We start from the raw sequence: 56922 nt of genomic DNA, 5'->3' as shown, positions 1-56922 counted from the left end.
TACTGGAAGGCATCGCCGCGGTAGTAAAGGTGTTCGAAGTCCAGCGGCGTGCCGTCGGCAGCATGGGTCAGGCGCTCGATGCGCATGATCGGCGAGCCTTCTTCAACATCCAGCGCCTGGGTCAGGTCGCTGTCGGCCAGTACCGCATCGATGGCCAGGTCGGCGTGGCCAAGGGCGATGCCGCAGTCGTTTTCCAGCAGCAGGAAGATGTCGCGGGTGACCAGGTCGGCCTTCTCCAGTTTTTCGCCGACAGCCTTGGGCAGCCAGGTCAGCTCAAGCGACACCGGCTCGCGGTTGATCAGGCGCACCCGGCGGATCTCGGTGACCAGGCTACCCTCCTGGACCTGCAGCCGAGCGGCAACCAATGCGTTGGCCGGCACATGGCGGAAGCTGCGCAGGCGGTTGATCACTTCGTAGCCCATCTGCGTCATCGACTCGCCCAGGCCCTGCAAGGTACTGACGTTCTGGAACGCCTTGGGCTTGGCGACGAACGTGCCTTTGCCGTGGATCTTGAAGATCAGCCCTTCCTTCTGCAGGTCGCCCAGCGCCTGGCGCACGGTGATGCGGCTGACATCGAAGGCCTTGCCCAGTTCGCTTTCCGAGGGCATGCGGCTATGCGGTGGATAAGTGCCGTCGAGGATGCGCTCGCGCAGCAGTTCCTTGAGCTGGGTATAGAGCGGTACCGGGGACAGGGGGAGCAGTTCGGCCATGGGATCTCTTCGCTGATCGATGACTTGTTATAACAAGTTGTGACCAGAGGATAGAGGGCATAAGAAGGGTGTGGGAAATATTGATATCGCATATGGATAGATAAATTTGCGCAGGCCGGTGGCCCGCAAAAGCCGCCTGCGCAAAAAGAGGAAAAAGGCCACAGATCAAGGCGATGGACGTCAACGACACAGATGGGTATCATGCGTGCGCGTTGCACTCGTAGCTCAGCTGGATAGAGTACTGCCCTCCGAAGGCAGGGGTCGTGGGTTCGAATCCCGCCGAGTGCGCCATATCAAAAAAGCCCTGGGAGATCTCCCGGGGCTTTTTCGTTTATTCCGCGTGCCCTTCTATCAACTGGCCGGCACGCCTGTCACCGTGCAGCGCCATGTACCTGGCCAGTTCGCCCAGACGCTTGTCCAGCGCCTGCAGCAGCCTGTCGCGCGTGCTGTTCACTTCGTTGGCGTTGAAAATACCGGGCTCTTTCAAGTACAGCTGAAACTGCTGGTTGATCTCTCTCGGCGAGAGGGTCACGAAGTTTTGCCCGGCGTTATGGTTGTACAGCGCCACCATCTGCCCCATGTCCTGATTGGCGTTGCGCACAAACGCCATGCTCACATACTGCCCAGGGCGCAGGCGCACGCCGTTGTTGTTCAGCTGGAAACACGCCTCGGTGCCATTCTCCAGGCGCACCCAGAACTCGTGCTCCTGAACATTGTGCGCAGTGACCTGCATTGTCGATGAGCTGCTACCGGTATGACCCGTGCCCTGCCACATGTGGCCACCGGTGGTGCGGTGCGAGTGGTAGGCGTCCAAGTGCGTCTGGTTGCGCTTTTCGCTTTCCAGCACCTCGCCGTTACGCACAAAAAACATCAACTGCCGCTCAAAATGGTTGAACGGTTCCTCGACGAAATTGACGTCTTCCGGGGTTAGGGTGATGTCATACATGGTGCGGATCATTTCCGCGCGCGCCGCCTTGTCGCGCTTGGCCTGCTCTTGCAGCTGGGCACGACGCTGCTTGGCATCGTCAATCGCCTTCAGGGCCTGGGCCTTGAGCAACGGCGTTTTCTCTTGCGCGTAGCCTGCGGCCTTGTCACTGGCTTCCTTGATCAAGGGCGCGGCTTTCTGCCCGGCCTCCACCGCCAGGTCCTTGGCCTTTTCCAACGCCTGGGCGGCCTTGGCGGCCAGCTCCGGGTTGGCATCGTAGGCCTTTTTCTTCAGGTCATCCCAAAGGCTCATGCTCTTCGTGCTCCATTCGTCGATGATGAGTTGCCGATGCCGTTGATCGGACCAGGCGGAGTGTAACCGGATAAAACGTCCTTTGACGTCAAAAAGCCATCCATATGAATTGACGAAAAAAGCACTTTGCCATTAGTGTGGCTCGGTTTTTCGGTATTGTTTAATGGATACCGAATGGATTCGGCTAATAGACTAGGTAGGTCTACAAGGATGCGCGGAGTATTACTACGCAGCGGTAGAAGTGAGCACTTCACCGCATTGGGCGAGACTGGCCAACCCGTCTATCGCGCTGCTTTGCAGATTCGCGAAGCGATTCGGCGCAAGTACCCGGAGCACACGGAGCTGATCGAACACCTGGCCATCCCGCAGAGCGATGAGCAGGGCCGCACCATCGATTGGTACAGCGACCGCCCAGGCGATGTAATCCCCTGGAGCAGCGCCACCGAGGAAGAACGCGCGCCAGCACGTGCGCAGCTCGAGGTGTTGCAAACCAAGATCAACGCCCTGAGCAACACCTTGCTTGGCCTGGACGCCAACGGCCAACCCTCGGCAACGGCCAGAAAGGCCGCCGAAGGTGATAACGCGGTGTTCGGCAAGCTGCTGACCTGTGTCGTGCCCTTCCCTGACGAAAACTTCGTCTACCTGGTCGATGGCCGCCCTGTACTGACCTTCTGGGGCTTCATCCATGCCGGTGCCGAGCGCAGCCGACAGCCCCTGCACTGCCTGTATCCGCGCACCGCACCCATCGCCGAACCCGTGGCCACGCCGACGGTTCCCCCAGCCGCGCCCATTGCGCCGGCAGCAGCAGCGGTAGCGCCAGCCGCTGCCGTCGCGCGCCTGCCGTGGTGGCGCAACTGGCGCTGGCTGCTGCCCTTGCTGTTGCTGCTGGCGCTGCTGCTCCTGCTGTTGTTCGGGCTGCGCGGCTGCATCCCTGGGGTAAACCTTTCCGGTCCAGGCATCCCGGACTTTGGCCGCGATACCTCTGCATCAAACCACTACCAAGCCCAAGTGCCTACACAATCGTCGGGCATTGCTGGCGCTGCGAACGGTGCAACGGGTGTAGCTGGCCCGGACGTGGCGGTGAGCACCGGCAACCCGGCGAGCCTGCCGGGCGGCGCAGCCGATGCAGGCGGTGCCGCGCCACAAGGCGATAGCCAAGCGCCGTCGGACAATGCCGACACCCCTGCGCAGGGCAAGCCAGAAACACCGCCAGCGCCGGAGCAACCGCCAGCGCCAGAGCCAGAGCAAGCATCCGACACACCACCGCCAGGCGGGCCCGAGGCATCAACGCCAGGGAACACGCCCCCTGCGCCACCACAGCTGGCCGATGAGCAAGCGCAAACCAGCGCTCAGCCGCCGCAACCTGATGACTTGAGCATTCCGCCAGATGCGGCCGACGGCAACGCGGACTTCCTCAACGGCAACTGGGCGGGTGCAGGCATTCAAGAAGCCGGCACTGGCAAACCCCTGCGCCTGAAGTACGACTTCCAGAACGGCAAGGGCCAGGCCACGGTCACCCGCCCGGACAACGTGCAGTGCCATGCGCCAGTTGCCGCAGCCATGCAAGGCGGCCTGTTGTCGATCAACAGTTCCGGCCAGGCCGCCTGCGCCGATGGCAGCAGCTATGACCTGCCGCAAGTGGGTTGCAAAGCCAACGCCAACGGCGCTGCCGATTGCAACGCCAACTACGGTGCCAAAGGCTTCGACATTCAAATGAAAAAAGCCGGCTAATCACACGAGAAACGCAGAAGATGTTGCCCGAAATCACCCAGTTCGAAGAAACGGTCACGCTGGTCAGCGATACCGGAATTCAATTCATGGATTTCGCCCTGCGTCTCGGCCCGGATGGCGAGCAGACCGGCAAATTCGTCCAGCTCAACAACGGCATGGTGCCGACACGCCTGCTGTGGTCCAAGGAGTACAAGGACTTCTACGAGCCCGAGCCAGACAAAGTGGTGCAGGTAGAGTTCGACACCAGCGAAGAGAGCCACTTCCGCCTGCCCATGGAAGACAGCCTGAAGCTGCTGGACGGGGTCTGGTTGCCGATCCCGGTCCTGCGTTTCACGCCGCCTTATCGCTTTGACGAAGGCCCGAACAACTGGGCGCGCATGCGCCTGGTCAAGCTCGCGGAGCCCGATGTCGACGGCAACACCCACCGCCTCACCCTCGGCTTCGACAGCCGCACCATGCCAGTGGTTACCGGCGCACCGTACCTGGCGCCCAACGAAGACGACGTACGCTCCGGCGTGGCGTTCAAGCTGGCGTGCAGTGCCCGCGAATATGGCTGGTTCCTGACGCACACATGGATCCGCGACTGGCTGGTGGAGGTGTACACCGAGGCGCGTGCCGAGTGGACGCGCGAACGCCTGGATCGTGACCTGCAGGGCAACCGCCACCTTGGCCACTATCTGAACCTGCTGAGCCTGTTGCGCCGCCCGGTCCCGGCCGAACAGAGCAACGAAAAGCCAAAGGTCGAGATCCCGGAAATCAAGGTGATCGCCAACGAGGCCAATGGCATCGTCAAGCCGATCCCGGTGGACCTGGTGCTGGACGTCGGCAACTCGCGCACCTGCGGCATCCTCATCGAGGACCATGGCCAGGCGGGTTCGGGCATGCGCCACAACTACGTACTGGCACTGCGCGACCTGAGCGAGCCGGAAAAAGTCTACAACCAGGCTTTCGAGAGCCGGGTCGAGTTCACCCACGCCGCCTTCGGCAAAGACCACCTGTCGATCAAGAGCGGCCGCCACAATGCCTTCCAGTGGCCGACCATCGCCCGTGTCGGCGGTGAAGCCAGCCGCCTGGCCAGCCGCAACCGCGGCACCGAAGGCTCGACCGGCCTCTCCAGCCCCAAACGCTACCTGTGGGATGAAAAGGCCTACGGCCATGGCTGGCGCTTCAACACCGCCTACGTCAAGACCGACAAGGAGCCAATGGCCGTCGCCGCGCCGTTCGCCAACCTGATCAACGACCGTGGCCAGCCGCTGTACCTCAAGCCCTTCGACATGCCGGTCTTCAACCCGCGCTATTCGCGCAGCAACCTGATGACCTTCATGCTGGCCGAAGTGGTGACCCAGGCGCTGACCCAGATCAACAGCCCGGCCCAGCGCTCGCGCCAGGGCCACGCGCGGGTGCCGCGCCTGCTCAACAGCATTACCCTGACCGTTCCACCAGGCATGCCCCAGGCCGAGCGCAGCCTGCTCAGCAACCGCCTGTACGAGGCGATTGGCCTGGTCTGGAAGAGCCTGGGCTGGCACCAGGACGAGAGCAACCCGTTCAAAGGCAAGGACGTCGCGACCCGCACCCCGTTCCCCAGCGTGCGTGTGGAGTGGGACGAAGCCAGCTGCGGCCAGCTGGTCTACCTGTACAACGAGGTCAACGAGAACTTTGCCGGTCACCCGGAGGAGTTCTTTGCCACGCTGGCCCGCCCGGACAAGCTAGAGCATGAACAGATCACCCTGGCGACCATCGACATCGGCGGCGGCACCACGGACCTGGTGATTACCGATTACCGCCTGGATCGGGGCACCGGCGGTGGCGCCGGCGCCAACGCGCACATCGTGCCGAACCAGCGCTTCCGTGACGGCTTCAAGATTGCGGGCGATGACATCCTGCTGGATGTGATCCAGGAGTTCATCCTGCCCTCCTTCGCCAGCGCGCTGCGCAATGCCGGCGTGCCGGCACCGGATGCGCTGATGTCGAGCCTGTGCGGGAACGGCGGAGCCACCGTCCAGGAACGCCTGCTGCGCCAGCAGTTGAACCTGCAAGTGTTCGTGCCGCTGGGCCTCGCACTGCTGAAGGCCTACGAGCAGTTCGACCCGGCCCTGCCACCCGCCGCGGTCGAGCAAACCTGGCAGCAGGCGCTGGGTGAAGCCGTTGTCAGCGACAAGGTGCTGGCGTACGTCAACGCCGCCGTGCGCCGCGAAGTGGGCCGCGATGGCACGCTTGACCTGCTGCAGACGCCGATCACCTTCGACCTCGAACAGGTGCACGCCGCGTTCATCGGCGGCCAGATCAACGTCACCAGAGCACTTGCCGAACTGTGCGAAGTGGTCGCCAAGTACCCTTGCGACATGCTGCTGCTGACGGGGCGGCCATCGCGCCTGCCAGGCATTCAGGCGTTCATCCGCCAGCGCCTGCCGCTGCCGCCCGGGCGCATTCTGCCGATGCAGAACTACCGCACCGGCGGCTGGTACCCGTTCCATCGCAACGGCCTGATCGACGACCCGAAGAGCACCGCATCGGTGGGCGCGATGATCTGCCTGCTGTGCTCCAACCACAGTGTGCCGAACTTCTATTTCCGCACCGCCGCGCTGAAGCCTTACTCGATCATCAAACACTTTGGCCAGATCGACGCTGCCGGCACCATCAAGTATCACGACGTGCTCTACCACGACCTGAAGTCTGATAAAGGCCTGATCGAACTGCCCATCGTCGGCGAAGGCGATGAGCGTGGTACGCCTTGGCTGGAGATGCGCGGCGACCTGCACCTGGGTTACCGCCAACTGGCCACCGAGCGCTGGTCGGCCTCACCGCTTTACACCCTGCGTTTCACCCCCTCGGGCAAGGCAGCGTTCTCCAGGGCGATTGGCAAGAATGGCGAAGCGCCGGTATTGCGCATACGCCTTGAAGTCGAGCAGTTCGAACAGGAAGAACGCGACCAGGGACTGATCAGCGACAAGCTGGTCATCCAGAAGCTGGAATCGAACATCCAGGATGCCGACTTCGACTTCGACCGGGATCTTGAACTCTCACTCAACACCATGCCAACCATGAGCTTGAGTGACAGCGACTATTGGCTCGACAGCGGGAACGTCAAAGGAAAATGAGCGACCTTACGCCAAAGCAACAGCAGTTGATGGGTGCCTGGGGCGCCATTCACAAAGGCGCCGGCGAGGCGCTGGAATGGATCGAGCAGGTGCGTGGCAATGCCGCCAGTGTAGAGGCCGAGGCCGATGGGCTTGGCCTGCGCCTGAGGCGCGCACGCAACCGGGCGAAAAACCTCCAGCGCAGTGCCGCCAGCCCGATGGCCGTAGGGTTTTTCGGCCTCTCGCAAGCGGGCAAGTCGTACCTGATTTCCGCGCTGGCATCGGATGGCAATGGCAAGCTGGAAAGTAACTTTGGTGGCCAGGTTCTGGACTTCATCCAGCACGTGAACCCGCCAGGCGGTGGCGGCGAGGCCACCGGCCTGGTCACGCGCTTCAGCCACACATCCAGGCCGTGCCAGAACGCCAGCTATCCCGTCGAGCTGAAGCTGTTCAGCGAAATCGAAATCGCCAAGATCCTCTGCAATACGTGGTTCGATGACTTCGACCACGAGCGCATGGACTACAGTTTTACCGAGCAACGTATCCGGGCCGCGCTCAGTGACTTCGAAGGCCAGGAAACAGGCCAGGTGCAAGCCGGGGTAAGCAGCGATGACGTGGTCGCGCTGTGGGACTACCTGAAGAGCAACTACGAGAAGTCCACCCGCCTTCTAGACGAGCACTACTGGCCACGCGCAGTAAAACTGGCGCCACGCCTTACCCCCCGCGAGCGGGCAAAACTGTTCTCTGTGCTGTGGGGTGGGCAGTCGCCCATCACCGACTTGTACAACATGTTGGCGGGTGTGCTGCAGCGGTTGGGCCATGCCGAAACGGTTTATGCACCGGTAAGCGTGTTCAAACAGGAAACCGACGGCGTCACTGCAGCGCCCTACAACATCATGAGTGTCGACGTGCTCAGCCGTCTGGACACTCGCCGCGATCAGCAACTCCAGGTACTGCCCTGTACGGATGGCAAGCTACAGGCCAGTGTCGGGGTCACCATCGCGCAGCTGGCCACGCTGGCCGTCGAGGTGAACTTCAGCCTGTTGAAAAGGCCGACGGCTTCGGTCGCGCAGGACGTCGAGATCCTCGACTTCCCTGGCTACCGCACCCGTAACAAATACCTGTCGATTGACGAAGCGGCATTGAAGGACTCTGCTGATGAGGTTTATCCGTACTGGAACCTGATCTTGCGCGGCAAGGTTGCCTATCTCTTCGAGCGCTACAGCGAAGCACAAGAGATGAATGCCTTGGTGGTGTGCACGAGCACCATGAAGCAGAGCGACGTCATCAGCGTTGCCCCGGTATTGACCCGCTGGATCCACAATACCCAGGGCGCCACGCCGAAAGAGCGGGGCCAACGCGCGCCAGGCCTGATCTGGGCCCTGACCATGTGCGATGGGTGGATCAACGGCACCCTCGGCAAGGAAGACACGCACCTGATCCAGGCTGCCGAGCGGCTGATGAAAATCACCATCATCGAGCGTTTTGGCAGCCAGGAGTGGATGAAGGAGTGGTCGGTCGGCAAGCCGTTCGACAATACCTACATGGTCCGTAAGCCACGCCTGAAAGAAACCGCGTTCATCGAGCGTGACGAGCAGGGCCAGGAACACCGGTTGATCGAGAGCTACGTCAGCGATATTCAGCGACTCAGGCAGTACGTTGTTGACTTCCCTGCCGCCAATCGCCATGTGGCGGATACCGGTGCAGCCTTTGACGCCATGATTACGCTGAACGATGGCGGTATCAGCCGTTTCAGCACCAGCTTCTCGTCGATCAATGACCTGGACTTCAAGCTGGCGCGTATCGAAGAGCAGCTGGAACAGTGCCGCACCGACCTGCTGGACCACGGCCTGAACACCTGGCGCGAGGAAGACTTCGAGCAACTGCTGAACAAGAAGCGTGAAAAAACCCAGTACCTGCTCGACAACCTGGGCGCCGACCCGGACGCGATCAGCGAACTGATCCATGCCTTGCAGGTGCCAGTCGAACAGCTGCGTGAACTGTACCTGGGCGGTGTGTACGACATCGACGGCATTGACGGCGAGGCCGGCGAAGAGCCGGAACCCGCGGTCAGGGCCCCGGCCAACAAGGCCCCGGCACTCAACTTCGGCAACGTGTTCGGCAACACTGCCTCGGCAACGCCAGCAGTTGCCCCCAAGCCTGTGGCCAAGCGCCTCAACTCCGAGCAACGCTTTGTACGCGCGGCGCTGAAGGCGTGGATCAAGCATATGCGCGAGCTGGGTACGCAACCGCTGCGCCTGAGCAGCCTGCGCATGAGCCGCGAAGTGGTCGAGGCCTTGGTCGAGGAACTGGTCAGTGCAGTGCGCCGACCGGCCTTCATCGAACAACTGGATGCCGCCGTCATGCGCCGGATTTTCAACGGCGTGCGCCGTGACCAGATAGTCCAGCGCCAGGTCCTGACCGTGCAACTGGCCATGCGGGACTTCCTGTCCTGGTTCGACCTGCTGGGCAAACCTGTCAGCGAGCGCCCGACCGCCCTGCTGGGTGAGAGCCAACCCGTATTCGGCGCCTACCAGACCTTTGCCCAGGGCGAATTGCCAGTGCTCCCGAAAGAGCCGTCCAACCAGGAGCAGAGCTTCCAGATCGACTGGCTGTCGAGCCTGGCCTGGCTGACCCAGGAAAACGCCAAAAGTGGCGCGGACCCGGAAATCACCACCGAGCAGCGACGCCAGTTGGCGGTGCTGCTGAACACCTTTCAAGCGAGTTGATTGCAATGGGTATCAGAGTTGATGTGCTGCCACTGGACGTGAACACACCAGGCCAAGGCCTGTTGCGGATCACCGGCTGGGAAGGCACCAGCGAAGGGCTGCAATGCTCTCTGCAAAGTAGCCAGTCCCACGAGTTTCTTCATGATGGCGGGCACTGGGCCAAAGTGGCTCACTGGTTCCGCCTGGATGGCATGAATGCTGTCGCAGGCGCCCCGGCCATCGAAACGCGGATCGGCCCCAACCTGATCAACCCATTGCTGCAAGCCAGCGGTACCGCCACCTTCCGCATCGAGGTCAGCAACCCGCAGACCGGGCGCAGCGACCTTGGCATGGTGCGTATCAACAGCGCCATCATCGCGTCTGTCGAGTCTGGGCCAGCGCTGGAGAAATCGCCGCCCCCGGCACCCTTGCCCAGCGCGACGGTGATTGTCGAGCCACCTGCGGTGCCCACCCCTGAGCCTGTTCCGGTAGTGACGGCAGAACCCGTGCCCGAGGCCGCGCCAGCCCCCCAGCCAGCACCTGTGGCACCGCCGCCGAAGGCGCCTGCCAAGCAAGGCCGGAAGTGGCTGCTACCCCTGTTGGCCCTGATCCTGCTGGCGCTTGCCGCCGGGGGCGGTTGGTGGTGGTTCAACCGCAGCGCAGGCGAAGCAACTGCAGCCGTGCCGCCTGAAGACAAGCCCGTCGCACAGGCCGACGCGGCCAAACCTTGTTCGCTGGAAAGCATGCAAGGCCAGACGTCACTGGCGTTCCTGCAGTCGTGCATCCAGAGCAAACCGGACAGCGCCGCACTGCTTGAAGTGATCAGTTTGGCCAAGGCCAACGACCAGTGCGATGTGGCCCAGCGCCTGTATGCCAACCGCGCCAATGCCGGTGACATCCAGATCGCCACGGCCTACGCTCACGAATACGACCCCAAGTACCACCAGCCAAGCAACTGCTTCAAGGCGCCGGAAGCCGCCACTGCAGCCTCCTGGTACGAGACCATCCTCAGCTTCGATGAAAACAACGCCGAAGCCAAGCAGCGCTACGAGGAGCTCAAGCCATGAAGATGCGTAGCATTGGCGCCGCGCTGCTGGCCTTGTCGCTCAGCCCTGCCCTGCAGGCAGCCGAAAAGCCCCTGCTGCAGGATGGCAAGAAAACCCTGTTCCAGCGCGTGTTGACCACGCCAGGCTGCAAGCTGAGCGATAACGCCGGGGCTGCCCCTGGCGCCGCACAACCCACCTTCAGCCGCTTCTACGTGTACGAACGCGCCCAGGCTGACGCCCGCGAGTGGCTGCGGGTCGGCCCTGACACCCAGGGCAAGAGCATCGGCTGGCTGCCTGCCGATTGCACCGTCGAATGGAAAATGCAGCTGACCCTGGCGTTTACCAACCCCGCCAACCGTGATCGGCTGATGTTCTTCAAGGAACGCAACCAGCTCGAAGGCATTCTCAACGCCCCCGACCCGGTCAGCCATGTGGCCCCGCTCCGCGCCAAGCTCAAGCACGGCACCGAGGCGCCCGGCGTGCTGGCCGAAGAGCCCGAATACTTCGTCGACCTGCAGAAAAACTTCTACCTGCTGCCCGTGCTCAGCGGCGAAGAAGTGATGACCGAGGAAGGCTTCCGCACGCGCATCCTCAATGTGGCTTCGGTCAGCAAGGCCGACAGTGCCGCAGCCGCCACACCCGCTCCTGCCCAGGCCGCTGCCAACCAGCAGTTGAAGGCGTTCAGTGCGGCCGTGGTGTTCGTCATCGACTCGACCATTTCGATGGACCCGTACATCGATCGCACCCGCGAGGCGATCAAGCGCGTGTACGGGCAGATCGAGAAGGAAAACCTCGGCAAGCAGGTCAAGTTCGGCCTGGTCGCCTACCGCTCCAGCACCAAGGCCGTGCCGGGCCTGGAATACGTCAGCAAGATGTACGCCGACCCCAACACGGTGAAGGACGGTGCCGACTTCATGGCCAAGGTCGCGGACCTGAAGCAAGCCAAGGTGTCGAGCAGCGAGTTCAACGAAGACGCCTACGCCGGTGTCATGTCTGCCGTCGACCAGATCGACTGGAGCCAGTTTGGCGCACGCTATGTGGTGCTGATCACCGATGCCGGCGCCATTGACGGGGGTGACAAGCTGTCGAGCACCGGCCTTGGCGCCGAACAGGTCAAGATCGAAGCCAGCAACCCTGGCGTGGCCCTGTACACCCTGCACCTGAAAACCCCCAGTGGCGCCAAGAACCACAGCTCCGCCGAAGCGCAGTACCGCACCCTGTCGAACTACCCGGGCACCAACACCTCGCTGTACTACCCGGTCAATGCCGGCGATGTGGAGGCCTTTGGCCGCAAGGTCGACGGCCTGGCTGCCGCCATCACCCAGCAAGTGCGGGCGGCCTACATGGGCGAGGCGGCCATCGGCAGCGCAAACAATGCCAAGGCCGACCCTGCCGAGAAGAAAATGCTCGAGGATGCCGCACTGATCGGCCACGCCATGCAGCTGGCCTACCTGGGCAAGGCCAACGGTACCCAGGCGCCGCCGGTGTTCCAGGCCTGGATCAGCGACCGCGACCTGATCAAACAGAACGTGCCGACCACCGATGTGCGCGTCCTGCTGACCAAGGCCCAACTCAGCGACCTGAGCGATGTACTCAAGCAGATCCTGGATGCCGCCAACGAAGGCATGATTTCGCCAGACGAAATGTTCACCCGCCTGCGCTCGGTTGCCGCGACCATGGGTGCCGACCCGAACCAGCTGAAGCAAGGCTCGACCACTCGCGTGGCAGACCTGGGCGTGCTTGGCGAGTACCTGCAAGACCTGCCCTACCAGAGCGAAGTGCTGAACCTGGACGAAGAAACCTGGAAGGGCTGGGATGGCCTGGCCCAGGAGAAATTCATCCGCAGCCTGAGCACCAAGCTGCGCCATTACCAACGCTACAACGCCGATGTCGACCGCTGGGTTGCCCTGGCGCCGGGCAGTGACAGCCGCGACAACGTCTACCCGGTACCGCTGGAAATGATGCCCTGACCCCATATGCTCGATATCAAGGGACTACTAGTCGTTCGAGGCGAAGGATCGCAGGCTCACCGGGTACGGCTGGACGCCTTGTGCCTGCAACCCGGCGAAGTGCGTGCCATCACGGGCGAGAGCGGCTGCGGCAAGAGCACACTGCTGGAAGCCATTGGCCTGCTGCTCAAGCCTGAGCAACTGACGCACTACAGGCTTGGCCCGCAACGCCAGGACGTGGCCAGCCTGCTGGCCAGCGACCAGCAGCCAGCGTTGGCGGCATTGCGTTCGCGCGAGCTTGGCTTTGTGCTGCAGAACGGCGGGCTACTGCCTTTTCTCAGTGTGCGCGACAACATCCTGCTACCACGCCGCCTGCTCGGCCTGCCACCTGCCAGCACGGCGGTGGACAAGGCTGTCGAGGCTTTGCGCCTGGCACCGCTGCTGGGCAAACTGCCCCAGGCGCTGTCCATCGGCGAGCGTCAGCGGGTGGCCTGCGTGCGTGCCATCGCCCATGAACCCCGAGTGCTGTTGGCCGACGAGCCCACCGCCGCGCTCGACCCGCACAATGCAGAGCGGCTGTTCGAACTGCTGCTGCAGCTGGTGGCTGAGCTAGGGCTGAGCGCCTTGATCGTGTCCCACGACTGGGCTCTGGTCGAACGCTTCGGCCTGCCGCGCCTGGGTGCCATCAACGGTCAAGGGGAAACACGCTTTGAACCCATGGCATAAGCGCCTGCTGCTGCTGGCCCGGTTATCCCTGGCCGATCTCTGGCACGACCGTAACGTTTCCTTGTGCATGGCGGCCTCGCTGGTCGCTGTCATTGCCCCGCTGTTGTTGCTGTTCGGCCTCAAGCACGGGGTGGTCAGCCAACTGCAACAGGAACTGCTCAGCGACCCCCGAAACCTTGAGGTCAAGATGCTCAGCAGCGGCCATTTCGACCAAGCCTGGCTGCAACGGTTGCAGGCACGCCCGGAGGTGGGCTTCGCCATCGGCCAGACCCGCTCGCTGAACACCCAGGCCGACCTGCTGGGTGCACACGGCCGCTTCGCCGACAACGTCGAGGTCATCCCTACCCGGGCCGGCGATCCCTTATTGGCAACAGACCTGAGTGAGCTGGCGCCCGACCAGGTGATTCTCAGCGAACGAGCCGCCGAACGGCTCGACGCCAAGGCCGGTGACACCCTGCGCTTGCGCGTTGCCCGGCGCCTGAACGAAGTCAACGAGCGTGGCGAGCGCACGTTGCAGGTGCGTGCCATCGTCAGCTCGGTGCGCTTCGCCCGCCCTGCAGCCTTCGTCAGCCCCGAGCTGCTGATGGAGCTGGAACACTATCGCGACGGTTATCTGGTCGCCAGCCTCGGGGCAAGCAGTGGCCAGGCCCTTGATGCCCTGAACGTCGGCTACGCCCGGGCCCGGGTCTATGCGCGGGACATCGACAGCGTGGCACCGCTGGAGCGCTGGCTTAACGAACAGCGCATCGAAACCGCCAGCCGCCTGGCAGAAATCAACAGCGTCAAGGCAATCAACCACGTGCTCGGGCTGATTTTCAGCGTTATTGCCGGGGCCGCCCTGATCGGCTGCATCGCCTCGCTGGTCGGCGCCTTCCTGGCCAACATCGATCGCAAGCGCCGCCACCTGGCCGTGCTGCGCCTGCTGGGCTTCAGCAGCCCCGCGGTATCGGCCTACGTGGTGCTTCAAGCACTCGTGCTGAGCCTGGGGGGCTACCTGGGCGGCCTTGGCAGCTACTACCTCGGCAGCCTGCTGTTCGACCGGTTGCTGGTCAGCAGCCAGGCAACCGGCGCCTTCATTTGTCACATCACCGTATGGCATGGCCTGGTCGCCCTGCTGCTGGCCTTCCTGGTCGCCGGCCTGGTCGCCCTGATCGGCGCCTTGCGTGCCATACGCATACAACCTGCGGAGAACCTGCGTGAACTCTAAAGCCTACAGCCGCCTGCTTCTGGCGCCACTTGCTCTCGGCTTTGCGCTGCAAGCCACAGCGGCGACCTGGGAAGAGAAATACTACAACCCCATGGCCGACGCCGATGACGTGGTGCTGCCCATGCCGTGTGACGGCGCCATGGTGTTTCGCAAGGTGATGATCCCGGTGGCTGGCCCGCTGGACGACTACCCCATCAACATCGGCCAGGACAGCGCCGAGTGGGGCTATGTCGAGCAGACCCGCCCGGCGTTCATTGCCGGCAGTTTCACCAGTGCCAAAGGTGAGAAGTCGCGCTACTACCTGCTGGCCAAATACGAGATGAGCCAGCTGCAGTACAAGGCGTTGATGGACGAAACCTGCCCGACCGCCTCCAACAAGCAGCGCCTGCCGATTGTATCGGTGTCGTGGCTGGACGCCCTGCAGGCTGCCGACAAGTACAACCGCTGGTTGCGTGCCAATGCACCCGACAAGCTGCCCCGCGAAGATGGCGCCCAAGGCTTCTTGCGCCTGCCAACCGAGGTGGAGTGGGAGTTCGCCGCGCGTGGCGGTTTGCAAGTCAGCACGGCCGAGTTCCGCGATGGCCGCTACCCCATGCCCGAAGGCCTGAATGCCTACGAGTGGTTCGCCGGCGCGCAGTCTGCCAACGGCCAGTTGCAGCTGAGCGGGCTGCTCAAGCCCAACCCGCTGGGCCTGCATGACATGCTCGGCAATGCCAGCGAGATGATGTTCGAGCCGTTCCGCCTGAACAAGCTCGACCGCCAGCACGGCCAGGCCGGTGGCTATGTGGTGCGCGGTGGCAACTACCTGACCAGCGAAGGCGACCTGCGCACCTCGCTGCGCCAGGAAGAGCCGTACTACAACGCCGAGGGTGCAGTGGCCAAGAAAACCAACGGCCTGCGCCTGACCATGGTTTCCCCGACCCTCACCTCGCGCGACCGGGTAAAAAACATCGAGAAGAGCTGGAGCAACCTGGGCAGCGATCAACCAGCTGCCGAAAGCAAGCAGAAAGGCACCGTCAAGGCGCTGGAAGAGCTTGCTTCCAACGTGGAAGACGAAGCCCTGAAGAACCAGCTCAAGACCGTCGAGAACCAACTGCGCGCCAGCAACCAGCAGCAGCAGGAAGCCCGAGACCAGGCGATTCGCGCCAGCCTCAACCTTGGCGCCTTCCTGTGCACCAAGATGCTCGACGACGGCCAGTACCTGGACTTTTTGCAGAAAAACTACGCCAGCAACTGCAAGGCCGGTGAAGAAGACCCGACCTGTGGCGTGCGCAAGGTCAAGCTCGAAGAGCAGCAGGAGCGCCTGCACAAGCTCAGCCGCTACTACGCCAGCTCCCTGGTGGAGTCGGGTTCGCTGTACGGCAAGGACCTGCTCGAAGCCCAGGTTCCAGTGCTGGACGGCTCGTTCAAAGCCAACAAGAACCTCAAGGACCTGTCGCCCTACCTGCGTACCCACTGGGCCAACCAGATGTCGTTCCTCAAGACACAGAAGATTGATGCCAACGCATGGCTGAACAGCTGCAAGACCGTCGCACACTGACCCAAGGACATCCAGGAGCCACCATGAACTTCCCTACATCCACCCGTATCAACCCTTGGTTGGGTCTGCTGATGGCTGCTTGCCTGGCCGTTACCGGTTGTGCCAATACCGGTAGCTCGATGACCGGTAGCCAGGGCACTGTCGATCCGCGCCTGACCAGCGGCAACGATGCCAAGTTCTTTACCACATCGGGCTTCCAGGCCTGTGCCATCGCGGCCAGCGCTGGCATTCTTGCCTGCATGCTGTCCAACTCCGGCAATAAGGCAGCCTGCTCGATCATCGCCGGTGTCGGCGCGTGCGGTGTGGCCATGGGCGCCAACTACTACCTTGATCAGCGCCGGGCGAAATATGCCGATACCACCGAGCGCCTGAACGCGATGACTACCGAAGTGCAGGGTGAAACCGCCAAGGTCGCACAGCGCAGCGATACGCTGCAACGCGTCATCAACGACGACAAGCAACAAATTGCCAGCATCCAGCAGAGCATGAAAGCCAAGACCCTGGACAAGGCCAAGGCCCAGCGGGATATCGCCAACATCGACCAGAACATCGGGTTGATGCGCAAAGACCTGACCAACATGAAAAAACGCGTTACCGAATACCAGCAGGTGGCCAAGCTTGAACGTGATGGCGGCGCCAGCCAGGCCGAAGTGCAAAAGGTCGAAGCCGAGATCACCAAGATGAACACCAAGGTCGCCTCGCTACAGCAGGAGGTCGATGGCCTCTACAGCCAGCGTTCGGCAATCACCCTGGGCTGAAGGAGTGCACGCCATGTTTCTACGTAACTGCCTGTGCCTGGCACTGCTGGCCAGCCTTGCCGGTTGTGCGACCACTGCCTCCCAGTGCAATGCCTCCGACAGCAGCGCCAGCCTGATCAGCAAGCTCAACTGCGATTACGGCGGAGGTTATGCCGAGGGTGTACGCAACAGCGAACAGGAGCTGCTCAGCGCCAAGGAGCAGAACCGCCAGTTCAACGAAGTGTACGCACAACTGAGTGCACTGCAGGCCTCGACCCGCCAAGACCTGCAAAGCCAGCAACGGCAGCAGGCCAGCCTGGAAAAATCGTTGAACGACCTGCTGGGCACGCTCAAGGCGCGCCATGGCAACAAGAGCGATGTGCAAAAGCAGATCGCCGGCCTGGAGCAGCAGCTCAAGGCTAACCAGGCCGCACCCTCGCAAAATGCCAGCAACGCCCAGATCGAAGCCCGCAAGCAGAAGCTCGCGGCCCTTCAACAACAGGTCAGCCGCCTTCAGCTGAGCCTGGGTTACGAGTAAAACCTCATCGGCAGCTTCGGCTGCCGAGTCTTTTCAGGATATCCACATGCAGCGGGTCACCCGCGACACCAGCCCCGCCAAGGACGACCTGCGGGTGCTCGAACAGGCCATGGCGATCATCGTCAGGCATTTTCCGCCGAGCATCGCTCATCTGTTTGCCACCCCACGCAACGGCAAGGATGGCCTGCGCGAATGGTGGTCGGAACTGCAAGGCCAACCGCACCGATACCATGACCTCGGCGCCGAGCAACAGGCCGCGTTGCTGCGCCTCTACGACGAGCGCCAGGAAGCCGTACACCAGCTGGTAAGCAAACTGGAGAGCCTGGGCCAGGCCAATGATGCCGCGCTGCTGCGCAAGCTCATCGGGCCTGCCGACCTGAACAACCTGTACAGCATCAACGGCCAACCGCTGGTCGTGCGCTGGGCCGAACCTGCCCCGGTCAAGCCGTCGCCCGCACCGCTGCCGCCACGACCCGCGCCCGTGGTACGTCGGCGCTGGGTATGGCTGCCATGGTTCTTGTTGCCACTGCTCGGCCTGCTGTTGCTGGCCCTGGCCTTGTGGTTCGGCTGGCCCTACCTGCAGCACTGGCTTGGCAACCGCCCCGCCACGCCCTTCGCCTGCGTGAAAGACACCCGCATACAGCCGCCCGAATTTTCCGTGGTGCTCGACACCTCGGGCTCGATGCTACTCAACGTCGCCACCACCCTTGAAGACGAACAATGGTTCTTCCAGCACATCAATGACGACCCGAACATCGATCAGCAGCGTGTCGCGCAACTTACCCGCGCCCCGGTGCGTATGGACGTGGCCAAGAGCAGCCTGACCCACCTGATCAACGACCTGCACCCGGCGGTGGATATGCGCGTGGTGACCTTCGATGGCTGCCGCGCGCCGCTGGACCACGGCGTGTTCACCCTGGCCCAGCGCCCGGCATTGATCAAAGGTATTCAGGCACTGGTACCCAATGATGGCACCGCCCTGGCGGCCAGCCTTGATGTGGCGGCCAAAACAATGAACGGTCGCGACCGCGATGGGGTGATCCTGATGTTCATCGACGGTGCCGACGGCTGTGAACAGGACGTGTGTGCAGTGGCGCAGCGGATTGCCCGCGAGCAGCCGAGGTTGCGCGTCAATCTGGTCGACATCAGCAACAGCAATTTGGCCAGCTGTGTGGCCGAGAGTACGGGTGGGAGCATCTATTCCGCCAGCGATGCCGGGCAGGTTGCCGCTGCCATCAAGCTTGCCAGCCAGGAAGTCTCCAGCACAGCCGATTGCGACTAGGACAAGACATGCAAAGGGTAAACCGCGACACCCACGCCAGCCAGGATGCTGCCAGCGCGCTCGAACTCAGGGTGGCGTTGATCCGTCAGCACTTTCCGCCGGGCATCGCTCACCTGTACGCAATACCCCGGCAGGGCCGCGACGGTGTGCTGGAATGGTGGTCTGAACTGGAGGGGCAACCGCATCTGTATGCCACCTTGGGCCGAGAGCAGCAGGCTGCCTTGCTCAAGCGCTATGAAGAGCGCCAGGCAGCCGTCAGCCAATTGGCCGATGAGCTGCAACGGCGCGGCCAGGCGCCCGCAGCCGAAGCGTTGCGCACACTGATCGGCCGACCCGACCTTGCCAACCTGTACAGCATCAACGACGAACCCCTGGTGATTCGCTGGGGGCAGCCGGCACCTGTCGCTGCGCCGCCCGTGGTGTCGCCACCTCCGGCACCGCGACAGCCAGCGCCGGCCAAGCCAAAACCCACACCAACCCCCAAGCCCACCCGGACACGAACCGTGGTGATGACCGAACGCCGCCTGCGCCTGTGGCCCTGGCTGCTGTTTGGCCTGTTACTGCTCCTGCTCTACTGGCTGTACAGCAGCTGGCCTGTGCTGTACCAGCGCTGGCAGGGCTATACGCAGACTGCAATCTGTACCCCGGGGGGCGCCTTCCAGGCATCGGAGTTTGCGGTGGTGCTGGACACCTCGGGCTCCATGGACCAGCGCATCAGGGTGAAAAAGGAAGATGACCCTTGGTACATCGGCCTGCTGGCCCGCATTCCTTACGTTGACGAACTGCTGGCCAACAACCAGCCGCAACGGCTCACCCGCATGGACGTGGCGAAAAGCTCGCTGACCGCAGTGATCGGCGACCTGGACAAGGCCGTGGACATGCGCCTGGTCACCTTCGACGGCTGCCGCAGCCCGGTGGACCACGGGGTCTTTGGCCCTGGCCAGCGCGAAGACCTGGTCAAGCGGGTGGCCGACCTGAACGCACGTGGCGGGACGGGGCTGGGTATCAGCCTGCAAGCAGCCGCCAGCAAGATGAACGGCCGAGACCGGGATGGCGTGATCGTGATGTTCGTGGATGGCCGGGACAGTTGCGGTACCAGTGTGTGCAGCGTGTCGGAACAGATCGCCAAGAACCAGCCGCGCCTGCGCATCAACGTGGTCAACATCAGCGCCAGCACCGGCTCCAACTGCGCAGCCAGCAACACCGGCGGGCGGGTGTATACCGCCAACGACGCCGCTGCTGTGGCCGCGGCACTCAAGGAAGCGAGCCAGGAGGTGGCCGCGACCGGTTGCCCGTAGGCGCAATGACGGCTGATGACGTTTTTCAATCGACTCCATGCCGTTTCCTGCATTGCCGTGCAGAGCGCCGTGCCGGATGCTTTAGTTACTCCGAGACAGCGCTTTTTTCACCCGCAGAGGCCCGTATGAAGACCGTCGAACAACTCCTCAAGACCAAGTCCCAGCACCAGACCGTTTACACCATCGGCCCGGATGACTCGGTGCTCGACGCCCTGAAAGTGCTGGCGGAGAAAAACGTCGGTGCGTTGCCCGTGGTCGAGGGCGACCAGGTGGTGGGTATCGTCAGTGAACGGGACTATGCGCGCAAACTGGTCCTCAAGGGCCGCTCTTCCGCCGCCACCCCGGTGCGCGAAATCATGAGCGCACCCGTGGTCACCGTGGAACCGAAGCGGACGCTCGATTTCTGCATGAACCTGATGACCGATCGTCACCTGCGTCACCTGCCGGTGGTCGACAACGGCAAGCTGCTCGGCCTGCTGTCGATCGGCGACCTGGTCAAGGAAACCATCACCGAACAGGCCAGCCTGATTCAGCAGCTGGAGCAGTACATCCGCGGCGAATGACGGCCCTCAATGGTAGGCGCGCTCCAGCTCGTCCAGTTGATGGTCGAAGCTGCGCAGGCGCGCCGACCAGGTGTACACCAGCACCTCCAGGTCACGGTTGAGCACGGCAGTATTGCCATTGCCACTGCAGGTGGGCTCGCCCAGGTCCAGCTGGTAGCGTTCACGGGCCATGGCCTGGGCCACGCTGGACAGGTCGCGGGCATTGGCCAGCCAATGGTGATGGTGGTCATGGATTTCACGGTCGAGTGCCCGGCACTGGCGCTTCAGCGCATCCAGGCTCTGCTCCAGCGGCGTGCCCTTGAGCTCGCCCATGACCTCTTCGAACGTGCGCCCCGAATGCCAGTAGCTGCCCCAGAAATAGCGGTCGAATACCGTCTCGACGCGGCGTAGCGCCACCTTGGTGTTCCAGATGGTGAGCAACGTTCGTCCCTGAATCACTTCGCGCTTGTTCAGGTGCAACTGTTGCCAGGCGATCCAGGTCAGCGCCACCAATACCACCGCCACCGTGACAGCGGCAGCCGCATACAGGAAGTGCACAGCCTGGTTCATCTGTTGCGTTTGCCTGATGCCATAGAAGTAACTGGCCGTCAGGGTGCCCAGGATCGTCACGGAGCACCAGAAACCTGGTGCATAGGGATCTTTCATCGCGCTATCCCCTTATTGTTTTCCTGAGCATAGCAACGGCCAATCACTCGTCAGGTGCCGCTCGGCGCTTTATTTTTTGCGGGGATGCAGCGCCTCGTTCAGCTGGTCGATCATGGGTATCCAGTCAGCGTCGGCGGTGTAGCTTTCCTTGAGAAAGGCTCGTTGAGAGTCGTTCCAGAATGGCGCATCCACCAGCTTCACATCTTCATCGAGTGGTGAATGGGTTGTGATGAAACGATCGATTTCTACCGGGTCGTCAGGAAGACCCAGTTGCTTGAAAATTTCCGAAAATGGATGAATCGGCTTGTCCATGGTTCCTCCTGGGCACCAGCCTGGTCATCGACGACGCCAGACTGGTATGGGTTGAAAGCATCAGCACAGCTCGCGCACTTCGGCGTGCGGCACCAACTTCATGTACTGCTCCATGCTCATGTGGATCAGGTGATCGTGGTCACCCGCCTCCAGATAGACATCGCCTTGGCGAGTAAGACTCGGATCAAGCAGCATTTTTATCTGGTAGGCGTCGCCAAGGGCCGGTACGGCGCCGCGCTCGCAGTCGCCGAACAGGCTCGGCAGGCCGCTTTCGCGGGTCAGTTGCCAGGCCCCGGACATGCGCACCTTGGTCATGTCCAGATGCCGGTTGGCCGGTAGCACGGCCATGATGTAGTTGCCATGCCGGTCATCGAGCATCACCGACTTGGCGACCCGCTCGGCGGGCACGCCGGCCGTACGGGCCGACTCCAGGCTGGTGGCCGAGTGTGGATGAGGAATGATGTCGTAGTCGCAGTTGGCCTTGTCCAGGCGGGCCTGCAGGGTCTTTGCCATACGCATGATGCACCTCCGGTTTCGCCCCCCAATCTCCAATTTTAGGCCGGCTGGCGCCAGCCAGGGCTAAACTTGTGTAATAGGGCCAAACGAGGTGACGACAGGTGATCGCCCGCTGCTGGCGCTGGCTGTTGCTGCTGTTGCTGCTTGGCATCACGCCAGGTGGTCAGGCAGCGCCCGGTGCAGTGTGGGTGCTGGGCATCGATGATGCCATCGGCCCGGCCAGCGCCGACTACCTGGTACGCAGCCTCGACCAGGCCCAGGCCCAGGGCGCGCAACTGGTGGTGATCCGCATGGACACCCCAGGTGGCCTGGACAGCGCCATGCGCCAGATGATCAAGGCGATTCTCGCCAGCCCCGTGCCGGTTGCCACCTACGTGGCCCCAAGCGGTGCCCGCGCTGCCAGCGCCGGCACCTATATTCTCTACGCCAGCCATGTTGCCGCGATGGCCCCCGGGACCAACCTGGGGGCCGCCACGCCCGTACAGATTGGCGGCCCCCCAGGTGCGCCCAAGGACGACAAGACCAAAGGCAGCGATGATGAAACCTTGTCCCGCAAGCAGGTCAACGATGCCGCTGCGTACATCCGCGGCCTGGCGCAGCTGCGCGGGCGCAATGCCGATTGGGCGGAGAAGGCCGTGCGCGAGGCTGTCAGCCTCCCTGCCAGCGAAGCCTTGCGGCTGAATGTGATCGACCAGGTAGCTGACGACCTGCCTGCCCTGCTGCGCAAACTCGACGGTAAAACGCTGGAGGCCGCCGGCCAGCCACACCAGTTGCAGACAGCCGGCGCCAGCCTGGTGGAGCACCTGCCGGATTGGCGCACCCGGGTACTGGCGGTCATCACCAACCCCAGCGTGGCGCTGATCCTGATCATGGTCGGCGTTTACGGCCTGTTGTTTGAATTCATGAGCCCCGGCTCTACCGTGGGAGGCGTGGTCGGCGGCATCTGCCTGCTATTGGCACTGTACGCCCTGCAGCTGTTACCGGTGAGCTTCGCCGGGGTGGCGCTGATCTTGCTGGGCATCGCTTTCATGATCGCCGAAGCCTTCCTGCCCAGTTTCGGCGTGGTCGGGTTTGGCGGCATCGTTGCCTTTGTGGTCGGCGCGCTGATCCTGATCGACACTGACGCACCCGGCTTCGGCATCCCGCTGGCCTTGATCGGTACCCTGGCAGTGCTCTCGGCGCTGTTGATCGGCGGGGTGCTGGGCATGGCCCTCAAGGCACGCCAACGGGCGCTGGTCAGCGGTGACGCGGGGCTGGTCGGCAGCCTGGTCACCGTCACCCAAGTGATGGCAGGCAACCCGTTCCGTGGCGTGGTACTGGCCCAGGGCGAGGAATGGCAAGTGCAGTGCGCAACGCCGCTGCAAGCTGGCCAGAACGTGCGGGTGACCGCGCGCCATGGCGTGATGCTGGACGTGAGCGCCGCCGCGCCTGCGGCGCAAGGAGAATAACCATGTTCATGCAACTGGGTTTTGGTGCCGTGCTGATCGTGCTGGCGATGCTCTTGCTGTCGGCGTTTCGCATCTTGCGCGAATACGAACGCGGCGTGGTGTTCCAGCTGGGGCGCTTCTGGCAGGTGAAGGGGCCGGGGCTGATCCTGTTGATCCCGGTGATCCAGCAAATGGTGCGGGTAGACCTGCGCACCGTGGTGCTGGATGTGCCACCACAGGATGTAATCACCCGCGACAACGTTTCGGTCAAGGTCAACGCGGTGCTCTACTTCCGCGTGCTCGACCCGCAAAAGGCGATCATCCAGGTCGAGGACTTTCTGGTAGCCACCAGCCAGTTGGCCCAGACCACGCTGCGTGCGGTGCTGGGCAAGCACGAACTGGATGAGCTGCTGGCAGAACGTGAGCAACTGAACGCGGACATTCGCCAGGTGCTGGACGCGCAAACCGATGCCTGGGGCATCAAGGTGGCCAATGTCGAGATCAAGCATGTCGACCTCAACGAATCGATGATCCGCGCCATCGCCCGGCAGGCCGAGGCCGAACGCGAACGGCGGGCCAAGGTGATCCATGCCGAGGGGGAATTGCAGGCGTCGGAGAAGCTGATGCAGGCTGCGCAGATGCTGGGCAAGGAGCCTGGGGCGATGCAGTTGCGCTATATGCAGACGCTGGGGGCGATTGCGGGGGACAGGACCTCGACCATTGTCTTCCCGATGCCGGTGGACTTGCTGACGGGGCTGGTAGACAAGCAGAACAAATAAAGGCCGCTCCACAATCCCTGTAGGAGCAGCCTTGTGCTGCGAAGAGGCCGGTAAGGCTAAAGATCACCTTCGGCTGCAATGACCTCTTCGCAGCACAAGGCTGCTCCCACAGAGTGTGTGTTTGCGCCCCCGTGGCCCGATCAGATCGGTGCGCGACGCAGGGTAGCGAGGAAGGTCGCCGCCCCAATGAACAATCCGGCAAACGTCCGGTTCAAGCGTTTCTGCTGCTTGGGTGTACGCAGCAGGCGCAACACCCGCGAGGCCAAACCGGTGTAGCCCGCCATCACCAGCATGTCCACGGTGATCATGGTCACGGTGATTGCCACATACTGCGGCAACAGCGGTGCATGCGGGTTGATGAACTGCGGCAGTACCGCCAGCATGAACACCAGTGCCTTGGGGTTGCTGACGTTGACCAGAAAGCCGCGGAACACCAGGCTCAGCGGTTTGCCGATAGGGCGCACGCCGGACTCATCGGACATGTCCATCGGCAAGGCGCGCCATTGCTTGTAGGCCAGGTATACGAGGTAGGCAACGCCGAACCATTTGATGACCTGGAAGGCGGTGGCCGAGGCGGCCAGGATGGCGCCGACGCCGGCGGCAATAATGGCGATTTGCACAATCAGGCCCAGTTGCAGGCCCAGGGCGTTCCAGTAACCACGCCAGAAGCCGTATTGCAGGCCGCTGGACATCGAGGCAATCGCCCCGGCACCGGGTGACAGGCTGATCACCCAACAGGCGGCAAAGAAGCCCAACCATACTTCCATCGACATCACACACCTCGCTCGAACACTTGTTGCAAAAGGTTAAGCTAAGGTTTTGGTGAAAAAATAACCAGCGATTTCTGATGGATTTTCTATCGCCTGTACCGGCCTCTTCGCGGGCGCGCCCGCTCCCACAAGTACTGTGCAGTTTTCAGACCCTGTGGGATACCTGTGGGAGCGGGCATGCCCGCGAAGGGGCCAATACAGCTTCAGTCAGCTTCGGCAGCTGTTTCTTTGTGCAGGGCCTGTACCTCGGCCCCGCGCCAGCGCCGGACCGACTTCTGGAAGAACTGGCTATTGGGCACCTGCACCAGCGCCCCGCCCGCTTCGGGCATTTCCAGCAGGGTGGTAAACAGCAGGTTGATCGCGATCACCCGGCCTTTCACGCCCGGCTTGTCCAGGGTGTCGACCAGTTCGACCACATCACCAATGCGAAACGGCCCGACCGTGAAGATGAGCACCGCGCACAGCAGGTTGGACAGCACGCTCCACATGGCGAAGAAGGCCACCGCCGCCACCGCGACAAAGCCGGACAGCGCCGTCCACAGCACGGTCGCCGAAACGCCCAGGCGCTCCAGCACGAACAGCAGTGCGCTGCCCATGATCAGCCAGCGCAGGCCGCCACGCACCGGTACCAGCAGCTCTGGTGGCAGCGGGTAACGCTGGCCCAGGCGGCTCAACCCGCGAGCAACGATGCGCTGCAGGACGAAGGCCGCCACCAGGATCAACAGAATCTGCAAGCCCAGCCAGAAGGTGTCCATCCATTGCCCTGGCAGCAGCGAACGCAGTTCCTCCATCAGGACAGCGCCTCGAGCTCGGCCTGCATGCTTTCGAGGGTTTCCAGCGCTTCCATCCAGGCTTCTTCCAGCTCGCCTTCGCGTTGCTTGAGCTTGGTCTGGCGCGCCAGCAGGTCACGCAACTCGTCCTTGCGCGCCGCTTCGTAGAGGCCACCGTCACCCAGCGCGGTCTCGATCTCGGCCAGTTGCACGTGCACCTGGTTGAGCTCGGTTTCCAGCTTGTCGGCCGCCTTCTTGTGCGGGGCCAGTTGCTGGCGCAAGGCTGCGGCAGCCTGGCGCTGGGCTTTCTTGTCGGTCTTGTCCGGGTTGACCGGGGCCGTACTGGCCGGCGCGCTGCGCTGGCGGTACTCGACCAGCCAGCGGCTGTAGTCGTCCAGGTCTCCGTCGAAGGTTTCGACCTTGCCATCGGCCACCAGCAGGAAGTCGTCGGTCGTGCTCTTGAGCAGGTGACGGTCGTGCGACACCACCACCACGGCACCGGCAAACTCCTGCAACGCCATGGTCAGCGCCAGGCGCATTTCCAGGTCCAGGTGGTTGGTTGGTTCGTCGAGCAGCAGCAGGTTCGGCCGTTCCCAGGCAATCAGCGCCAGCGCCAGGCGGGCCTTTTCGCCACCGGAGAAATTCACCACCGGCTCGTCAGTGCGGGCGCCATGGAAGTCGAAGCCCCCGAGGAAGTCGCGCAGGGTCTGCTCGCGCTCGGTGGGAGCAATACGCTGCAGGTGCAGCAGCGGGCTGGCCTTGTCGTCCAGCGAGTCCAGCTGGTGCTGGGCAAAGTAGCCAACCGCCAGGTTCTCGCCACGGACCAGGCGGCCCGACAAAGGCTCCAGCTCACCCGCAAGGTTTTTGATGAGGGTCGACTTGCCGGCGCCGTTGGGCCCGAGCAGGCCAATGCGCGCACCCGGGGTGAGCTGCAGCTTGACCTTGTCGAGGATGGCCTTGTCGCCATAGCCCAGGCGGCCTTCGGACAGGCTCAGCAACGGGCTGGAGATTTTCTGCGACTCGCGGAAGACGAAGTCGAACGGCGAGTCGACATGCGCAGCCGACAGCTCCTCCATGCGCTCCAGGGCCTTGATCCGGCTTTGTGCCTGACGGGCCTTGGTGGCCTGGGCCTTGAAGCGGGCGATGTACTTTTCCATGTGCGCGCGCTGTGCCTGCTGCTTCTCGTAGGCTTGCTGCTGCTGCGCCAGGCGTTCGGCACGAGTGCGCTCGAAGGCGGAGTAGCCGCCCTTGTACAGGTTCAGCTTGCGCTGCTCGACGTGCAGCACATGGTCGACCACGGCGTCGAGGAAGTCACGGTCGTGGGAGATCAGCAACAATGTGCCGGGGTAGCCCTTGAGCCAGTCTTCCAGCCACAGGATGGCGTCGAGGTCCAGGTGGTTGGTGGGCTCGTCGAGCAGCAGCAGGTCGGACGGGCACATCAGCGCCTGAGCCAGGTTCAGGCGCATCCGCCAGCCACCGGAGAAGTCGCCGACGCGGCGGTCCATCTGCTCGTTGGTGAAGCCCAGGCCCGCCAGCAATTTGCGCGCACGGGCGTCGGCGGTATAGCCGTCGGCGCCTTCCAGCTCACTGTGCAGGCGCGCCAGGGCGGTGCCATCGTGGGCCTGCTCGGCCGCAGCCAGTTCGGCCTGGACCTTGCGCAGGCGAAGATCGCCGTCGAGCACATAGTCCACGGCCAGGCGGTCGAGGGTGTCGACCTCTTGGCGCATGTGGGCGATGCGCCAGTCGCCGGGCAGCTGGCAATCGCCACCATCGGGCGACAGCTCACCGCGCAGCAAGGCGAACAGGCTGGATTTCCCGGCGCCGTTGGCGCCGATCAGGCCGGCTTTGTGACCGGCGTGCAGGGTCATGTCGGCGCCGTCTAGCAAGCGCTGCGGACCACGCTGTAAAGTGAGGTTGGTTAGTCTGATCATGATGGTCGCGGAGTCTACCAGCTTCCTCGGCCCATAGCGCGAGTGGAACCATGCACACCGACCTGTGGAATTACGCCTTGGCCCTGTATGCCAGGCCCGGCGTGGAAGCGGCCTGCCTTGAACTCCAGGCGCAGGGTGGCGATGTCTGCCTGCTGCTGTGCGCCACCTGGCTGCAGGCACGTGGCGTGGCCCTGCTGGACGCGCGCGCGCAAGCCCTGCACGACATTGCCGAGCCCTGGCAGCGGGAAGTGGTCGGCCCGTTACGCAGCCTGCGCCAGCAATGGCGAGCGTCAGCGTCGGGTGATACGCAACTGGCGGCGTTGCGTGAGCAGGTGAAGGGGCTGGAATTACAGGCAGAAAAAGCGCTGCTCGCGCGTATGCAGGAATGCTCGCGACAGTGGCCCGCGGACTCCCATGAGCCCACGGACGACTGGCTGGCCCGGCTGGCGCCGGAGCCTGCCCGACACCACGACGCGCTGGATGTGTTGCGCGTCGCGGCGGCTGCGCTTCAGGACGCCGAAGACGGTGCCTGAGTCGGGGTGCTGGCAGGTGCCGACGGTGCTGCCGAAGCGGCTGGGGTGGCCGAGTTGGTTGCTGCGGCCGGGGTGCTGACGGCTGGCGTAGCAGGTTTGGCGTCGGCTGGCTTGCTGGCAACAGGCTTGGCGGCAGATGGCTTGGCGGCCGGACGTGCAGGAGCCTTGGCGGCAGCAGGCTTGGCCGCTGGTTTCGCAGCTGGTTTCGCGGCAGCGGTTTTGGCTGGCGCTGGCTTGGCTGCAGGTTTGGCAGCGGCAGCAGGCTTGGCCGCAGGTTTGGCGGCAGCACTCGCTTTGGCAGCTGGCTTCGCTGCGGGTTTGGCAGCAGCAGCCGCTTTGGCAGCTGGCTTCGCGGCAGGTTTGGCTGCAGCAGTAGTCTTGGCAGATGGCTTCGCAGCAGGTTTGGCTGCAGCAGTGGCCTTGGCAGCTGGCTTCGCGGCAGGTTTGGCTGCAGCAGTGGCCTTGGCAGCTGGCTTCGCGGCAGGTTTGGCTGCAGCAGTAGTCTTGGCAGCTGGCTTGGCGGCAGGTTTGGCAGCAGCAGTAGCCTTGGCAGCCGGTTTAGCGGCTGGCTTGGCAGCAGCAGCGGTTTTGGCAGCTGGCTTGGCGGCAGGTTTGGCTGCAGCAGTAGCCTTGGCAGCTGGCTTCGCGGCAGGTTTGGCTGCGGTGGTTCTGGCAGCTGGCTTGGCAGCGGCAGGCTTGGTGGTTTTGACGGCGCGCTGGTCAAGGGCTTTGGCGGCGGCTTCGCGAACCTTGCCTACACCCTGGGCCAGCTTGAGGCTGTCCTGAGCATCGCGCTTGAGTTGCTGGATATAAGAGCGGGTCTGGGTTTGACGTTCCTTGAGGGCATCGAGCAGCCCTTCAAGTTCACCAACGGCTTTTTGCGCTTTGGACTGCGCCTTGGCTTTGCCTGCCTTGGCGGCGTCCTGCAATTTCAGGCGACCGTTGTGCAGTTTTTCCTGGGCCTTGCCACGCTGCTTTTCCAGTTTGGCCAGCAGTTTTTCCGCATCAGCCAGCGCTTGCGAGCAGGCATCTTCCAAGTGTTCGAGCAGGCTGCCCGAAAGTTGCTGGAGCAGGTGTAACGGCGTACTTACTGGCTTCTTTTTGGCCGACATGGTTTACCTCCTGGCTGACGAGATTGCGGCTCATACTATGCTTCTGCTGCTACCGCCGCTAGGGCATGTTGACAGTAATATTTACGCCGCGTTGCATGCCTGGGCAAAGTTGTTATCTTGCAGCTGCGTGAAAGTGTAGTTGCTGAATTAATCATTGCTGATATTTGGGAGTCAGGGCATTGCCTCGATATCTTGTATTAGGTTTATGCCTGCTGGTGCCAGTTGCAATGGCCGACAGCAACGACCATGACCTCGCCTACAGCCTGGGCGCCAGCCTGGGCGAGCGTCTGCGCCAGGATATGCCTGGCCTGCAACTGGACGCACTGGTCGAAGGCCTGAAACAGTCCTATCAGGGGCAACCCTTGAAGCTCGACAAAGCACGTATGCAGGCCGTGCTCCAGCAACACGAAGCCCAGGAAGGTGACGCCGCCACGCAGAAGTTGCAGGCAGCCGAAACACGCTTCATGGCCAACGAGCGTGGCCGTTATGGGGTACGCGAACTACCGGAAGGTGTGCTCTACAGTGAACTGCAGCCAGGCACAGGCGCGCAGCCCAAAGTTGGCGGTAAAGTGCAGGTGCGCTATGTGGGCAGGCTGCCGGATGGCTCGGTGTTCGACCAGAACCAGGCGCCCCAGTGGTTCAGCCTGGATTCGGTGATCGAAGGGTGGCAGGTGGCCTTGCCAAAGATGCACGCCGGGGCCAAATGGCGCCTGGTAATCCCGTCAGCGCAGGCCTACGGCGCCGAAGGCGCAGGTGACCTGATCGCACCCTATACGCCCTTGGTGTTCGAGATCGAATTGCTGGCGGTTGGCGACTGACGCCAACCTTCAGGCCTCGACTGTGCCCTCTTCCTTGTGCGCGTTGTGCAGCACTTCGATCAGGCAATCTTCGAGTTCGAAGCGCTCGTGCAGCAGGGCACCCAACTTGGTCAGCTTCTCGGCAAAACGAGCCGGGTCCGAGCACTCACCTTTTGTACAATGATCGTTGAAGGCCAGAGCAATCTGGGTACTGTCATCGATGCGAGGATTGATCTGCGTGGCCAGCTCCAGACCGCGCGTGTCACCAAATTCCTTGGCTTCACTGACCAATTGTTCGCTGACCTCGAAGTGCCACGCCGAAACGTAGTCGACAAGGAGAGCACAGAAGTCCCCGTGCGTATCCTTGTCGGCGAAGGCCGGCTTCACATCGCGCAAAGCACGGAAAGCCTGCACCAGTTCCTGGCGCTCATCCAGCCAACGGTCGATCAGCTTGTGAACCCCACCCCAGCGTTCCTGGGCATTCTGACAACTATCGAGCATGGCAATCTCTTCCCTTCTGGGTAGATGCCGCTGCACCTCGCACCACGACCGCGCAGCACAAAGGTGACATCAGCAGGACGGCATCGAGCAGTTGTATTTTCGGTATGCGTGCTGGGAGATTATTCCCGCGCGTGCTGCCCATCAAGGTACGCAGCGGACAAAGTTCATACAAGTGTTTAATACCCTGTTAATACGCCATTGGTCGCGCTAGTGGCCCAGCCTTGTTCCAGGTCAACTTCTTGCCAGGGTGCGGAAACGATACGCCAGCAGGCAACTCAAGGGCGGCACGGCCAGCAACAAGAAGGCCAGCAGGCTCCACTCAGGCAGCGTCAGGTCGAGAAAGCTCCAGGTCAGCGAGCTGCATTCGGGGCCGCCGAGCAGCAATTGCCGCGCCGCCTCGCTCCAGGATTGCTCGAACACACGCCCGATCGGTACCGGGCATACAGGGATAGCACCGCTGGCCCCCTGCAACCAGACATGCCGTGCCGCCAGCAACGCGCCAGCCAGCGTGCAGCCCAGCGTCGCCCGTGCGTAATGGAGGGTGCCCTGCGTGCCTGGTGCCTGCAGCACCGCCGCCAGGCTCAGCAGTGCGTACACCGCTAGCAGCAGCCGCTGGCTGAAGCACAACGGGCATGGCACCAACCCCCGTATGTTTTCCAGGTGGTATGACGCGACCAGCACCGCCAATGCGGCCAGGCAGGCAGGAAGGAAAAAGGTGCGCAAACGGGCCGGAAGCATGGGCGGTGAAAGTCCCGGGGAAGATGTTGTGGTGTGAGACGGTAGAGGAAAGATGCGCTTTGTATCAAGGCGCAACAGTAGCGACAAGTCGCTGAATGGCGTAGGAAATTTCAAGCGATACGGTAGGAGGCGGCTGAGGAACTGCACTGCAGATCTAACTGGCAGCAGTAGAAAAGTTACCCAACGCCAAAGCCCGCACCTTGGCGCGGGCTTTGGGGTGGGTCAGGCGCGTACGCCTTCTGGCAGGGGCAGCGCCAGCAGGCGCTCGTCCAGCAGGCCAAGGCCCTCCTGGAACAGCTGGTTGCTTCGCTCGGTCTCGCCCAGGCCAGCGAGCAGGCGAGCCAGTTCGGCACAGGCCTCGGGGTTGCGTTCCATGCGCAGGCTGCTTTCCAAGTAGTCCCGCGCCTTGCCCCACAGCCGGTTCTGCAGGCTCAGGCGGCCCAGGGTCAGTAACAGGCTGGCGTCTTGCGGGTGATCCTTGAGCCAGCCTTCGGCGGTTTGCAGCTGGCGCGCCGGGTCATCACCGCGCACCAGGCCGTACAGGCGGGCCAGGTGGCTTTCGTATCCACGCTTGAGGGCGGTGCGCAACACCTGCTCGGCTTCGTTCTGGGCACCTACCTGGCGCAATTGCTCAGCGTAGGCCAGCACCAGTTGCGGCTCCTGGCGCTGGGCCGCGGTCAGCTGCTGCCAGGCGCGTTCCAGGGCCTGACGTGCGCTTTGCGCATCTTCGCCACGGGTGGTGGCCAGGCTCAGGTTCTGGCCCCAGGCGCGTTGCTCCAAAGCGGCCAGCTCCGCGGCAGGCAGCACCTTGCCCTTGCGCAGGTCTGGCAGCAGGCGAATCAGTGCCGACCAGTCACCGCGCTGCAGGTACAGGCGCTGCAGCAGGCGCAGCACCTGGCCGTTGTGAGGGTGGCGTTCCTGCATGGCCAACAGGGTTTCCAGGGCGCCGTCACTTTCACCACGGTCCATCTGCAACTGTGCATGGGTCAGGGCGATGGCCAGTTCTGCTTGCGGCTGACGCTCCAGCGCGCGCTCCAGCAGGTTGTCGCTGTCTTCGGTGCGGCCCTGCTCGTTGGCAGCACGGGCGGCACCGAGGTAGTACAGCAGCGGCTGGCGTTCAGCCTCGGCGGCACGGTGCAGGTGGCGTTGAGCACTGGCCCAGCGGCCCTCGGCAAGGTCCAGCTGGCCCTGTTCGATGGCCAGACGGATGCGCCGGCTGCGATTACGCCGCGACCACGGGTTGACCACACCGCTGGAGGTCAGCACCAGGCCGACCAGGTAACGCAACAGCCACAACAGAGCGACCACGGCCAGCAGCCCGGCCAAGGCCGCCCACAGCCCCGATTGATAGCGGAAGCTTCCATAGGAAAGCAGTACGTAACCGCTGTGCTTGGCGACCGCAATACCCAGTGCCGCGGCAATCACGATTGCCAGCACGGCCAGCAGGTAGACACGCTTCATGGTTTGCCCCCTTCAGCCTCAGCCGGCAGGTGACGGCGCTGAATGTAGGCCTGCACGGCCGCCAGGCTTTCGCTGAGGTCGGGGGTAACCACCGACACCGGCTGATCGGCCAGGGCATTGAGGCTCTCAAGCATGGCCTTGCTTTGCGGGTTGTCGGCGTTGAAGTTGGCCAACAACACGCTGCGGGCGTCGTCCAGTGCCTGGGTGTAGACCTTGGCGTCACCATTGAGCGCCGCCCACTGGGCCTGCTCGATGGTCAGGCTCAGGGCCAGGCGCAGCTGGTTCAGTTGCTGGCCGGCCAGCAGTGGCCGCACGTTTTCATCGGCGTTGAAGTCGATCTGGAAGTACTTGGAGATTTCTGCCCACCACTGCGACAGCCGGCTGGCACCATCGCCGTCGGCGGTCAGGGCACCCAACGCATCGGCATTGCTGTCGAACTCGGGCGATTGCGCACTCAGCTGCTGTACCAGCTCACGCTGTGCAGCCAGTTTCAGGAACAGGCCGGTACGGTCCGGTTGCTGGGTGCTGTTGAGCGTGGCCAGGCTGCGTGCCAGTTGCTCACGGGCAGCGAAGGCTCCCGGGTCGCTCTGCTCGCGCAGGATCTCGTCGGCGCCTTCGACCAGGGCCTTGGCGCTGGTGATGTCCTGCAAGGCCGACAGGCGCAGGGTAGCCAGGCGCAACAGGTGCTCGGCTTCAGCCAGGCGCCACTCTTTGCGGCTTTCGCCTAGCACGGTTTCCAGGCGCTGGCTGAGACGCTGCTGGTCGCCCTGCAATTGCGCCACCAGGCGCCGGCGGTCTTCCAGCTCGCTGGCCGCCGGCAGGCTGGCCAGTTGCGCGCTGATCTGCTGTTCGCGCTGCTGCAGGGCTTCGGCGCGCTGGGTGAGCGCCTCGATGTGCTGGCCCTGGTTGAACTCGCTGCCTTGCAGTTGACGTACCTGCCAGACACCCCAGCCACCTACTGCCACCCCGGCCGCACCCAGCAGCAAGGCCAGCGCTGCCAGGCCACTGCCGGAGCGCTTGGCAGGTGGGGCGGTGACAGGTTCCGCCGGCGCCTGTGCCGACGGCTGATCATTATTGGACAAGACAGTCTCGCTCACGTATCCATCCTTTGCATGGGGGCGCATCGCGTTCAGCTTAGCGCCTTAAGAGGCAGGTGCAGCGCTGCGCTGCACGGCTACCAGCAAAGCCGTGGCACTGGCGCCACGGCAATCCACAACCTGTTGGGCCCCGGCGGCCCGGGCCTGTTCGGCAACCCGTGGGCTGGGCACGAACAGCGGCAGGCGTGCCAGCTGCGGCCAATCCGCGCCGGCCAGCTGCTGCAGATGTTCAAAACCCTGCCCACTGCTGACCACCAGGCCATTGAGGCGTTCCGCTTCGATGCGGCGCTTCAGGGTGCCCGCCGGGTAATCCGGCAGGCAGCGACGATACAGTTCCAGATATTCGACACTAGCACCTTGCTCTGCAAGACGCTCTGCCAGCAGTTCGCGACCTCCGACGCCGCGCACGACCAGGACACGCGCTGCAGGCACGGCAACGGCCTGAAGCAGGGCCGGTAACGCCAGCAAGGCTTCGCTGTCATCGCCACGCGGCGGAGTGTTTACCTCCAGCCCGGCGCCCTGCAGCACTGCAGCGGTTGCCTCACCCACGGTGAACCAGCCTTGCCGTGGCGGCTGCAGGCTGGCTTCGGCCAGTTGCTCAAGCAACAACCGGGCAGCTGGCTTGCTGACCACGATGATCGCCTGGAAGTCATGCAGGCCTTCCAGCAGCAGACGTTGCCGGGGCTCCACGGTGACGGGCTCTATCGCCAGCAGCGGCAGGCAGCTGCTGCCCACCCCCGCTGCCGCCAGGCTTTGCGCCAGCGCCGCACAGTCCTCGGCAGGCCGGGTCAGCAGCAGGCGCCATTGGCTCACGGGTGGCCGGCCTCGCCGTAGACTTCCTTGAGGATGGCCTCGGCACCTTGGCCCAGCAGGTCTTCGGCCACCTGTACGCCCAAGGTCTCGGCAGCAGCGCGATTGGCACGGGCTTCGGCCACCAGCAGGGTACCCCCGCTCGGCTGGCCAACCAGGCCACGCAGCCAAAGCTGGTCACCTTCGAGCACCGCGTAGCAGGCAATCGGCACCTGGCAGCCACCATTCAGGTGTTTGTTCAGGGCGCGTTCGGCCACTACCCGGTCGGCGGTGTCGGCATGGTGCAGCGGCGCCAGGAGTGCGTGGATCTCGAGGTCGGCACTGCGGCACTCGATGCCCACCGCACCCTGGCCGCCAGCCGGCAGGCTGTCATCGACGCTGATGGTGGCGGTGATGCGGTCTTCAAAGCCGAGGCGGATCAGGCCGGCGGCGGCGAGGATGATGGCGTCGTACTCGCCGGCGTCCAGCTTGGCCAGGCGCGTGTTGACGTTGCCCCGCAGGAAGCGGATTTGCAGGTCTGGGCGGCGCGCCAGCAACTGGGCCTGACGGCGCAGGCTGGAAGTGCCGACGATGCTGCCGGCAGGCAGCGCTTCAAGGCTGTCAAAGGTGTTGGAAACGAAGGCATCACGCGGGTCTTCACGCTCGCAGATGCAGTACAGGCCCAGGCCTTCGGGGAAGTCCATGGGCACGTCTTTCATCGAATGCACGGCGATGTCGGCTTCGTTGTCCAGCAGGGCGGTTTCCAGCTCCTTGACGAACAGGCCCTTGCCGCCGATTTTTGCCAGCGGCGCGTCGAGCAGCTTGTCACCCCGGCTGACCATGGGCACCAGGGTCACCAGCAGACCGGGGTGGGCCTGCTCCAGGCGGGCTTTGACGTATTCGGCCTGCCACAGGGCCAAGGCACTTTTACGGGTGGCAATGCGGATTTCGCGAGTGGACATGGAACGCCCCGATCCAGAGAAATGCCGCCGATGATAACAGCATCTCCTTTATCGCTTGCAGATGTGGATCAGCTGAGGGCCTCTTCGCGGCTAAAGCCGCTCCCACAGGGTGAGGTGCCGCTCTACAGCCCAATGATCAACCTGTGGGAGCGGATTTACCCGCGAACAAGGGCGCAGCCCTTGCCATGCGGGCGCCGTATCAGAGGGTCTGCATCATCTTGCGCACGCCGGCAACATGCCGGCGGCTGACTGTCAGGGCATCACCGTCCAGGCCTTTCAGGTACAGCTGAAAGTGCCCCAGCGGGGTACGCTGCAAGCGTTCTATGCGCTCGCGGGCAACCAGCGCATTGCGGTGAATACGCACGAAGCGTTCGCCAAATTCATCCTCCAGGGCTTTGAGCGGCTCGTCGAGCAGCACTTCCCCGGCCTCGTGGCGCAAGGTGACGTATTTGTGGTCGGCAATGAAATAGATCACCTGGGGCAAAGGAATCAGCTCGATGCCTTTACGCGTGCGGGCACTGATGTGGCTACGTGGGCCGCCACCTTCATTGGCCGGCCGGGTAAGCGCCGCCAACTGGGCGCGGTTGGGTTTTTCGGCCTTGCGCAAGGCATCGCGCAACGCCTGGGTCTGGAACGGCTTGGTCACATGGCTGAGGGTACTGTCCTTGAATGCCTCGGCACCGTATTCGTCATCCCCGGTGCAAAACACCACCGCCGGCGGCGCCTCGCGTTCGCACAGGCGAGCGGCTACCTGCAGGCCATCCAGGCCTGGCATGCCGATGTCCAGCAGGACCACATCGGGCTTGAGGCTTTCGATCAGCGCAAGGGCCTCCTCGCCGTTGGTGGCGCTAGGCTCCAGCACGGTGTAACCCTCCAGTTCGCCGAGTAGCCGGCTGAGGCGTTCACGGCCTTGGGGTTCGTCATCAACGATCAGGACATTCATAATTGCGCTGGATTCCTGAATGAGTCTCGCACAGGTATAGCGTAGACAGGTGTGGTTCGAGCGACACTGCGGTCACGCTCTAGACCGGTGCGATGGCCAAAGATTCACTCGGACGGCAGATTCACCGCCAGTCCTTTGTCCAACTGTAGACGGTCCGTGGAACACTGCCGTTCATTCCTTAAAATCCTTCTCTGCCATTTTCCGGGCATTTCTCTCGACCGGCGCCCTGCGGCAGCCAGCCCAACCCTGCTATTATCGGCGCCACTTTTTCGTTCACGCCTGCAATGAGTGAATCCATGAGCACCGACAAGACCAATCAGTCCTGGGGCGGCCGCTTCAGTGAGCCCGTCGACGCCTTCGTCGCCCGTTTCACCGCCTCGGTCGATTTCGACAAGCGCCTGTACCGCCACGACATCATGGGTTCGATCGCCCATGCCACCATGCTGGCGCAGGTCGGCGTGCTCAGCGATGCCGAGCGCGACACCATCATCGATGGCCTGAAGACCATCCAGGGCGAAATCGAAGCCGGCAACTTCGACTGGCGCGTCGACCTCGAAGACGTGCACATGAACATCGAAGCACGCCTGACCGACCGCATCGGCATCACCGGCAAGAAGCTGCACACCGGCCGCAGCCGCAACGACCAGGTGGCCACCGATATCCGCCTCTGGCTGCGCGACGAAATCGACCTGATCCTGGCCGAAATCACCCGCCTGCAGCAGGGCCTGCTGGAGCAGGCCGAGCGTGAAGCCGAAACCATCATGCCCGGTTTCACCCACCTGCAGACGGCTCAGCCGGTCACCTTCGGCCACCACCTGCTGGCCTGGTTCGAAATGCTCAGCCGCGACTACGAGCGCCTGGTCGACTGCCGCAAGCGCACCAATCGCATGCCCCTGGGCAGCGCCGCGCTGGCGGGCACCACCTACCCCATCGACCGCGAACTGACCTGCAAGCTGCTGGGCTTCGAAGCCGTGGCCGGCAACTCGCTGGACGGCGTGTCGGACCGTGACTTTGCCATCGAATTCTGCGCCGCTGCCAGCGTGGCGATGATGCACCTGTCGCGCTTCTCGGAAGAGCTGGTGCTGTGGACCAGCGCGCAGTTCCAGTTCATCGACCTGCCGGACCGCTTCTGCACCGGCAGCTCGATCATGCCGCAGAAAAAGAACCCGGACGTGCCAGAGCTGGTACGTGGCAAGAGCGGCCGCGTGTTCGGCGCCCTCACCGGCCTGCTGACCCTGATGAAAGGCCAACCGCTGGCTTACAACAAGGACAACCAGGAAGACAAGGAGCCGCTGTTCGACGCTGCCGACACCCTGCGCGACTCGCTGCGTGCCTTTGCCGACATGATCCCGGCGATCAAGCCAAAGCACGCCATCATGCGTGAAGCGGCCCTGCGCGGTTTCTCCACCGCCACCGACCTGGCCGACTACCTGGTACGCCGTGGCCTGCCGTTCCGTGACTGCCACGAAATCGTTGGCCACGCTGTGAAGTACGGCGTGGACACCGGCAAGGACCTGGCCGAGATGAGCCTGGACGAACTGCGCCAGTTCAGCGACCAGATCGAGCAGGACGTGTTTGCCGTGCTGACCCTGGAAGGCTCGGTGAATGCCCGTGACCACATTGGTGGTACGGCACCGGCGCAGGTACGCGCTGCCGTTGTTCGTGGCAAGGCGCTGCTGGCTTCGCGTTAAGCCAGCCTCGCAGCCCTGCTTTTTGTAGGAGCAGCCTTGTGCTGCGAAGAGGCCGGTGCAAACACCATGGATAGAGGGTGTTTGCACCGGCCTCTTCGCAGCACAAGGCTGCTCCTACAGGTTCAGCGCTAGCTCCGGTTAGCGTTTACCGCTGCGAATCATCTCCATGAAGGCCGGCATCGACGCTTCCTTGTCCGCCACGATCCGCGCCATGTGCGGGTTCTCGCCCATCAGCTGCAGCAACGCCTTGGCCTGCGGGAAGTCGGCCAAAAAGTCGATGTTCAGCACTTTCTTGCCCACGGCATAAGCCAGGTCGACCGAGAAGCAGAACATCAGGTCTGCCAGCGTCAGCTGCTCACCCGCAACATAGGGCGCAAAGCGACCGTTGCGCTTGAGGGTGGCAAAGCCGGCCAGCAAATCGGCACGCGCTTTCTCTTTGACCAAGGGCTCAACCGACATGCCGAAGAACGACTCGGCATAGCAAGTACGCGCCGGCAGCTCGATGTACAGCTCGATTTCCTTGAGCAGCTCACGCACCTTGGCCTGCCCGAACGGGTCGGCCGGCAGCAGTGCCTTGCCGCCTTGGGTCTGCTCGATGTAGTCGAGGATTACACTGGTTTCGCTGAGGAAGCCGTGCTCGGTCTGCAGCACCGGCACCTTGCCCCGCGGGCTCACTTCCAGCGCCTGTGGCGCCTGGCCGCCATAGAAGGTGACTTCTTCGAAGGGCAGGCCTTTTTCCAGCAGGGCCAGCTTGACCATGTTGTAGTAGTTGCTGACCGAGAATCCATGAAGCTTGAGCATGAGGTAACAGCCTCCAGGCCGTAAGGGGTTGGCCCGGCTTTTATAGACCCTAAGCCCGCCCCTGACCAGCGTCATGCACCCCGTCAATGCCCGGGCATTGCCGCCACGGGCGTGGCACACTGTGCATCCCATCACAGGAGTACCGCCATGAGCGAGCCCACCGACATCGACAATGACGACGAAGCCTTCGCCGAGGCGACACTGACCCAGGCCATCGAAAACCAGATTGAAAGCGGCGAACCGCCTGCGGCCAAGGCCACCTTCAACAAGCTGACCCTGGTCGGTTACGAGCGCGAGGACATCCTCAACCTGATGGCCCATGTGCTGGCCTTTGAAATCGACAACATGCTGGTGGAAGACCGCGCGTTCAACGGCGAGTGGTACGAGAACGCCTTGCGGGCGCTGCCGGAGCTGCCGCCTGAGATGGATCAAGGCGAGGACGAATAACCCGACTACACTCGAAGGTCAGGCACCGTAAGCGGTGCCGCCATCCTTGTCTGGAAGTCAGGAGTCGCCATGTCTTTTACCCCCGATCTGATCGCTGAACTGGAAGTACTCGCGCTGTTCAAACACGACAGCAGCCAGGAAGGCATCAAGATAAACAGCAACGCCGCCCCTGCCCTGGTCGCCGCTGCGCAACGCCTGCATGAAAAGGGGCTGACCGATCAACCCGATGGCGGCTACCTGACCAGCCTGGGTCACGACGCCGTTGACAGTGTCCAGCTGCTGCAGAACATCCTCAAGGCGCCACAGCCGGCCTGAACAGAGATCACAAGGGGCCGCGCTGCGGCCCCCGGTCAGTTGGCCGTTGCCCTGCGCTTTTCCACCAGCCACGAGCGCCCATACAGGAACACGATGGCCAGCAAGGCCACCGCCTGTGCCGACAGCGAGTAAGCATCAGCGTGAATGCCCAGCCAATCGAACTCGAAGAACGCCACCGGCCGTGTGCCCAGCACCCCGGCTTCTTGCAGCGCCTTCACGCCATGCCCGGCAAACACCACCGACAGCGCGCAAAGCAGCGCGGCGTTGATGCTGAAGAACAGCGTCAGCGGCAGCTTGGCAGAACCGCGCAAGATCACCCAGGCCAGGCCCACCAGCAGCACCAGCGCCGTGGCGCCCCCCGCCAGCACCGCCTGGTGCCCGGCAGGGCCTGCCTGCAACCACAGGGTTTCGTAGAACAGGATCACTTCGAACAGTTCGCGGTACACCGAGAAAAACGCCAGCATCGCAAAGCCAAAGCGCCCGCCGCCGCTGACCAGGCTGCTTTTGATGTAGTCCTTCCAGGCAGCAGCGTGGCGGCGGTCATGCATCCATACACCGAGCCATAGCACCATCACCGCGGCAAACAGCGCCGTGCAGCCTTCCAGCAGTTCGCGCTGGGCGCCGCCCACATCGATCACATAGGCCGCCACCGCCCAGGTGGCGAACCCGGCGACCAGCGCCAGCCCCCACCCGATGTTGACGCTGCGTACCGCCGACTGCTGCCCGGTGTTACGGAGGAAGGCCAGGATCGCCGCCAGCACCAGAATTGCCTCCAGGCCTTCGCGCAGCAGGATCAGCAAACCGGAGATATAACTCAGCGACCAGCTCAGGCCGTCGCTGCCCAACAGCTTGGCGGCCTGGTCGAGCCTGCTCTTTGCCTCAGCCAGACGCTGTTCGGCCTGAGCCACGGGCAGGCCATCCTGCAGGGACTGACGGTAGGCCATCAGGGATTTTTCGGTGTCCTTGCGCGCCTGGGTGTCGATGTTGTCCAGCGAGCTTTCCACCAGCTCGAAGCCTTCCAGATAGGCCGCTACCGACAGGTCATAGGCCTGGTCCTGGTCACCTGCGCGGTAGGCGGCCAAGCTTTTGTCCAGCGTGTTGGCAGTGTATTCGAGCAGTTGCGCCGGGCCGCGCTTGACTTGCGGCGGCTGGGCACGCTGGGCACGGAAAGCTTCCACGACCGCGCTGCCTTCGTTGGCGGCGACTTCGGCCGGGGTCTGGCGAGCCAGGTCGGCGATGTTCCAGGTCTTGTCGCCTTTGCCGGCTTCCGGCTTGGCGGTGAAGCTGGCGATATAGGCGGCCACATCCCAGCGCTGGCGATCATCCAACTGGTCGGCAAAGGACGGCATCTCAGTGCCGTCGATGCCCAGGGCCAGGGTGTTGTAGAGATCGAACAGGCTCAACTGGTCCAGACGCACGACATCACGCAGGTTGGCGGGCGCAGGCTCCAGGCCCACGCCAGCGGGGCCGTCGCCTGCGCCGGTGTCTCCGTGGCAGATCGAGCAGTTTTGCGCATAAAGCGAAGCGCCACGGGCCGGGTCAGGTGTGATCACCGGGGCCTGGCTGACCTCGTAGGCCACTGCCAGTCGCGCGCCCAGCTGGCGGGCCTGCCGGGCGACAGCGGTGCCCTCCTGTCGCTGATCAATGGCCTGGCGTAACGCCTGGACGCCCTGTTCCAGGGCGGCTTGCTCGGTATTTGTGGGCAGGGCTTTGACCAGGTCGGCCAATACCGCGCTGAATTCCTGTTGCTCGCGGTATTCGCCCTCGTCGATCACTTTGCCGCCTTGCACGGTCGGCGGGTAGTCGGCGCCGATGTAGTCCAGCAGGTGCAGGGCCTTGCCGGCCTCGGCGGGGGACTCGGCCTGCGCCAGGGTGCTGCACAGCGCCAGCACCGGGCCAAGCAATATAGCCGGCAGCCAGGCAAGCAGACAGGAACGGGTTTTCATGGCCAGTCTCGAAGGGAATGCGAAAGAGAACATTGTTCACTCCGACTTGCCTTCGCTCAAGGGTGCTGGGCGGATTTCATGAAAAATCTTGCTACAAATCAGATGACAAGCATTCCGCCGCCCTCAGAACCTGCGCTGATCAGTGGGGGCTGGCTTTGCCGGCGATGGCGGCCACGTCGATCCCACAGGAAACACTGGGTACCAATTGAGTAATCCCGGCCTGTCAGGGCCTCATCGCCGGCAAGCCAGCTCCTACAGGTGAGTCACAAGGCTCGATAGCAGTGGCGTACCTGTGGGAGCTGGCTTGCCGGCGATTGGGCCTCAAGGCTTGGCGGTGTCCTTCCAGCCACCACCCAGCGCCAGGAACACCCCGATCTGCCCCATGGCTACCTGACTATTGGCCGCTGCCAACTGCGCACGCATGTCGGTATAGGTGCGTGTGGCCTGCAAATCCGCCAGGAACGATTCACGCCCTGCCTGGTAATACCGGTGGGTCTGGTCCGCCGCTTCCTTGGCCGATTTTTCTGCCTCGGCCAAGGCATCACGCCGGTCCAGCAGGGCGCTGTACTGCGCCAGGCGGGTCTGGGTTTCGCGAATGGCGTTCAGCACCACGCCATCGAAGTTCGCCAACGCCGCCTGGGTAGAGGCTTCGGCCATGCGAATACGCGCACGGGTGCCATTGGTGGGGATGGTCCAGCTGACCTGCGGGCCGAAGCCCCAGCGGTTGGTCGACGGCTCGCCGAGGTTTTCCAGAATGCCGATGGTGCCGACCTGGGCGCCAATGCTGATGTCCGGGTACAGCGCGCCGGTGGCCACGCCGATGTAGGCAGTGGCAGCAGCCAGCTGGCGCTCGGCCTGGCGCACGTCGGGGCGACGTTTGAGCAGCGCGGCGCCATCCCCCACCGGGACTAGCTGGTTCAGGTGCGGCAGCTCGGCACAATCTGCGGTGCCGGCAGGCAACTGGTCGACCGGCTTGGCCAGCAGCGCGGCCAGTGTGTACATGCCGGTTTCGCGCTCGGCCTTGAAACGTGGCAGTTCGGCGCGCAAGGATTTGAACTGGGTCTGCGAACGGGTGACCTGGGTTTCATCACCGCGGCCGGCATCGCGCAGGCGCTGGTTGAGCGTGACGCTCTGCTCCTGCAGGTCCAGCGACTCGCGGGCGATGTGGAGTTCCTCGTTGGCCGAGCACACCTGGGTATAAGCCTTGACGACGTCTGCCACCAAGGTAATACGGGCGGTATCGGCAGCGGCCTGCACAGCGTCGGCATTGGCCTTGGCGGCCTCGGTGCCGCGCTTGAAGGTGCCCCACAGGTCGAACTGGTACGAGGCACTGATAATGGCCTCGCCGATGTTGGCCACCGGTACCTTCTCGGGCTGCAGGAAGGCTTCGCCCGACTCCTGCAACCGCTGGGCGCCGAGTTTGACGCCACCGTTGAAGCCGCCTTGCGATTCGGCCACCTCCACCTGGGCGCGGGCCTTGGCGATGTTGGCAGCCGCCACGCGTAGCTCGGTGTTGGCACTCAGGGCCTGACGCACTAGCGCGTTCAGCCGCTGGTCCTGATACAGCTGCCACCAGTCCTCGGGCACCGGCGCCGAGACCACGCTGTCGGCATCCTGGCGCAGGGGGCCGCTCAGGTCGCTGCGTTGCACCGCCGCGTCCTTGGGCACCTCATAGTCGGGCCCTACCATCATGCAGGCCCCTAGCGACAGGCACAGGCCGGCCAGGATCAGCTGTTTCATGGGCGCTCGCCCTCGATGATCGACACCGTGGCGGTGCGCCCGGCAATCATGCGGAAGTCCTGCGGCACTTCATCGAAGGCGATGCGCACCGGAATACGCTGGGCCAGACGCACCCAGCTGAACGCCGGGTTGACGTTGGGCAGCAGGTTGGCACCGCTGCTGCGGTCGCGGTCTTCGATGCCCGCAGCAAAGCTCTGCACATGGCCGCGCAGGCGGGTGTTGTCGCCCATTACGCGAATGTCCACGGCATCGCCAATGTGGATGCCACCCAGCTTGGTCTCTTCAAAGTAGCCATCGACGTGGTACGAGGTGCTGTCGACCACCGACAGCACCGGGCGGCCGGCGGTGACGAATTCGTGGTTACGCGGGGCGCGGTCGTTCAGGTAGCCGTCCACCGGGCTGCGCACCACCGAACGGTCGAGGTTGAGCTGGGCGGTATCGACTGCCACCTGGGCCTCGCTGACAGCCGAGCGGGCTCGGGCCTCGCGGGACTGGCTTTCTTCCAGCTGCTCGGCGGCCACCAGGTTGCCCAGCTTGCGGTTGCGCTGCGCCTCGCGTGAGGCCTGGGCCAGGGTTTCCTGGCGTTCGCCCAGGGTGGCCTTGGCCTGGCGCAGGGCCAGGGTGAAGCGGTCCTGGTCGATGGTGAACAGCACGTCACCGCGTTTGACGGTCTGGTTGTCGCGCACCTCGACCTTCTGGATCAACCCCGACACATCGGGGGCGATCTGGATCACGTCGGCGCGGATGTGGCCGTCGCGGGTCCAGGGGGCAAACATGTAGTACACCACCATCTGCCACACGAGCACGGCGGCGAAGGTCACTACCAGCAAGGTCAGGACCACACGGCCCAAGGTCAGCAAAGGTTTTTTCATGGCAGCATCAGGTTTCGGCAAAAGTGGTCCACCGCGCCAAGCAGCACGGCATACAGAGCAACGTTGAACAACGCCCGGTGCCAGACCAGGCGGTAGAAATGCAGGCGCACCAGCACCGCGTGCACCCCCAGGAACACCAGGTAGGTGCCAAACATCATCACCAGCAGCGTGGGCAGAAACACCCCGCTGATATCCAGTTCACCAATCACAGGGGCGCTCCGTCGAGGCCAGGGGGCAGTTGCGGTTGTTCGGCGGGTTCGAGCATCACTTCCACGCCCGGCAACAGCGCCAGCCGCAGGCCACTCAGGGCATGCAGCAGGTGGGTGCGGGCATCGCCACGCTCGTACAATTCATCCAGGTTCAGCGCCAGGCGTGCGCGTTCCATGTTGCGCAGGAGCGCGGCCGGGGCATGCAGGCGCTCACCGGCACGCAGGCAGGCGGCGTAGTGCGCGCCGACTTCTTCGACCACCGTGCGCAAGCGCTCGCGGGCCTGCTGGCCGGCGCGCGGCATATAGGCCAGCAGGTCGAGCAAGTTCAGCCCCACGCGCAGGTCACGCAGTGCCACGCCGCTGTCCTGGCCGGTTTGCGACAGGCGCGGCAGGTGCTGCATCAGGCGGTCGAGCATCTGCACGCCCACCTGGCGTTGCTCGGCCAGGGTCGCCGGTTCGGTCATTTCGACAATGTCGCGCCAGGCGAAGCGGGTCATGCGCTTGGCCGCCAGCTCCACGCCGAACGGGCGCATCACCAAGGTCCAGATGAACGCGAACAACAGGCCAACGGGGCCGGCCAGGTTGGCGTTGAGGAAGGTGAAGAAGTCGGCGTCGTAGGCACCCTGGATGCTGATGAAGGTCGAGGTGTTGACGATGGTCAGCAAGGTGCCCAGGTAGAAGCGCGGCTGCACGGTCAGGGTGCCGATACAGATGAACGGCACGGCAAACGCCAGCACCAGCATCGGGAAATCGTGCAGGTTGGGCAGCACCAGGAACAGGTACAGGCTGGAGAAGATGACCGACATCAGCGTCCAGAAGAAGAACCGGTAGATCTGCGGCGCCGGGTCGTCCATGGCAGCAAAGAAGCTGCACGACACGGCAGCAAGGATCACGGCGCTGGCGCCGTCGTTCCAGCCCAGGCCAATCCACAAGCCGCACGCCACCACAATCGCCAGTACGGTAGAGGCCACCGAGTACAGCATCAGGCCACGGTCGAAGAATGCCGTCAGGCGGCCCAGGCGCCAGTGGCGGTACACCGCGCGCCAAGGCTTGGCATCGTCGGTACGCAAGGCGTGCTGCAGGGTGCAGCAGTCCTGCCACAAGTCAGCCCATTCTGTCAGGCGGTACAGGGCGTTGGACAGCAGCAGTTCGGCGCGCTGGTCGAGGGCGGCGGCACCGGGCTGCAGGCGGTCGATCTGCTCGTGCAGCGCGGTCCAGCGCGTTACCGAAGCGCTGTCAGCAGTGCCTTTAAGCCATTCGCGCGCGGCTTCAAGCACGGGTTGAAGCTGGGCGAACTGGGCTGGGGCGCGGCCCTCGAGGGCCACCAGGGCGTCGTCGAGCGCGTCGATTACCGGCAGCAGGTGAATCATCCGCCCGCGCAGTTCGCGGGCATTCTTCAGGGTATGGGGGCCGGCGCCTTCGTGACCTAGCTGGCCGATCATCAGCTCCAGCGAGTTGAAGGTGGCGACCATCGCCCCGCGCATGCCGCCGACCTTGTCGGCGCTGGCTTCGCGGGCCAGGTAGGTGTCGCTGTAGCGGATCGCCTCGGTGAACCAGTTACCGGTGGCGCCGACCACCACGGGGGCCAGCCGGCGCGGCCAGAAAATGGCGCCGACCACTGCCGCACAGACGATCCCCAGGCAAATTTCCTGGGCACGGGAGGACGCCACGTCGAACACCGCCAGCGGGTTGTCGACCACCGCCAGGGCGATCATCGGCAGGGTATAGCCAGCCAGCATCAACACGTAGTTGTTGGCCGTGCGCAGGTTCAGCGACAGGAACAGCAAGGTGCCGGTCCACAGGGCGATGGCGATGCTCAGCAGCAACGGCGACTGCACCAGCGGGGGCACCAGGAAAATCGCGCCACCGGCACCCAGCAACGTGCCAACGGCGCGGTACAACGCCTTGGAACTGGTTGGGCCGACGAACGGGCTGGAGACGATGTACACCGTGGCCATGGCCCAGTAGGGGCGTGGCAGCTGCATGAGCAACGCGATGTACAAGGCGATCATGGAGGCGGCGAAGGTACGCGCACCGTAGAACCAGTCGCGGGCCGGTGGTACTGAGCTGAAGAAGCCGTTCATGCCACCCCGTCCGCACCGCCCAGGCCGGCTGCTTCGAAGGCGCGCAGCACGCGCAAGGTGGCTTCCAGGTCGGCCTGATCGATACTGTTGAGCACATCGCGGCGCAGGCGCACCAGCTCGGCTTCGATGGCCTCGGCCAGGGCACGGCCTTCGGCGGTCAGGCTCAGGGCCTTGGCGCGACGGTCCAGTGGATCCTCGCTGCGGCACACCAGGCCAGCCTTGCACAGTTGGTCGAGCAGGCGCACCAGTGAGGGGCTTTCCAGGCCGGCAGCCTGGGCTACGGCCACCTGGTGCACACCGTCGCCCAGGCGCACGATCATAAGCAGCGGCGCAGCGCAGGCTTCGGAAATGCCGTAACCGGTCAGGGCGGTATGGCAGATGCGCCGCCAATGACGGGCGGCGACCACCATGCCACTGCTGACTTGCAGGCGCAGGAGATCAAGGGACATGAAAGGAACCAAGTATATTCATAGTTTGCTAACTATCAATATACGCCTTGCCCTCCCCCTGTCGTCAACAGTGGGTGACGGACAACCGGGTTAAATGTTGTTCATTTTTTAGCCTGTGCCGGCCTCTTCGCGGGTAAACCCGCCCCTACAGGTACCCCACATTTTGAGGCTTGTGGTTTCCCGCGAAGAGGCCGGCACAGGCAACAGAAAATCAGGGCTGGATCTGGTCTTCCAGCTTCATGGTCAGTGCCAGCGTGCTGCCCATCTGCACCGCCCGGTCCCGCCATTCCTGATAGCGCGCTGCATCACGGCTGCTGAAATGCACCGCCAGCTCCTCTGCCGCCTGCACCACCCCCGCCGCTGCCGCCAGCTCCAGCCAGTACAGCGCGGCCTTCAGGTCGGCCTCAACATACAGCCCGTGCATCAGCCGGTAACCCACCTCAAAGCGACAGCGTGCTTCACCCCGCTCGGCCCCGCGCATGAACCATTGATAGGCCTGAACCAGGTCGACCTGCCAGTCCAGGTCGCCGTCGCATACCTCCTCCTCATACAGGTCGCCCAATGCCGCGGCCGCGTGGAGCATGCCCCGCTCAAAGGCCTGCCGATAGCACTCCGCTGCCTGCATGTAGGAAGGGTCGATGCCTTTGCCAAAGTAATGCTGCTGCCCCAGGTTGAACCAAGCGGCGGCATTGCCTTGCAGGGCTGCCATGCGCAGCAGGTGGCCGGCCAGCACGGTATCGGCACGCCAGTACTTGCCGTTGAGCCAGATCCACCCGAGGTCGTTGAGTGCCGCCACGCTGCCCAGCAACGCCTGGCGGCGCAGGTCGGCATACACCGCCTGCAGGTCGCTGGCCTCATCCAGGCGGTTGACCAGCATCGAGCGCTGGCTGGGCAGACCCACACCGGCAAACAGCCACTGTCGCCTCCCGACCGGGGCCGGTGGTGCAATGACCCGCTCGGGAAGAAGGCGGGCAAGCAGCGAATGGATATTGCTGGCAGCAGACATGTTCATCCTCATTGAACGACGCACAACCCCAACCTTCGGCTGTGATGAGGCGTGATTCTGCGTGACGTCACGTCAAAACCTGTCGCGAACGAATCGGCACACGGCAACCAAATGCGAGTTCCTTGATCTGAGCAGGCTGTGGCCAATTGCCATACAGCACGCGTGCCGCCATCCTGTTGCGGCAAGCCTAGACAAGGACGTTACATTTTGCCGTTCGCCACCACTCGCGCCACCCTCAGCCGTCAGTGGGCGCTGCTGCGCCAGCTGCCCAACCGCTCCCCCGGCATTACCAGCGCCGAGCTTGTCTGGGGCCTGCGCGATGTCGGCTTCACGGTCAGCAAACGCACTGTCGAGCGCGACCTCAATGAGCTGTCGCTGATCTTTCCGCTAGAGCGCAATGACAAGAGCATCCCGTTCGGCTGGCACTGGTCGGCGAGTGCGGTGGGCGAGTTGCGCGGTAACTTCGACTTGCTGACGCACCTACGGGGGGATGCGTTGCAACCGGCGACGGGTGAGGGGGTGGAGCTGGTGGCACGGATCAGCGATGCACTGGCGCGGCAACTGCGTGTTGCACCGTTGAGCAGCGACATGCAGCTGACGGCGCTGGAGCATGGGCATCGGTTGCGGGCCACGGTGAGTGACGGCTGGCCATTGCGCTGGTGGCTGTTGAGCCATGGGGATGGGTTGGTGGTGGAGCAGCCTGTGGTATTGAGGGAAGAGATTGGCAAGATCCTGAGCAATGCGGCAGCTCAGTACCAGAATCTGTAGCCTGTACCGGCCTCTTCGCGGGTAAACCCGCTCCCACAGGAGACCGGTGGACCTTGAGTAGTGCACACCTGTGGGAGCGGGTTTACCCGCGAAGGGGCCGGTACAGGCTTACGCACTAGCGCTGCATCCCCCAGCGCCGCACGGTCAGCCGCTCCAGGGTGTTGAACACCAACCCTTCCACCAGCAAACCAATCAGGATCACCACCGCCAACCCGGCAAATACCTTGTCGGTATACAGCTCGTTGCGGTTCTGGAAGATGTACCAGCCCAGCCCGCCTTTACCGCTGCTGGCGCCAAACACCAGTTCGGCGGCAATCAGGGTGCGCCAGGCAAAGGCCCAGCCGATCTTCAGCCCCGACAGGATCGACGGCAAAGCCGCCGGCACCAGGATGTGCAGCACCAGCCGCAGCCCTTTCAGGCCATAGTTCCGGCCCGCCATGCGCAGTGTTTCCGAGACGCCCAGAAAGCCCGCGTAGGTATTCAGGGCCAAAGCCCACAGCACCGAATGCACCAGCACGAAGATCAGGCTATTGTCGCCCAGCCCGAACCACAGCAAGGCCAGCGGCAGCAGGGCAATGGCCGGAAGCGGGTTGAACATCGAGGTCAATGTGCCCAGCAGGTCGCGGCCCAGCTGGGTCGAAACCGCCAGGCTGGTCAGGCCGAATGCCAGGACGATGCCCAGTACATAACCCTTGAGCAGAATCACCAGCGACACGCCAACCTTGGCCGGCAGTTCGCCACTGATCATCCCGTCCCACAGGGCGGCGGCGGTTTGCAAAAAGCCTGGCAACAGCAGGTCGTTGTCCTGATAGCGGGCCACGGCCTCCCACAGCACGGCGATCACCAGCAGGATAACCGCCTTGCGCAGCCAGCCTTGCTGCCACAGGCGCTGGGCCAACGGCAATTGTCGTTCCAGAGGCACACTGAGCAGGGGCTCCAGCTGCACCTCGTATTCCTGGCGTACAGGTGTAGTGGTCATGGCTGAAGCTCCTGTCAGTAGGCGATGCGAATATCGTTAAAACCAAGCTCGTCAGGCTGTTGCGGGGTATCCGCCTCGTCAAACAGCAGACGGTGGATACGCCGGGCACTGGCCTGGAAGTCGCTGCCACCCAGGCTGCCCAGGTCGTACTGATGGCTATGCACTTCGGCCCGTACCCGCCCCGGGTGCGGCGACAGCAGCAGGATGCGGTTGCCAACCACCAGCGCCTCCTCGATGGAGTGGGTCACGAACAGCAGGGTGAACCGTACTTCCTCCCACAGCAGCAACAGCTCTTCCTGCATCTTGCGCCGGGTCAGCGCATCAAGGGCGGCGAACGGCTCATCCATCAACAGGATCTTTGGCTGCGTGGCCAAGGCCCGGGCAATCGCCACGCGTGCCTTCATGCCGCCCGACAGGGTGTGTGGGTAGGCATCGGCGAAGGCGGCCAGGCCGACTTTTTCCAGGTAATGCAGTGCCCGCTCTTCGGCTTCGGCGCGCTTGAGCTGGCCAGACACCAGCAGCGGGAACATGACGTTCTGCTTTACCGTTTTCCACGGCGGCAGCTGGTCAAATTCCTGGAACACCACGATGCGGTCGGGGCCCGGACCACGGACAGCCTGGCCCTGCAAAAGAATCTGCCCTTCCTGCGGCTGGATGAAACCGGCGACAGCCTTGAGCAAGGTGGACTTGCCGCAGCCAGAGGGGCCCAGCAGCACGAAGCGGTCGGCACGGTCGACTTCGAAGCTGACCTGGTGGGTGGCCCGCACCACGCGTTGCGCGGTGCGGTATTCGAGGCTGAGGTTATCCACCTGGAGCAAAGGCGGCGTTGCGACACGGCTCAGGTTGCTGGCCGTGTGGCCTGGCAATGGGGCGGTCATGATCGATCAGCTCCCTTGCAGCGGGCGTTCATCCTGGAAGAAGTAGTCCTTCCACGATTCCGGCTTGTGCTTGATGGCGCCTACCCGATAGAGAAAATCGGCCAGCTTGTAGGTGTTCTTTGGTGTGACGGTGAATTCGTACTGCGGGTTGTCGATCAGCTTGATCAACGCATCGCGGTCGATCTTGGCCTTGGTCACACGGATATAGGTGTCGGCGGCAGCGGCCTTGTCTTTCTGGGCGAAGTCTGCGGCTTCGGCCAGGGCGTCAACGAAGGCCTTGTAGGTTTTAGGGTTGTCCTTGCGGAATTTCTCGGTGGCAAACAGCAAGGTCGGCGAGTTGGGGCCGAGCAGGTCATAGCTGTTGAGCACCACATGCACGTCCTTGTTGGCGAGCACCTGGTCCTGGAACGGTGGGTTGGAGAAGTGCCCGTTCAGCTCGGTACCGCCGGCCAGCAGCGCGGCAGTGGCATCGGGGTGAGGTACGGCGAGGGTGTATTTGTCGAGGCGGTTGTATTCCTTGTCACCCCATTGCTGGGCGGCGGCGTACTGCAGGAAGCGCGACTGCACCGAAACACCGACCGCTGGCACGGCGATGCGGTCTTTGTTGGTGATGTCGGCGATGGTCTTCACGTTGGGGTTGCTGCTGATCAGGTAGTACGGGAAGTTGCCCAGCGAGGCCACGGCCTTCACATTCTGCCGACCCTTGGTGCGGTCCCACACCGTAAGCAGCGGGCCGACACCCGCGCCGGCGATGTCTACCGAGCCGGACAGCAGTGCGTCGTTGATGGCCGAGCCACCCGACAGCTGGGCCCAGTCGACTTCGATGTCGATGCCCTGCTCCTTGCCGTACTTTTCGATCAGGTGCTGGTCACGCACCACATTCAGCAGCAGGTAGACGATGCCGAACTGTTCGGCAATGCGGATCTTGCCTTCGGCCTGGGCCACTGCAGGGGCAGCCAGGCTGCCAACGACCAGGCTTGCGCCCAGGCCGATGCTTGCCGCCAGGCGGCTGATGGATTTGCGCATGATGATGTCCTCAGTCGTCAGAACGGGGCGTCGCCCTGGATGGTGGTGCGGTACAGCTTGCGGCGCAGGTGTGCGGGGCAGCCGGCGGCCAGGTGGATCAACGAGCGGTTGTCCCAGAACACCAGGTCATGGGGCTGCCATTGGTGGCGGTAGATGTTCTGCTCCAGCACGCTCAGTGCGTACAGCTGTTGCAGCACGTCGCGGCTTTCATCGTCGGGCAGGCCGACGATGCGGGTGGTGAAGCCTTCACTGACAAACAGCGCCTTGCGGCCGTTTTCCGGGTGGGTGCGGACCACCGGGTGGATAACTTCCTGTACCTGCGCCAATTGCTCGGCGGTCAGGTTCGGGCGCCAGTTGCCTTCAAATTTGGTTTCGGCGTAACGGGCGGTATAGGAGTGGGCAGCACTGCGGCCCTCGACCACTTTGCGCAAGGCGTCGGGTACGGCGTCCCAGGCTTTGTGCATGTCGGCGAACAGCGTATCGCCGCCTTCGCGTGGCAGTTCCTGGGCATGCAGCATGGAACCGAGGCTGGGCAGCGCTTTGTATGAAAGGTCGGAGTGCCAGAACTTGCCAGCATCACCCAGGCCGATGTTCTGACCGTTTTCGATGATGTTGGAAACGATCAGGATCTCGGGATGGCCTGTAAGCAGGAACTGCTTGAGCACATGGATCTGCAACTCGCCAAAGCGGCGGCTGAAGGCAATCTGCTGTTCCGGGCTGATGCGCTGGTCGCGGAACACCAGGACATGGTGGTCGAGGTGGGCGCGATGGATACGGGCGAAATCCTCGGCGTTGACCGGTTTGGCCAGGTCCAGGCCGATGATCTCGGCGCCTACGGCACCGGAGAACGGGCGGATTTCGAAAACTTGCGGCTGGGCGCTGTCGATGGTCGACAAGGCGTTCGAGGCGGCTGACATTTATCACTCCCACGCAGTGCGCGACTTCAATGGCGCGCAACGATCAGAAACGCACGGGGATTTCCCGTGTGGGTTCAAGTCGTGCGGCGCATCGATTGGTCGACGGGTACGCAGTGGATGTGACTATAAAGTCATAAGCGCGATATTTTAAATACCTTTAAAGCATAACCATATCACTGTCTCCGGGGCTGCCTTACTGTCAGATCAGCCCACCCTGCTCTTCTTCGTCGATCAGGTTGTTGAGGCTGCTGAGCGCCTTGCGCGCGGTGGAGCGGTTGAGCAGCTTGGCCTGTGCGCCGGCAGGCAGGTCGGTGATCTTGAATACCCCCTTGGCGGTCAGCACGTCGATGAGGTCCTCGAGCACGCGGATCATGTCCAGGTCACTTTGCTTGAGCTGGTTGAGGCTGTTTTCCACGACGTCATCGGCAAACCATTCCTGGATATCGGCATGGTCGGCGGGGAGCATTTCGGTGAACTGGTCAAAAGCAGCTGCTTCTACCCGCAGCAACTGGCCAGCGGCGTCGCGTTGCACGTAGAACATGGCGGTGTCCCTCGTCACGTTGGTTCCTTGTTGGTAGACAGCAGCATAGGCAAAGATCGCCGGGCGCGCAGGCCCGGCGCCAGAGTATGCGCTGTCAGCAGATTGCAGGAAAGACCCGTGTGGGAGCGGCCTTGTGTCGCGAAAGGGCCGCGTAGCGGCCCTTTAGCACATCAGCTGTCTTTGTTGTGAATGATGATGGTCGGGTCGGCACCGCTGATCAACGAGTTGACCGTGGTGTTGGACCAGTTCACCCCTTCAAGCTTGATGGTCACATCGGCATTTGCCAGACCGCCAGCATCGTTGAGCTTGCCTTCGCTGCTGACCTGCAATGTGGTCGTGCCTTCCACAGTGGTGAGTTTCAGGTAGTTGTCGATCGTGCTGCCCTTCTCACCCTGCAGCAGATCGCTCAAGTCGATCTTGTCTTTCTCGCCTACCTTGAAGTCCTTGATCACGTCGTTGCCGTAATCGCCCGCCTTCCAGATGAAGGTGTCCTTACCTGCTCCACCGATCAAAGTATCGTCGCCATGACCACCAATCAGGAAGTCATCGCCGCTGCCACCCAACAGAATGTCGTTACCTCTGCCACCATCGAGCCTGTCGATGCCGCCTTGCCCGAAGAGGATATCGTTGCCATTTCCGCCTGTGAGGATGTCATTACCGTCGTTGGCACCCGAGATATCAAATTCGGTGTAGTGCTCGGCGATGTACTGATGCACGTTCTTGGCAGTGATGGTGCTGACATCCACATTACTCTTCTGCGCGACGTACTCCTGCAACCCTTGATAACCCTCGCTGACAACGCCGTTGAGGGTAATCAAGTCACCGAAGATGATGTCGTTGCCATTGCCACCGTCGATGCTATCCGAGCCCGGAACGGTGGCCTCGGTATGTCCGAGAATTGCCGCCGCCAGTTTGGACGGGTCGATATTGGTTTGTGGTTTACCGGCGCTGTCATACTCCTTGAGATCGTTCCAGCTGACATCGTTGTTAAGCCCGATAGCCTGAACTTTAGTCAAGCCAGAAAGCAGCTTGAAGCTGGCCGCCGAACCGTCACTCGCGCTATCCCAACTGCTCGAGTTGCCGGAACCCGCCCGAGAAGAAATCTCGTAGGTGCCATCCCCTTGAGCATGGATCGTCCCCAAGGATCTGTAAGAGTTGTTGACGTAAACATCACCGCTGGAGGTAATAGTAAGTCTTTGACCGTCGATCACCTTGTCGAAATAGTCACCGATCTTAAAGTTGTTTACGTTCACAACATCATCCAAATACGTGCCGCGCCACAGCCGAGGATTAGTATCCTCCTGGTTCTGCCAGAAAGTCGGCTTACCATCGGTGATGAAATACGTCAGGTTCTCCGCCCCAGTGTTACTGGTGGCCATGGTGCTCTTGAAGAAGTTGGCCGTTGCCTTGAACACATCTTCATAGTTGGTACCGCCACCATAGTACTCACCGCCCAACATCGAATTGAGCACCGCCTGCAGCTTGCTGAGGGCATTCGAATCGGCAAGGTTGACCGAGACGTTCTTGTTAACCTGACTGTCGAAGTCAGCCAGGAAGATGTTCACCGTACCCGAGGCATCAGATCCCAAGCTGGCTTTGAGTGAATTGAACACCGATGCAAGCTGTGCCTTGGCATCGGCAATCGATTTTTCGCTCATGCTGCCGGAGCTGTCGACCATGAATGCGATGTTGTAGTTTTTGCCCTGAACCACGTTCAAGCCAGATACATCTGCCACGATGATATCGTTGCTTTCGCCACCCGTGAGTGTGTCGTTGCCCGTGGTGCCGACTGCTGGCTTGTAGTCAGCCTTGTAGACCGTAACCGGAATCTGGCCGGGGGTGCTATCCGAACCACCAAGGCTTTCAGTAGCGGTAGCGGTTACTGCGATAGTGAACTTGCCCTCGTAGTAGGCTGGCGGCGTCAGTGTCAGGCTGCTGAGTTTCCAGCCAGTTACATCTACAGGCGTACCGCCCACCTTAATAGTGTGGCCCGCACCATCGCTCAGCACCGAACCAGCCGGAATGCCACTGAGGCTTACGCTCAAGCTTTCAGAGCCGTCGGTGTCAGTAAGGCCAGCAGTAATGCCAACCAACTTGACCGAGCCACCTTCCGGGCCTTCGTTCAGCTTGTAGCCGTCGTAGTAGCTCTGGCCATTAACAGTGTGCAAGTCAGACGCAGTCAGGCCTGCGGTGGCCATGTCCGCCACGCTCTGGTACATCGGGATGTTGGCACTGCTCAGGTCAACCGCAGTACCCGAACCGACCTTGATATTAAGGTCATAGCTACCAGGACCTGCCTGGTTAGCATGGTAAACCTCGATCGGGTAGTAGCCGCTGGCTTTAGCCGTGAAGGTACCCGAAATCTGTCCACCGCCACCCCAAGTGGTGGTTACGACCGTAGTACCGCCCACGGTGACCACCAAACTATCATCGGCAGTGCCGCTGAAGGTGTAGGTTTTGCCTTCTTCCAGATAGATCAGGCCAGAGGTTTTCGAGCCACTGCCAGCGTTGACGCTGCCATCAGACTTTACATCCGTGGTAGAGCCCGTTGAGGTCGCGATACCCGAGTTGGCGAATACGGTCTTCAATGCGTCGCCCGTAATGCCGTTGCCATCGGTCCCCAGTCCTTTCAAAGAAGTCCAAACTTCCTTGATCAAAGACTTGGACACGACATCGGCGCTGCCGATGCTCAGGGTGGGTTTATCAGCCTGCGGAGCGATGTCGACTTTCATGGTCACTTCGCTGCCGGTATTGGTGCCATCGTTCGGTTTGTACTTGAACTGGGCGTAGTCAGCCTGCTTGTTACCAACGCCGGCACCGCCGTATCCATCAATGCCCGACTGGTTCAACTTCGGTACGAACTTGAGGTAGCCCTTGTCAATGTCGGCCTGGCTGACCACCTGGCCCGAAGTCACATTGCTCCACGTGTTGGTGGTGCTGTTGTAGGCCTTCAGGCTGCCGTCAACCGGAATCGATGCGATCGTTACGAACAGGCCGGTGTTGCCATCGGCATCAGTAACATTGAAGTCACTCCACTTGAAGAAGTACTCGGTATCTTCCACACCTGTGACGGCACCGCCAGTCGAGACAGGCAGGTGGTCATTGTCGAGGATGGTGGTAGTCACGCTCGACTTGCTGCTGTCTACCTGCAGGTTCTCGAAGCTGCCACCGGTAGCGGTCTCGATCTTAACCACAAAGTTCTCAGCACCTTCGACGAGCTTGTCGTCGATGGTAGCGATGTTGAAAGTCGCGCCTGTGCTATTGGCCGGGATCGTCACGGTGGTGACACCGGTGAAGTCCTCACCGTTTTTGGCGGTGCCGCTGTAGCTGAGGGTAATGGTGACCTCGGCTTTGGCTTCGTGACTGAGGGTCAGTGTGTAACGGCTGGTTTCACCTTCAGTCAAAGAGGTGGTGCCAGTAATGCCAACTGTGGACACATCGCCCTGGTTGCCGGCGCCTGGAGTACCCACGCCTGGTTCGTCGACCACTTTGGTGCTGGCCGCCTTGTCGTCCAGCTTGAGATCTTCGAAGCGGCTTGCACCTGGGCCTGCCACCGACTGAAGCGACAGGCTGACGGTGGACTCGCCGATGTACACGTTGTCCGGCGCAGCCACGGTCACACTACCGCTGCTTTGGTTAGCCGGTACGGTGATGGTGGTTTTGCCGTCGCTCAGGGTGAAGGTCAGGGCACCGTGGTTGTTGATCGGCAAGCCAGTCGGGCCGGTCAAGGTGACGGTGTAGACGATGTTGCCGCCTTCGGTCACTTGCTCGGTAGCCGTCAGCTTGGCCACGACTTCGGTCAGGGTGTCCTTGATTTCGAC

The 56922-nt window shown here is 62.9% G+C and carries 51 protein-coding genes and 1 tRNA gene (1 of these 52 only partly in view); 22 read left to right on the top strand and 30 right to left on the bottom strand.

Annotated elements, in window-relative coordinates:
* Positions 1 to 710: the 5' portion of a GntR family transcriptional regulator gene (locus E8E78_RS01085; RefSeq protein ID WP_049274617.1), read on the bottom strand. Its footprint begins 40 nt before the window's first position; the window shows 710 of its 750 coding nt (coding positions 1-710); its start codon is at positions 708 to 710; its stop codon lies beyond the left edge, outside the window.
* 214 nt (positions 711 to 924) lie between these two features.
* Here E8E78_RS01085 and E8E78_RS01080 point away from each other — a divergent pair.
* Positions 925 to 1001 (top strand) — tRNA-Arg (locus E8E78_RS01080).
* A 40-nt stretch (positions 1002 to 1041) separates the two neighbouring features.
* Here the strand turns inward: E8E78_RS01080 and E8E78_RS01075 are convergent.
* Entirely contained in the window at positions 1042 to 1947 is a 906-nt protein-coding gene (locus tag E8E78_RS01075) for a hypothetical protein (RefSeq protein WP_049274618.1), read from the bottom strand.
* A 210-nt stretch (positions 1948 to 2157) separates the two neighbouring features.
* Here E8E78_RS01075 and E8E78_RS01070 point away from each other — a divergent pair, with 210 nt between their 5' ends.
* The 13 genes from E8E78_RS01070 to E8E78_RS01010 all read left to right on the top strand — a co-directional run bounded on the left by E8E78_RS01070 (position 2158) and on the right by E8E78_RS01010 (position 20349).
* Positions 2158 to 3678: an SrfA family protein gene (locus tag E8E78_RS01070; RefSeq protein ID WP_172439579.1), complete on the top strand. Its 1521-nt coding sequence runs from the start codon at positions 2158 to 2160 to the stop codon at positions 3676 to 3678.
* A 20-nt stretch (positions 3679 to 3698) separates the two neighbouring features.
* A complete protein-coding gene (locus tag E8E78_RS01065; protein ID WP_016497508.1) occupies positions 3699 to 6776 on the top strand; it encodes a virulence factor SrfB in 3078 nt (1025 codons plus the stop codon).
* On the top strand, positions 6773 to 9484 hold the full coding sequence (locus E8E78_RS01060) for a virulence factor SrfC family protein (RefSeq protein ID WP_280312390.1): 2712 nt from the start codon (positions 6773 to 6775) through the stop codon (positions 9482 to 9484). The genes E8E78_RS01065 and E8E78_RS01060 overlap by 4 nt, the downstream gene beginning before the upstream one ends.
* A gap of 5 nt (positions 9485 to 9489) precedes the next feature.
* Complete coding sequence (locus E8E78_RS01055; protein ID WP_059395016.1) at positions 9490 to 10530, top strand: hypothetical protein; 1041 nt, start codon at positions 9490 to 9492, stop codon at positions 10528 to 10530.
* Positions 10527 to 12479: a vWA domain-containing protein gene (locus tag E8E78_RS01050; protein WP_049274571.1), complete on the top strand. Its 1953-nt coding sequence runs from the start codon at positions 10527 to 10529 to the stop codon at positions 12477 to 12479. The genes E8E78_RS01055 and E8E78_RS01050 overlap by 4 nt, the downstream gene beginning before the upstream one ends.
* 6 nt (positions 12480 to 12485) lie before the next feature.
* Positions 12486 to 13184: an ABC transporter ATP-binding protein gene (locus E8E78_RS01045; RefSeq protein ID WP_016497504.1), complete on the top strand. Its 699-nt coding sequence runs from the start codon at positions 12486 to 12488 to the stop codon at positions 13182 to 13184.
* A complete protein-coding gene (locus E8E78_RS01040; protein WP_280312386.1) occupies positions 13168 to 14391 on the top strand; it encodes an FtsX-like permease family protein in 1224 nt (407 codons plus the stop codon). The genes E8E78_RS01045 and E8E78_RS01040 overlap by 17 nt, the downstream gene beginning before the upstream one ends.
* A complete protein-coding gene (locus E8E78_RS01035; RefSeq protein WP_049274573.1) occupies positions 14381 to 15931 on the top strand; it encodes an SUMF1/EgtB/PvdO family nonheme iron enzyme in 1551 nt (516 codons plus the stop codon). The genes E8E78_RS01040 and E8E78_RS01035 overlap by 11 nt, the downstream gene beginning before the upstream one ends.
* A 23-nt stretch (positions 15932 to 15954) precedes the next feature.
* On the top strand, positions 15955 to 16689 hold the full coding sequence (locus E8E78_RS01030) for a hypothetical protein (protein WP_049274575.1): 735 nt from the start codon (positions 15955 to 15957) through the stop codon (positions 16687 to 16689).
* Between the two features lie 13 nt (positions 16690 to 16702).
* Positions 16703 to 17206: a hypothetical protein gene (locus E8E78_RS01025; RefSeq protein WP_049274576.1), complete on the top strand. Its 504-nt coding sequence runs from the start codon at positions 16703 to 16705 to the stop codon at positions 17204 to 17206.
* A gap of 46 nt (positions 17207 to 17252) precedes the next feature.
* The gene (locus tag E8E78_RS01020; protein WP_049274577.1) at positions 17253 to 18488 is read left to right on the top strand and encodes a VWA domain-containing protein; all 1236 of its coding nucleotides are present in this window, start codon (positions 17253 to 17255) and stop codon (positions 18486 to 18488) included.
* Between the two features lie 8 nt (positions 18489 to 18496).
* Complete coding sequence (locus tag E8E78_RS01015) at positions 18497 to 19786, top strand: VWA domain-containing protein (protein ID WP_049274578.1); 1290 nt, start codon at positions 18497 to 18499, stop codon at positions 19784 to 19786.
* A gap of 125 nt (positions 19787 to 19911) precedes the next feature.
* Positions 19912 to 20349 (top strand): CBS domain-containing protein, encoded by a 438-nt coding sequence (locus E8E78_RS01010; RefSeq protein ID WP_049274579.1) that lies wholly within the window; start codon positions 19912 to 19914, stop codon positions 20347 to 20349.
* Between the two features lie 6 nt (positions 20350 to 20355).
* Here the strand turns inward: E8E78_RS01010 and E8E78_RS01005 are convergent, their stop codons facing one another.
* The 3 genes from E8E78_RS01005 to E8E78_RS00995 form a co-directional block, all read right to left on the bottom strand.
* Positions 20356 to 20994 (bottom strand): hypothetical protein, encoded by a 639-nt coding sequence (locus tag E8E78_RS01005; RefSeq protein WP_016497496.1) that lies wholly within the window; start codon positions 20992 to 20994, stop codon positions 20356 to 20358.
* A gap of 69 nt (positions 20995 to 21063) precedes the next feature.
* A complete protein-coding gene (locus E8E78_RS01000; RefSeq protein WP_016484357.1) occupies positions 21064 to 21306 on the bottom strand; it encodes a DUF2789 domain-containing protein in 243 nt (80 codons plus the stop codon).
* Positions 21307 to 21366: 60 nt separating this feature from the next.
* Positions 21367 to 21825, bottom strand: a complete 459-nt coding sequence (locus tag E8E78_RS00995) for a YbaK/EbsC family protein (protein WP_016484356.1) — start codon at positions 21823 to 21825, stop codon at positions 21367 to 21369.
* Between the two features lie 98 nt (positions 21826 to 21923).
* Between E8E78_RS00995 and E8E78_RS00990 the strand changes: the two genes are divergently transcribed.
* Together E8E78_RS00990 and E8E78_RS00985 are read left to right on the top strand one after the other, a co-directional pair.
* Positions 21924 to 23270, top strand: a complete 1347-nt coding sequence (locus tag E8E78_RS00990) for a nodulation protein NfeD (protein WP_049274580.1) — start codon at positions 21924 to 21926, stop codon at positions 23268 to 23270.
* Between the two features lie 2 nt (positions 23271 to 23272).
* The gene (locus E8E78_RS00985; protein WP_049274581.1) at positions 23273 to 24028 is read left to right on the top strand and encodes a slipin family protein; all 756 of its coding nucleotides are present in this window, start codon (positions 23273 to 23275) and stop codon (positions 24026 to 24028) included.
* Positions 24029 to 24168: 140 nt separating this feature from the next.
* On the opposite strand, the gene E8E78_RS00980 is transcribed toward E8E78_RS00985, so the two are convergent.
* From E8E78_RS00980 to E8E78_RS00970, 3 genes are all read right to left on the bottom strand, one after another.
* Positions 24169 to 24801 (bottom strand): LysE family transporter, encoded by a 633-nt coding sequence (locus tag E8E78_RS00980; protein ID WP_049274582.1) that lies wholly within the window; start codon positions 24799 to 24801, stop codon positions 24169 to 24171.
* Between the two features lie 200 nt (positions 24802 to 25001).
* Positions 25002 to 25589, bottom strand: coding sequence for a mechanosensitive ion channel family protein (locus E8E78_RS00975; protein ID WP_016497491.1), 588 nt, complete (start codon positions 25587 to 25589; stop codon positions 25002 to 25004).
* The gene (locus E8E78_RS00970; protein WP_049274583.1) at positions 25589 to 27499 is read right to left on the bottom strand and encodes an ATP-binding cassette domain-containing protein; all 1911 of its coding nucleotides are present in this window, start codon (positions 27497 to 27499) and stop codon (positions 25589 to 25591) included. The genes E8E78_RS00975 and E8E78_RS00970 overlap by 1 nt, the downstream gene beginning before the upstream one ends.
* Positions 27500 to 27549: 50 nt before the next feature.
* Between E8E78_RS00970 and E8E78_RS00965 the strand changes: the two genes are divergently transcribed.
* A complete protein-coding gene (locus tag E8E78_RS00965) occupies positions 27550 to 28032 on the top strand; it encodes a TIGR02444 family protein (protein ID WP_049274584.1) in 483 nt (160 codons plus the stop codon).
* Here E8E78_RS00965 and E8E78_RS00960 read toward each other — a convergent pair.
* Positions 28008 to 29144, bottom strand: coding sequence for an AlgP family protein (locus tag E8E78_RS00960; protein ID WP_280312381.1), 1137 nt, complete (start codon positions 29142 to 29144; stop codon positions 28008 to 28010). The genes E8E78_RS00965 and E8E78_RS00960 overlap by 25 nt on opposite strands.
* Before the next feature lie 179 nt (positions 29145 to 29323).
* Between E8E78_RS00960 and E8E78_RS00955 the strand changes: the two genes are divergently transcribed.
* A complete protein-coding gene (locus tag E8E78_RS00955) occupies positions 29324 to 29962 on the top strand; it encodes an FKBP-type peptidyl-prolyl cis-trans isomerase (RefSeq protein ID WP_049276106.1) in 639 nt (212 codons plus the stop codon).
* 9 nt (positions 29963 to 29971) lie between these two features.
* Here the strand turns inward: E8E78_RS00955 and E8E78_RS00950 are convergent, their stop codons facing one another.
* The 7 genes from E8E78_RS00950 to E8E78_RS00920 form a co-directional block, all read right to left on the bottom strand.
* Positions 29972 to 30442: an Rsd/AlgQ family anti-sigma factor gene (locus tag E8E78_RS00950; protein WP_016497486.1), complete on the bottom strand. Its 471-nt coding sequence runs from the start codon at positions 30440 to 30442 to the stop codon at positions 29972 to 29974.
* A 231-nt stretch (positions 30443 to 30673) separates the two neighbouring features.
* Complete coding sequence (locus E8E78_RS00945) at positions 30674 to 31180, bottom strand: disulfide bond formation protein B (RefSeq protein ID WP_049276107.1); 507 nt, start codon at positions 31178 to 31180, stop codon at positions 30674 to 30676.
* A gap of 222 nt (positions 31181 to 31402) precedes the next feature.
* Positions 31403 to 32641, bottom strand: a complete 1239-nt coding sequence (locus E8E78_RS00940; protein WP_016497483.1) for a heme biosynthesis HemY N-terminal domain-containing protein — start codon at positions 32639 to 32641, stop codon at positions 31403 to 31405.
* Complete coding sequence (locus E8E78_RS00935) at positions 32638 to 33738, bottom strand: uroporphyrinogen-III C-methyltransferase (protein ID WP_016497482.1); 1101 nt, start codon at positions 33736 to 33738, stop codon at positions 32638 to 32640. Before E8E78_RS00935 ends, E8E78_RS00940 begins: the two co-directional genes overlap by 4 nt.
* 45 nt (positions 33739 to 33783) lie before the next feature.
* Entirely contained in the window at positions 33784 to 34551 is a 768-nt protein-coding gene (locus E8E78_RS00930; protein ID WP_049276108.1) for a uroporphyrinogen-III synthase, read from the bottom strand.
* Positions 34548 to 35489, bottom strand: a complete 942-nt coding sequence (hemC, locus tag E8E78_RS00925; protein ID WP_049276109.1) for a hydroxymethylbilane synthase — start codon at positions 35487 to 35489, stop codon at positions 34548 to 34550. The genes E8E78_RS00930 and hemC overlap by 4 nt, the downstream gene beginning before the upstream one ends.
* Before the next feature lie 199 nt (positions 35490 to 35688).
* A complete protein-coding gene (locus E8E78_RS00920; RefSeq protein WP_049276110.1) occupies positions 35689 to 36432 on the bottom strand; it encodes a LytTR family DNA-binding domain-containing protein in 744 nt (247 codons plus the stop codon).
* 296 nt (positions 36433 to 36728) lie between these two features.
* Between E8E78_RS00920 and argH the strand changes: the two genes are divergently transcribed.
* Entirely contained in the window at positions 36729 to 38123 is a 1395-nt protein-coding gene (argH, locus tag E8E78_RS00915; protein WP_014861057.1) for an argininosuccinate lyase, read from the top strand.
* 138 nt (positions 38124 to 38261) lie between these two features.
* On the opposite strand, the gene E8E78_RS00910 is transcribed toward argH, so the two are convergent.
* A complete protein-coding gene (locus E8E78_RS00910; RefSeq protein ID WP_016484339.1) occupies positions 38262 to 38924 on the bottom strand; it encodes a glutathione S-transferase in 663 nt (220 codons plus the stop codon).
* A gap of 147 nt (positions 38925 to 39071) precedes the next feature.
* Between E8E78_RS00910 and E8E78_RS00905 the strand changes: the two genes are divergently transcribed.
* Positions 39072 to 39371: a hypothetical protein gene (locus E8E78_RS00905; RefSeq protein ID WP_016497478.1), complete on the top strand. Its 300-nt coding sequence runs from the start codon at positions 39072 to 39074 to the stop codon at positions 39369 to 39371.
* Between the two features lie 69 nt (positions 39372 to 39440).
* Positions 39441 to 39686, top strand: a complete 246-nt coding sequence (locus E8E78_RS00900) for a TIGR02647 family protein (protein WP_016484337.1) — start codon at positions 39441 to 39443, stop codon at positions 39684 to 39686.
* A 35-nt stretch (positions 39687 to 39721) separates the two neighbouring features.
* Here E8E78_RS00900 and E8E78_RS00895 read toward each other — a convergent pair whose 3' ends face one another.
* The 7 genes from E8E78_RS00895 to E8E78_RS00865 form a co-directional block, all read right to left on the bottom strand.
* Entirely contained in the window at positions 39722 to 41665 is a 1944-nt protein-coding gene (locus tag E8E78_RS00895; RefSeq protein ID WP_084967572.1) for an FTR1 family protein, read from the bottom strand.
* A 288-nt stretch (positions 41666 to 41953) separates the two neighbouring features.
* The gene (locus E8E78_RS00890) at positions 41954 to 43372 is read right to left on the bottom strand and encodes a TolC family protein (protein ID WP_049276112.1); all 1419 of its coding nucleotides are present in this window, start codon (positions 43370 to 43372) and stop codon (positions 41954 to 41956) included.
* Positions 43369 to 44244, bottom strand: coding sequence for an HlyD family secretion protein (locus E8E78_RS00885; protein WP_016497474.1), 876 nt, complete (start codon positions 44242 to 44244; stop codon positions 43369 to 43371). The genes E8E78_RS00890 and E8E78_RS00885 overlap by 4 nt, the downstream gene beginning before the upstream one ends.
* A complete protein-coding gene (locus E8E78_RS00880) occupies positions 44241 to 44453 on the bottom strand; it encodes a DUF1656 domain-containing protein (protein WP_016497473.1) in 213 nt (70 codons plus the stop codon). The genes E8E78_RS00885 and E8E78_RS00880 overlap by 4 nt, the downstream gene beginning before the upstream one ends.
* Positions 44450 to 46537 (bottom strand): FUSC family protein, encoded by a 2088-nt coding sequence (locus E8E78_RS00875; protein WP_061202984.1) that lies wholly within the window; start codon positions 46535 to 46537, stop codon positions 44450 to 44452. The genes E8E78_RS00880 and E8E78_RS00875 overlap by 4 nt, the downstream gene beginning before the upstream one ends.
* On the bottom strand, positions 46534 to 46986 hold the full coding sequence (locus tag E8E78_RS00870; RefSeq protein ID WP_049273731.1) for a MarR family transcriptional regulator: 453 nt from the start codon (positions 46984 to 46986) through the stop codon (positions 46534 to 46536). Before E8E78_RS00870 ends, E8E78_RS00875 begins: the two co-directional genes overlap by 4 nt.
* Positions 46987 to 47197: 211 nt before the next feature.
* Positions 47198 to 47992 carry a tetratricopeptide repeat protein gene (locus E8E78_RS00865; protein WP_049273732.1) on the bottom strand — a complete coding sequence of 265 codons (795 nt, stop codon included), beginning with the start codon at positions 47990 to 47992 and terminating at the stop codon, positions 47198 to 47200.
* A gap of 207 nt (positions 47993 to 48199) precedes the next feature.
* On the opposite strand from E8E78_RS00865, the gene E8E78_RS00860 reads away from it, so the two are divergent.
* Positions 48200 to 48760: a WYL domain-containing protein gene (locus E8E78_RS00860; protein ID WP_049273733.1), complete on the top strand. Its 561-nt coding sequence runs from the start codon at positions 48200 to 48202 to the stop codon at positions 48758 to 48760.
* Between the two features lie 115 nt (positions 48761 to 48875).
* Here E8E78_RS00860 and E8E78_RS00855 read toward each other — a convergent pair whose 3' ends face one another.
* From E8E78_RS00855 to E8E78_RS00830, 6 genes are all read right to left on the bottom strand, one after another.
* Positions 48876 to 49739, bottom strand: coding sequence for an ABC transporter permease (locus E8E78_RS00855; RefSeq protein ID WP_016497468.1), 864 nt, complete (start codon positions 49737 to 49739; stop codon positions 48876 to 48878).
* A 14-nt stretch (positions 49740 to 49753) separates the two neighbouring features.
* On the bottom strand, positions 49754 to 50617 hold the full coding sequence (locus tag E8E78_RS00850) for an ABC transporter ATP-binding protein (protein WP_016497467.1): 864 nt from the start codon (positions 50615 to 50617) through the stop codon (positions 49754 to 49756).
* A gap of 6 nt (positions 50618 to 50623) precedes the next feature.
* Positions 50624 to 51643 (bottom strand): ABC transporter substrate-binding protein, encoded by a 1020-nt coding sequence (locus E8E78_RS00845; RefSeq protein WP_049273736.1) that lies wholly within the window; start codon positions 51641 to 51643, stop codon positions 50624 to 50626.
* A 17-nt stretch (positions 51644 to 51660) separates the two neighbouring features.
* Positions 51661 to 52560, bottom strand: a complete 900-nt coding sequence (locus E8E78_RS00840) for a TauD/TfdA family dioxygenase (protein WP_016497465.1) — start codon at positions 52558 to 52560, stop codon at positions 51661 to 51663.
* Between the two features lie 199 nt (positions 52561 to 52759).
* A complete protein-coding gene (locus E8E78_RS00835) occupies positions 52760 to 53101 on the bottom strand; it encodes a hypothetical protein (protein WP_012269973.1) in 342 nt (113 codons plus the stop codon).
* Between the two features lie 170 nt (positions 53102 to 53271).
* Positions 53272 to 56922, bottom strand: a 3651-nt coding sequence (locus tag E8E78_RS00830) for an immunoglobulin-like domain-containing protein (protein ID WP_280312365.1), incomplete at its 5' end; no start/stop codon positions are given.

It is taken from the genome of Pseudomonas sp. BN505 (assembly GCF_029873175.1).
Classification (GTDB): domain Bacteria; phylum Pseudomonadota; class Gammaproteobacteria; order Pseudomonadales; family Pseudomonadaceae; genus Aquipseudomonas; species Aquipseudomonas putida.
The sequence above is the reverse complement of the archived record's forward strand: the minus strand, read 5'-3'. Positions and strand labels throughout refer to the sequence as shown.

What these genes read in the sequence shown, in the direction of transcription:
- E8E78_RS01075 (WP_049274618.1), bottom strand. Translation starts at nt 1,947, where the DNA reads ATGAGCCTTTGGGATGACCTGAAGAAAAAGGCCTACGATGCCAACCCG.
- E8E78_RS01070 (WP_172439579.1), top strand. Translation starts at nt 2,158, where the DNA reads ATGCGCGGAGTATTACTACGCAGCGGTAGAAGTGAGCACTTCACCGCA.
- E8E78_RS01065 (WP_016497508.1), top strand. Translation starts at nt 3,699, where the DNA reads ATGTTGCCCGAAATCACCCAGTTCGAAGAAACGGTCACGCTGGTCAGC.
- E8E78_RS01060 (WP_280312390.1), top strand. Translation starts at nt 6,773, where the DNA reads ATGAGCGACCTTACGCCAAAGCAACAGCAGTTGATGGGTGCCTGGGGC.
- E8E78_RS01055 (WP_059395016.1), top strand. Translation starts at nt 9,490, where the DNA reads ATGGGTATCAGAGTTGATGTGCTGCCACTGGACGTGAACACACCAGGC.
- E8E78_RS01050 (WP_049274571.1), top strand. Translation starts at nt 10,527, where the DNA reads ATGAAGATGCGTAGCATTGGCGCCGCGCTGCTGGCCTTGTCGCTCAGC.
- E8E78_RS01045 (WP_016497504.1), top strand. Translation starts at nt 12,486, where the DNA reads ATGCTCGATATCAAGGGACTACTAGTCGTTCGAGGCGAAGGATCGCAG.
- E8E78_RS01030 (WP_049274575.1), top strand. Translation starts at nt 15,955, where the DNA reads ATGAACTTCCCTACATCCACCCGTATCAACCCTTGGTTGGGTCTGCTG.
- E8E78_RS01025 (WP_049274576.1), top strand. Translation starts at nt 16,703, where the DNA reads ATGTTTCTACGTAACTGCCTGTGCCTGGCACTGCTGGCCAGCCTTGCC.
- E8E78_RS01020 (WP_049274577.1), top strand. Translation starts at nt 17,253, where the DNA reads ATGCAGCGGGTCACCCGCGACACCAGCCCCGCCAAGGACGACCTGCGG.
- E8E78_RS01015 (WP_049274578.1), top strand. Translation starts at nt 18,497, where the DNA reads ATGCAAAGGGTAAACCGCGACACCCACGCCAGCCAGGATGCTGCCAGC.
- E8E78_RS01010 (WP_049274579.1), top strand. Translation starts at nt 19,912, where the DNA reads ATGAAGACCGTCGAACAACTCCTCAAGACCAAGTCCCAGCACCAGACC.
- E8E78_RS01005 (WP_016497496.1), bottom strand. Translation starts at nt 20,994, where the DNA reads ATGAAAGATCCCTATGCACCAGGTTTCTGGTGCTCCGTGACGATCCTG.
- E8E78_RS01000 (WP_016484357.1), bottom strand. Translation starts at nt 21,306, where the DNA reads ATGGACAAGCCGATTCATCCATTTTCGGAAATTTTCAAGCAACTGGGT.
- E8E78_RS00995 (WP_016484356.1), bottom strand. Translation starts at nt 21,825, where the DNA reads ATGCGTATGGCAAAGACCCTGCAGGCCCGCCTGGACAAGGCCAACTGC.
- E8E78_RS00985 (WP_049274581.1), top strand. Translation starts at nt 23,273, where the DNA reads ATGTTCATGCAACTGGGTTTTGGTGCCGTGCTGATCGTGCTGGCGATG.
- E8E78_RS00980 (WP_049274582.1), bottom strand. Translation starts at nt 24,801, where the DNA reads ATGTCGATGGAAGTATGGTTGGGCTTCTTTGCCGCCTGTTGGGTGATC.
- E8E78_RS00975 (WP_016497491.1), bottom strand. Translation starts at nt 25,589, where the DNA reads ATGGAGGAACTGCGTTCGCTGCTGCCAGGGCAATGGATGGACACCTTC.
- E8E78_RS00970 (WP_049274583.1), bottom strand. Translation starts at nt 27,499, where the DNA reads ATGATCAGACTAACCAACCTCACTTTACAGCGTGGTCCGCAGCGCTTG.
- E8E78_RS00965 (WP_049274584.1), top strand. Translation starts at nt 27,550, where the DNA reads ATGCACACCGACCTGTGGAATTACGCCTTGGCCCTGTATGCCAGGCCC.
- E8E78_RS00960 (WP_280312381.1), bottom strand. Translation starts at nt 29,144, where the DNA reads ATGTCGGCCAAAAAGAAGCCAGTAAGTACGCCGTTACACCTGCTCCAG.
- E8E78_RS00950 (WP_016497486.1), bottom strand. Translation starts at nt 30,442, where the DNA reads ATGCTCGATAGTTGTCAGAATGCCCAGGAACGCTGGGGTGGGGTTCAC.
- E8E78_RS00945 (WP_049276107.1), bottom strand. Translation starts at nt 31,180, where the DNA reads ATGCTTCCGGCCCGTTTGCGCACCTTTTTCCTTCCTGCCTGCCTGGCC.
- E8E78_RS00940 (WP_016497483.1), bottom strand. Translation starts at nt 32,641, where the DNA reads ATGAAGCGTGTCTACCTGCTGGCCGTGCTGGCAATCGTGATTGCCGCG.
- hemC (WP_049276109.1), bottom strand. Translation starts at nt 35,489, where the DNA reads ATGTCCACTCGCGAAATCCGCATTGCCACCCGTAAAAGTGCCTTGGCC.
- E8E78_RS00920 (WP_049276110.1), bottom strand. Translation starts at nt 36,432, where the DNA reads ATGAATGTCCTGATCGTTGATGACGAACCCCAAGGCCGTGAACGCCTC.
- argH (WP_014861057.1), top strand. Translation starts at nt 36,729, where the DNA reads ATGAGCACCGACAAGACCAATCAGTCCTGGGGCGGCCGCTTCAGTGAG.
- E8E78_RS00910 (WP_016484339.1), bottom strand. Translation starts at nt 38,924, where the DNA reads ATGCTCAAGCTTCATGGATTCTCGGTCAGCAACTACTACAACATGGTC.
- E8E78_RS00905 (WP_016497478.1), top strand. Translation starts at nt 39,072, where the DNA reads ATGAGCGAGCCCACCGACATCGACAATGACGACGAAGCCTTCGCCGAG.
- E8E78_RS00900 (WP_016484337.1), top strand. Translation starts at nt 39,441, where the DNA reads ATGTCTTTTACCCCCGATCTGATCGCTGAACTGGAAGTACTCGCGCTG.
- E8E78_RS00895 (WP_084967572.1), bottom strand. Translation starts at nt 41,665, where the DNA reads ATGTTCTCTTTCGCATTCCCTTCGAGACTGGCCATGAAAACCCGTTCC.
- E8E78_RS00890 (WP_049276112.1), bottom strand. Translation starts at nt 43,372, where the DNA reads ATGAAACAGCTGATCCTGGCCGGCCTGTGCCTGTCGCTAGGGGCCTGC.
- E8E78_RS00885 (WP_016497474.1), bottom strand. Translation starts at nt 44,244, where the DNA reads ATGAAAAAACCTTTGCTGACCTTGGGCCGTGTGGTCCTGACCTTGCTG.
- E8E78_RS00875 (WP_061202984.1), bottom strand. Translation starts at nt 46,537, where the DNA reads ATGAACGGCTTCTTCAGCTCAGTACCACCGGCCCGCGACTGGTTCTAC.
- E8E78_RS00870 (WP_049273731.1), bottom strand. Translation starts at nt 46,986, where the DNA reads ATGTCCCTTGATCTCCTGCGCCTGCAAGTCAGCAGTGGCATGGTGGTC.
- E8E78_RS00865 (WP_049273732.1), bottom strand. Translation starts at nt 47,992, where the DNA reads ATGTCTGCTGCCAGCAATATCCATTCGCTGCTTGCCCGCCTTCTTCCC.
- E8E78_RS00855 (WP_016497468.1), bottom strand. Translation starts at nt 49,739, where the DNA reads ATGACCACTACACCTGTACGCCAGGAATACGAGGTGCAGCTGGAGCCC.
- E8E78_RS00850 (WP_016497467.1), bottom strand. Translation starts at nt 50,617, where the DNA reads ATGACCGCCCCATTGCCAGGCCACACGGCCAGCAACCTGAGCCGTGTC.
- E8E78_RS00845 (WP_049273736.1), bottom strand. Translation starts at nt 51,643, where the DNA reads ATGCGCAAATCCATCAGCCGCCTGGCGGCAAGCATCGGCCTGGGCGCA.
- E8E78_RS00840 (WP_016497465.1), bottom strand. Translation starts at nt 52,560, where the DNA reads ATGTCAGCCGCCTCGAACGCCTTGTCGACCATCGACAGCGCCCAGCCG.
- E8E78_RS00835 (WP_012269973.1), bottom strand. Translation starts at nt 53,101, where the DNA reads ATGTTCTACGTGCAACGCGACGCCGCTGGCCAGTTGCTGCGGGTAGAA.